At 54.9% G+C, this 54871-nt stretch carries 62 protein-coding genes (1 of these 62 only partly in view); 38 read left to right on the plus strand and 24 right to left on the minus strand.

Annotation, left to right across the window (positions count from 1 at the left end; genetic code table 11):
* Positions 1–21: 21 nt before the first annotated feature.
* Positions 22–936 (plus strand): UDP-3-O-acyl-N-acetylglucosamine deacetylase, encoded by a 915-nt coding sequence (gene lpxC, locus B1757_RS00870; protein ID WP_101536525.1) that lies wholly within the window; start codon positions 22–24, stop codon positions 934–936.
* Here the strand turns inward: lpxC and B1757_RS00875 are convergent.
* Positions 876–1391: a DciA family protein gene (locus tag B1757_RS00875; RefSeq protein ID WP_101536526.1), complete on the minus strand. Its 516-nt coding sequence runs from the start codon at positions 1389–1391 to the stop codon at positions 876–878. The genes lpxC and B1757_RS00875 overlap by 61 nt on opposite strands.
* A 50-nt stretch (positions 1392–1441) precedes the next feature.
* On the opposite strand from B1757_RS00875, the gene secA reads away from it, so the two are divergent.
* The 13 genes from secA (at position 1442) to waaA (ending at position 15491) form a co-directional block, all read left to right on the plus strand.
* Complete coding sequence (gene secA / locus B1757_RS00880) at positions 1442–4186, plus strand: preprotein translocase subunit SecA (protein WP_101536527.1); 2745 nt, start codon at positions 1442–1444, stop codon at positions 4184–4186.
* A gap of 9 nt (positions 4187–4195) precedes the next feature.
* Positions 4196–5422, plus strand: coding sequence for a bifunctional glutamate N-acetyltransferase/amino-acid acetyltransferase ArgJ (gene argJ / locus B1757_RS00885; RefSeq protein WP_101536528.1), 1227 nt, complete (start codon positions 4196–4198; stop codon positions 5420–5422).
* Positions 5422–6411 carry a Nudix family hydrolase gene (locus B1757_RS00890; protein ID WP_101536529.1) on the plus strand — a complete coding sequence of 330 codons (990 nt, stop codon included), beginning with the start codon at positions 5422–5424 and terminating at the stop codon, positions 6409–6411. Before argJ ends, B1757_RS00890 begins: the two co-directional genes overlap by 1 nt.
* On the plus strand, positions 6412–7380 hold the full coding sequence (locus tag B1757_RS00895; protein ID WP_101536530.1) for a glycosyltransferase family 2 protein: 969 nt from the start codon (positions 6412–6414) through the stop codon (positions 7378–7380). It begins immediately after the preceding gene.
* The gene (locus B1757_RS00900) at positions 7380–8096 is read left to right on the plus strand and encodes a polysaccharide deacetylase family protein (RefSeq protein ID WP_101536531.1); all 717 of its coding nucleotides are present in this window, start codon (positions 7380–7382) and stop codon (positions 8094–8096) included. Before B1757_RS00895 ends, B1757_RS00900 begins: the two co-directional genes overlap by 1 nt.
* Positions 8093–9169, plus strand: a complete 1077-nt coding sequence (locus tag B1757_RS00905) for a glycosyltransferase family 4 protein (RefSeq protein WP_101536532.1) — start codon at positions 8093–8095, stop codon at positions 9167–9169. The genes B1757_RS00900 and B1757_RS00905 overlap by 4 nt, the downstream gene beginning before the upstream one ends.
* A gap of 61 nt (positions 9170–9230) precedes the next feature.
* Positions 9231–9410 carry a PDDEXK family nuclease gene (locus B1757_RS00910; protein ID WP_101536533.1) on the plus strand — a complete coding sequence of 60 codons (180 nt, stop codon included), beginning with the start codon at positions 9231–9233 and terminating at the stop codon, positions 9408–9410.
* Positions 9411–9422: 12 nt separating this feature from the next.
* Positions 9423–10535, plus strand: coding sequence for a glycosyltransferase family 9 protein (locus tag B1757_RS00915; protein ID WP_101536534.1), 1113 nt, complete (start codon positions 9423–9425; stop codon positions 10533–10535).
* Positions 10523–11737 carry an O-antigen ligase family protein gene (locus B1757_RS00920; protein WP_143484186.1) on the plus strand — a complete coding sequence of 405 codons (1215 nt, stop codon included), beginning with the start codon at positions 10523–10525 and terminating at the stop codon, positions 11735–11737. Before B1757_RS00915 ends, B1757_RS00920 begins: the two co-directional genes overlap by 13 nt.
* On the plus strand, positions 11730–12503 hold the full coding sequence (locus tag B1757_RS00925; RefSeq protein WP_101536535.1) for a glycosyltransferase family 2 protein: 774 nt from the start codon (positions 11730–11732) through the stop codon (positions 12501–12503). The genes B1757_RS00920 and B1757_RS00925 overlap by 8 nt, the downstream gene beginning before the upstream one ends.
* Positions 12500–13561 carry a lipopolysaccharide heptosyltransferase I gene (gene waaC, locus B1757_RS00930; RefSeq protein ID WP_101536536.1) on the plus strand — a complete coding sequence of 354 codons (1062 nt, stop codon included), beginning with the start codon at positions 12500–12502 and terminating at the stop codon, positions 13559–13561. The genes B1757_RS00925 and waaC overlap by 4 nt, the downstream gene beginning before the upstream one ends.
* Complete coding sequence (locus B1757_RS00935; RefSeq protein ID WP_101536537.1) at positions 13558–14238, plus strand: tyrosine-protein phosphatase; 681 nt, start codon at positions 13558–13560, stop codon at positions 14236–14238. Before waaC ends, B1757_RS00935 begins: the two co-directional genes overlap by 4 nt.
* Positions 14239–14273: 35 nt before the next feature.
* Entirely contained in the window at positions 14274–15491 is a 1218-nt protein-coding gene (waaA, locus tag B1757_RS00940) for a lipid IV(A) 3-deoxy-D-manno-octulosonic acid transferase (RefSeq protein ID WP_253253643.1), read from the plus strand.
* A gap of 188 nt (positions 15492–15679) precedes the next feature.
* Here the strand turns inward: waaA and B1757_RS00945 are convergent, their stop codons facing one another.
* From B1757_RS00945 to B1757_RS00965, 5 genes are all read right to left on the minus strand, one after another.
* Positions 15680–16840, minus strand: coding sequence for a MalY/PatB family protein (locus B1757_RS00945; protein WP_101536539.1), 1161 nt, complete (start codon positions 16838–16840; stop codon positions 15680–15682).
* The gene (ovoA, locus tag B1757_RS00950; RefSeq protein WP_101536540.1) at positions 16837–18945 is read right to left on the minus strand and encodes a 5-histidylcysteine sulfoxide synthase; all 2109 of its coding nucleotides are present in this window, start codon (positions 18943–18945) and stop codon (positions 16837–16839) included. The genes B1757_RS00945 and ovoA overlap by 4 nt, the downstream gene beginning before the upstream one ends.
* 81 nt (positions 18946–19026) lie before the next feature.
* Positions 19027–20130, minus strand: a complete 1104-nt coding sequence (locus B1757_RS00955; protein WP_101536541.1) for an AbrB family transcriptional regulator — start codon at positions 20128–20130, stop codon at positions 19027–19029.
* On the minus strand, positions 20127–20603 hold the full coding sequence (locus B1757_RS00960; RefSeq protein ID WP_101536542.1) for a tRNA (cytidine(34)-2'-O)-methyltransferase: 477 nt from the start codon (positions 20601–20603) through the stop codon (positions 20127–20129). Before B1757_RS00960 ends, B1757_RS00955 begins: the two co-directional genes overlap by 4 nt.
* Positions 20596–21321 carry a ComF family protein gene (locus tag B1757_RS00965; RefSeq protein WP_253253644.1) on the minus strand — a complete coding sequence of 242 codons (726 nt, stop codon included), beginning with the start codon at positions 21319–21321 and terminating at the stop codon, positions 20596–20598. The genes B1757_RS00960 and B1757_RS00965 overlap by 8 nt, the downstream gene beginning before the upstream one ends.
* Positions 21322–21420: 99 nt before the next feature.
* On the opposite strand from B1757_RS00965, the gene bioF reads away from it, so the two are divergent.
* From bioF to B1757_RS01020, 11 genes are all read left to right on the plus strand, one after another.
* Positions 21421–22590, plus strand: coding sequence for an 8-amino-7-oxononanoate synthase (bioF, locus tag B1757_RS00970; RefSeq protein WP_101536544.1), 1170 nt, complete (start codon positions 21421–21423; stop codon positions 22588–22590).
* A 13-nt stretch (positions 22591–22603) separates the two neighbouring features.
* The gene (locus B1757_RS00975) at positions 22604–23377 is read left to right on the plus strand and encodes an alpha/beta fold hydrolase (protein ID WP_101536545.1); all 774 of its coding nucleotides are present in this window, start codon (positions 22604–22606) and stop codon (positions 23375–23377) included.
* A complete protein-coding gene (gene bioC, locus B1757_RS00980; RefSeq protein ID WP_101536546.1) occupies positions 23374–24255 on the plus strand; it encodes a malonyl-ACP O-methyltransferase BioC in 882 nt (293 codons plus the stop codon). The genes B1757_RS00975 and bioC overlap by 4 nt, the downstream gene beginning before the upstream one ends.
* The gene (gene bioD / locus B1757_RS00985) at positions 24252–24956 is read left to right on the plus strand and encodes a dethiobiotin synthase (protein ID WP_101536547.1); all 705 of its coding nucleotides are present in this window, start codon (positions 24252–24254) and stop codon (positions 24954–24956) included. Before bioC ends, bioD begins: the two co-directional genes overlap by 4 nt.
* A 117-nt stretch (positions 24957–25073) precedes the next feature.
* Positions 25074–25970 carry a protease HtpX gene (gene htpX, locus B1757_RS00990; protein ID WP_101536548.1) on the plus strand — a complete coding sequence of 299 codons (897 nt, stop codon included), beginning with the start codon at positions 25074–25076 and terminating at the stop codon, positions 25968–25970.
* A 56-nt stretch (positions 25971–26026) separates the two neighbouring features.
* Positions 26027–26746 (plus strand): leucyl/phenylalanyl-tRNA--protein transferase, encoded by a 720-nt coding sequence (gene aat, locus B1757_RS00995; RefSeq protein ID WP_101536549.1) that lies wholly within the window; start codon positions 26027–26029, stop codon positions 26744–26746.
* A 14-nt stretch (positions 26747–26760) separates the two neighbouring features.
* On the plus strand, positions 26761–27444 hold the full coding sequence (locus B1757_RS01000; RefSeq protein WP_253253645.1) for an arginyltransferase: 684 nt from the start codon (positions 26761–26763) through the stop codon (positions 27442–27444).
* A 21-nt stretch (positions 27445–27465) separates the two neighbouring features.
* Complete coding sequence (locus tag B1757_RS01005) at positions 27466–28245, plus strand: ABC transporter permease (RefSeq protein WP_101536551.1); 780 nt, start codon at positions 27466–27468, stop codon at positions 28243–28245.
* A gap of 5 nt (positions 28246–28250) precedes the next feature.
* A complete protein-coding gene (rnt, locus tag B1757_RS01010) occupies positions 28251–28856 on the plus strand; it encodes a ribonuclease T (RefSeq protein WP_101536552.1) in 606 nt (201 codons plus the stop codon).
* 76 nt (positions 28857–28932) lie between these two features.
* On the plus strand, positions 28933–29949 hold the full coding sequence (locus B1757_RS01015) for a CDP-6-deoxy-delta-3,4-glucoseen reductase (RefSeq protein WP_101536553.1): 1017 nt from the start codon (positions 28933–28935) through the stop codon (positions 29947–29949).
* Positions 29950–30012: 63 nt separating this feature from the next.
* Complete coding sequence (locus B1757_RS01020; RefSeq protein WP_101536554.1) at positions 30013–30381, plus strand: hypothetical protein; 369 nt, start codon at positions 30013–30015, stop codon at positions 30379–30381.
* 67 nt (positions 30382–30448) lie between these two features.
* Here the strand turns inward: B1757_RS01020 and B1757_RS01025 are convergent, their stop codons facing one another.
* Both B1757_RS01025 and B1757_RS01030 read right to left on the minus strand, forming a co-directional pair.
* Positions 30449–30742 carry a zinc ribbon domain-containing protein gene (locus tag B1757_RS01025; RefSeq protein WP_101536555.1) on the minus strand — a complete coding sequence of 98 codons (294 nt, stop codon included), beginning with the start codon at positions 30740–30742 and terminating at the stop codon, positions 30449–30451.
* A gap of 7 nt (positions 30743–30749) precedes the next feature.
* Positions 30750–31688 (minus strand): hypothetical protein, encoded by a 939-nt coding sequence (locus tag B1757_RS01030; protein ID WP_101536556.1) that lies wholly within the window; start codon positions 31686–31688, stop codon positions 30750–30752.
* 175 nt (positions 31689–31863) lie between these two features.
* On the opposite strand from B1757_RS01030, the gene B1757_RS01035 reads away from it, so the two are divergent.
* The 3 genes from B1757_RS01035 (at position 31864) to B1757_RS01045 (ending at position 34114) form a co-directional block, all read left to right on the plus strand.
* Entirely contained in the window at positions 31864–32490 is a 627-nt protein-coding gene (locus tag B1757_RS01035) for a TetR/AcrR family transcriptional regulator (RefSeq protein WP_101536557.1), read from the plus strand.
* Between the two features lie 29 nt (positions 32491–32519).
* A complete protein-coding gene (gene argB / locus B1757_RS01040) occupies positions 32520–33383 on the plus strand; it encodes an acetylglutamate kinase (protein ID WP_101536558.1) in 864 nt (287 codons plus the stop codon).
* Positions 33384–33472: 89 nt separating this feature from the next.
* The gene (locus tag B1757_RS01045; protein ID WP_253253646.1) at positions 33473–34114 is read left to right on the plus strand and encodes a pyrimidine 5'-nucleotidase; all 642 of its coding nucleotides are present in this window, start codon (positions 33473–33475) and stop codon (positions 34112–34114) included.
* A 158-nt stretch (positions 34115–34272) separates the two neighbouring features.
* Here B1757_RS01045 and B1757_RS01050 read toward each other — a convergent pair whose 3' ends face one another.
* Positions 34273–35286, minus strand: a complete 1014-nt coding sequence (locus tag B1757_RS01050; protein WP_101536560.1) for an HlyD family secretion protein — start codon at positions 35284–35286, stop codon at positions 34273–34275.
* A gap of 238 nt (positions 35287–35524) precedes the next feature.
* Between B1757_RS01050 and B1757_RS01055 the strand changes: the two genes are divergently transcribed.
* Positions 35525–36082 (plus strand): acyloxyacyl hydrolase, encoded by a 558-nt coding sequence (locus B1757_RS01055; RefSeq protein ID WP_101536561.1) that lies wholly within the window; start codon positions 35525–35527, stop codon positions 36080–36082.
* A 41-nt stretch (positions 36083–36123) separates the two neighbouring features.
* Here the strand turns inward: B1757_RS01055 and bioB are convergent, their stop codons facing one another.
* The 4 genes from bioB to B1757_RS01075 are packed head-to-tail and all read right to left on the minus strand — an operon-like array spanning position 36124 to position 38879.
* Positions 36124–37068 carry a biotin synthase BioB gene (gene bioB / locus B1757_RS01060; protein ID WP_101536562.1) on the minus strand — a complete coding sequence of 315 codons (945 nt, stop codon included), beginning with the start codon at positions 37066–37068 and terminating at the stop codon, positions 36124–36126.
* Between the two features lie 37 nt (positions 37069–37105).
* A complete protein-coding gene (locus B1757_RS01065) occupies positions 37106–37387 on the minus strand; it encodes a YggT family protein (RefSeq protein ID WP_101536563.1) in 282 nt (93 codons plus the stop codon).
* Positions 37384–38211 (minus strand): pyrroline-5-carboxylate reductase, encoded by an 828-nt coding sequence (proC, locus tag B1757_RS01070; RefSeq protein WP_101536564.1) that lies wholly within the window; start codon positions 38209–38211, stop codon positions 37384–37386. Before proC ends, B1757_RS01065 begins: the two co-directional genes overlap by 4 nt.
* Entirely contained in the window at positions 38208–38879 is a 672-nt protein-coding gene (locus tag B1757_RS01075; RefSeq protein WP_101536565.1) for a YggS family pyridoxal phosphate-dependent enzyme, read from the minus strand. Before B1757_RS01075 ends, proC begins: the two co-directional genes overlap by 4 nt.
* Before the next feature lie 126 nt (positions 38880–39005).
* Here B1757_RS01075 and B1757_RS01080 point away from each other — a divergent pair, with 126 nt between their 5' ends.
* Genes B1757_RS01080 through B1757_RS01090 form a run of 3 tightly spaced genes read left to right on the plus strand, consistent with a single transcriptional unit; the run spans position 39006 to position 42395 of the window.
* Positions 39006–40055: a type IV pilus twitching motility protein PilT gene (locus B1757_RS01080; RefSeq protein ID WP_101536566.1), complete on the plus strand. Its 1050-nt coding sequence runs from the start codon at positions 39006–39008 to the stop codon at positions 40053–40055.
* Positions 40056–40065: 10 nt separating this feature from the next.
* Entirely contained in the window at positions 40066–41190 is a 1125-nt protein-coding gene (locus tag B1757_RS01085) for a PilT/PilU family type 4a pilus ATPase (RefSeq protein ID WP_101536567.1), read from the plus strand.
* A gap of 20 nt (positions 41191–41210) precedes the next feature.
* On the plus strand, positions 41211–42395 hold the full coding sequence (locus B1757_RS01090) for a glycosyltransferase (protein WP_438263615.1): 1185 nt from the start codon (positions 41211–41213) through the stop codon (positions 42393–42395).
* Between the two features lie 17 nt (positions 42396–42412).
* Here the strand turns inward: B1757_RS01090 and B1757_RS01095 are convergent, their stop codons facing one another.
* Both B1757_RS01095 and trmB read right to left on the minus strand, forming a co-directional pair.
* Positions 42413–43540 carry an NAD(P)/FAD-dependent oxidoreductase gene (locus tag B1757_RS01095; RefSeq protein ID WP_101536568.1) on the minus strand — a complete coding sequence of 376 codons (1128 nt, stop codon included), beginning with the start codon at positions 43538–43540 and terminating at the stop codon, positions 42413–42415.
* 31 nt (positions 43541–43571) lie between these two features.
* Entirely contained in the window at positions 43572–44267 is a 696-nt protein-coding gene (gene trmB / locus B1757_RS01100) for a tRNA (guanosine(46)-N7)-methyltransferase TrmB (protein WP_101536569.1), read from the minus strand.
* 41 nt (positions 44268–44308) lie between these two features.
* On the opposite strand from trmB, the gene purE reads away from it, so the two are divergent.
* Both purE and B1757_RS01110 read left to right on the plus strand, forming a co-directional pair.
* Positions 44309–44806: a 5-(carboxyamino)imidazole ribonucleotide mutase gene (purE, locus tag B1757_RS01105; RefSeq protein ID WP_101536570.1), complete on the plus strand. Its 498-nt coding sequence runs from the start codon at positions 44309–44311 to the stop codon at positions 44804–44806.
* Positions 44803–45936: a 5-(carboxyamino)imidazole ribonucleotide synthase gene (locus B1757_RS01110; protein ID WP_101536571.1), complete on the plus strand. Its 1134-nt coding sequence runs from the start codon at positions 44803–44805 to the stop codon at positions 45934–45936. Before purE ends, B1757_RS01110 begins: the two co-directional genes overlap by 4 nt.
* Positions 45937–45940: 4 nt before the next feature.
* Here the strand turns inward: B1757_RS01110 and B1757_RS01115 are convergent, their stop codons facing one another.
* From B1757_RS01115 to smpB, 3 genes are read right to left on the minus strand one after another with little or no spacing between them, the layout of a single operon-like run.
* On the minus strand, positions 45941–46474 hold the full coding sequence (locus tag B1757_RS01115; protein WP_253253648.1) for a disulfide bond formation protein B: 534 nt from the start codon (positions 46472–46474) through the stop codon (positions 45941–45943).
* A complete protein-coding gene (locus B1757_RS01120; protein WP_101536572.1) occupies positions 46447–47064 on the minus strand; it encodes a thioredoxin fold domain-containing protein in 618 nt (205 codons plus the stop codon). Before B1757_RS01120 ends, B1757_RS01115 begins: the two co-directional genes overlap by 28 nt.
* A gap of 17 nt (positions 47065–47081) precedes the next feature.
* Complete coding sequence (smpB, locus tag B1757_RS01125; RefSeq protein WP_101536573.1) at positions 47082–47543, minus strand: SsrA-binding protein SmpB; 462 nt, start codon at positions 47541–47543, stop codon at positions 47082–47084.
* 132 nt (positions 47544–47675) lie between these two features.
* On the opposite strand from smpB, the gene B1757_RS01130 reads away from it, so the two are divergent.
* Together B1757_RS01130 and B1757_RS01135 are read left to right on the plus strand one after the other, a co-directional pair.
* A complete protein-coding gene (locus B1757_RS01130; RefSeq protein ID WP_101536574.1) occupies positions 47676–48854 on the plus strand; it encodes a phospholipase D-like domain-containing protein in 1179 nt (392 codons plus the stop codon).
* 8 nt (positions 48855–48862) lie between these two features.
* Positions 48863–49339, plus strand: a complete 477-nt coding sequence (locus B1757_RS01135; RefSeq protein WP_101536575.1) for a type II toxin-antitoxin system RatA family toxin — start codon at positions 48863–48865, stop codon at positions 49337–49339.
* Positions 49340–49352: 13 nt separating this feature from the next.
* Here B1757_RS01135 and B1757_RS01140 read toward each other — a convergent pair whose 3' ends face one another.
* A complete protein-coding gene (locus B1757_RS01140; protein ID WP_101536576.1) occupies positions 49353–49700 on the minus strand; it encodes an outer membrane protein assembly factor BamE in 348 nt (115 codons plus the stop codon).
* Between the two features lie 66 nt (positions 49701–49766).
* On the opposite strand from B1757_RS01140, the gene fur reads away from it, so the two are divergent.
* Positions 49767–50228, plus strand: a complete 462-nt coding sequence (gene fur, locus B1757_RS01145) for a ferric iron uptake transcriptional regulator (RefSeq protein ID WP_101536577.1) — start codon at positions 49767–49769, stop codon at positions 50226–50228.
* A gap of 26 nt (positions 50229–50254) precedes the next feature.
* On the opposite strand, the gene proB is transcribed toward fur, so the two are convergent.
* The 5 genes from proB to B1757_RS01170 all read right to left on the minus strand — a co-directional run bounded on the left by proB (position 50255) and on the right by B1757_RS01170 (position 53690).
* Entirely contained in the window at positions 50255–51376 is a 1122-nt protein-coding gene (proB, locus tag B1757_RS01150) for a glutamate 5-kinase (RefSeq protein WP_101536578.1), read from the minus strand.
* The gene (gene cgtA, locus B1757_RS01155; protein ID WP_101536579.1) at positions 51373–52488 is read right to left on the minus strand and encodes an Obg family GTPase CgtA; all 1116 of its coding nucleotides are present in this window, start codon (positions 52486–52488) and stop codon (positions 51373–51375) included. Before cgtA ends, proB begins: the two co-directional genes overlap by 4 nt.
* Positions 52489–52543: 55 nt before the next feature.
* Entirely contained in the window at positions 52544–52804 is a 261-nt protein-coding gene (gene rpmA / locus B1757_RS01160; RefSeq protein ID WP_101536580.1) for a 50S ribosomal protein L27, read from the minus strand.
* An 11-nt stretch (positions 52805–52815) separates the two neighbouring features.
* Entirely contained in the window at positions 52816–53127 is a 312-nt protein-coding gene (gene rplU, locus B1757_RS01165) for a 50S ribosomal protein L21 (protein WP_101536581.1), read from the minus strand.
* 92 nt (positions 53128–53219) lie between these two features.
* On the minus strand, positions 53220–53690 hold the full coding sequence (locus B1757_RS01170; protein ID WP_101536742.1) for a YaiI/YqxD family protein: 471 nt from the start codon (positions 53688–53690) through the stop codon (positions 53220–53222).
* 167 nt (positions 53691–53857) lie between these two features.
* Between B1757_RS01170 and B1757_RS01175 the strand changes: the two genes are divergently transcribed.
* On the plus strand, positions 53858–54871 hold the 5' portion of the coding sequence (locus tag B1757_RS01175) for a type I restriction endonuclease subunit R (protein WP_101536582.1). The gene runs 2070 nt beyond the window's last position; only the first 1014 of its 3084 coding nucleotides appear in the window; its start codon is at positions 53858–53860; the stop codon falls past the right edge of the window.

Below are 54871 nucleotides of genomic sequence, written 5' to 3' on the forward strand. Positions count from 1 at the left end.
GGATCGCACAGGAATAATGCCATGATCCGTCAGCGCACGCTTAAAAATATGATATGGGGTACCGGAATTGGTTTGCACAGTGGCCGCAAGGTTTACCTGGGTCTGCGGCCAGCGCCAGTCAACACGGGCATCGTGTTTCATCGCAGCGATATCGAAGGCGGTGCCTGGATTAAAGCCGATCCCTTGCATGTGGTGGATACCCGTCTGTCCACTAATATAGGCGACGGACAAATTCGTGTGGGTACCATTGAGCATTTGATGTCGGCGCTGGCGGGCCTGGGTATTGATAATGCCTATATCGATCTGGATGGTCCCGAGGTCCCGATTATGGACGGCAGTGCGGCCCCTTTTGTATTTTTGATTCAGTGCGCCGGTATTGAAGAACAGAATGCGCCCAAGCGCTTTATTCGTATTACCCAGCCGCTGCTGGCCGAAGATGGTGATCGTTGGGTGAGTCTGGAGCCCTTTGATGGATTCAAGGTCAGTTTCACCATAGATTTTGACCACCCTGTGGTAAAAAACGGGGGCCAGGATGTGACGGTGGATTTTTCACGGACGTCTTACTTGAAAGAAGTAGCGCGTGCGCGGACTTTTGGATTCATGCGCGAGGTGGAAACTCTCCGGAAAATGGGCCTGGCTCTGGGTGGCAATCTCGATAATGCCATTGTCGTGGATGATTACCGTATTCTCAATGAAGAAGGCTTGCGTTATACCAATGAATTCGTTCGCCACAAGGTGCTTGATTCCATTGGTGATTTGTATCTTCTTGGGCATCCCCTGGTCGGACATTTTTCCGGACACAAGGCGGGTCATGCCCTGAATAACAGCCTGTTACGCGCCTTGCTCAAGCGCCAGGATGCCTGGGAATTTGTCGATTACTCTGAAGCTTCGGCACCCTTTTCCTTCGCCGAAACTCTGGTTACCTCTCCCGCCTGAATCTGTTCCAGAGTCGCCGCCAGGCGCAGCATGGCGGCAGCAATGTCTGCGGTCATGGCTCTTCCACTTTCCCGGAGTACGGGCGCGGCTTGTGCCGCATAATGAAGCTTTTGCTTGGGTGCCGGGGATTGGGCCGGCAATTGCGCCTGCCAGGGCCTGACGCTGGATTGAATTTGGTGTACCGGCGCGTCGGGAAAGGCTTTGTTCCAGCTGTTGATCAATTTTTTTTCATGGCGGCGTAACCAGCTGTGCCAAACCGGGCTCTGGCAAAGTACCTGCAGCGTGTTATTTGACCAGCCCGCCAGCCAGGTGCAATCCTGGGCCTCCAGGCCTAGCAAGGCATTCCAGGCAGCTTGACGTTCCCGCAGCTGCTGGGCTTTTTGCAAAATAGTTCCGATATGGCCCGGCTGGTGACGAGCAAAGGGGCGCTGTGCGCGCTGTCGTTTATCATTCATGGGCTTTCATGCTAACCTGCACAATATTTTTTACCTAGGTTTGTTTATTCATGTTTGGAACCATCATCCGTCATGTGGTTGGTAGTCGCAATGAGCGTCTGATCAAGAAGGCCAGCGTGGTAGTCGCCCGGATCAATGCCCTGGAAGAACAATACCAGGCCATGGACGATGCCACCCTTGCGGCGCAGACGGCGATTTTCAAGGAGCGCATTGCCCAGGGTGAGTCTCTGGACGCCATCCTTCCCGAGGCTTTCGCCGTGGTGCGCGAAGTGACTCGTCGGGTCATGGGCATGCGTCATTATGACGTGCAGTTGATTGGCGGATACATGCTGCATGAAGGTAAAATTGCCGAAATGCGCACAGGCGAAGGTAAGACCCTGGTGGCCACCCTGCCGGCGTATCTCAATGCCTTGCTCGGCAAGGGGGTGCATGTCATCACGGTCAATGATTATCTGGCCAGCCGCGATGCCCAATGGGTCGCGAAAATTCATAATTTTCTTGGTGTCAGCGTGGGGACCATTATTTCCGATTTATCTACGGAAGATCGCCGTGCAGCCTACGCGGCAGATATTACCTACGGCACCAATAACGAATTTGGTTTCGATTATCTGCGCGATAACATGGCTTTTTCTCCGGCCGATCGCGTACAACGAGGCTTGCATTACGCCATTATTGACGAGGTGGACTCTATCCTCATCGATGAAGCCCGGACCCCGCTGATTATCAGTGGTCCTACCGAAGAAAATACCGATTTGTATTTTCGCGTGGACAAACTGGTAGGGGAGTTTGTCGTCGATGAAGATTATACGATTGACGAAAAAGCCAAGCAGGTGATGCTTACCGAAGAGGGTATCGAAAAAGCCGAGCGGTTGATGGCCGAACATGGCCTGTTGACCGAGGACAATCTCTACGACCTGGCCAATGTCACCTTGGTCCATCATCTCAATCAGGCACTGCGGGCCCATGTCATCTATCATCGCGAAACCGACTACATTGTGCGCGAGGGTGAAGTCTGCATTGTCGATGAATTCACCGGGCGCATGATGACCGGCCGGCGCTGGTCCGACGGACTGCATCAGGCGGTGGAGGCCAAGGAGGGGGTTGAAGTCCAGAATGAGAATCAGACCCTGGCATCCATCACCTTCCAGAATTACTTCCGGATGTATGAAAAACTGTCGGGCATGACCGGTACGGCGGACACCGAAGCCTTTGAGCTGAACCAGATCTACAACCTGGAAGTGGTCGTCATTCCGACCCATAAGCCGGTGCGGCGTCTGGATATGGCCGATCTCATCTATCGCACCGCCCAGGAAAAATGGACCGCCATTGTCGAGGATATTCGCGATTGCCACCAGCGCGGTCAGCCGGTACTGGTGGGTACGACCTCCATTGAACACAACGAGTTTTTATCTCATCTGCTCAAGCAGGCTAAAATTCCGCACGAAGTCCTGAATGCCAAGCAGCATCAACGAGAGGCGGAAATCATTGCCCAGGCAGGCACTCCCGGTGCGGTGACCATTGCCACCAATATGGCCGGTCGTGGAACCGATATTGTCCTGGGCGGCAATGTCGGGCATCAGGTAGATATGGTGCTGGCGAATCCGGATCTGGACGAAGAGAGCAAAAGTGTGCGTGCCGAAGGCCTGAAAAATGGTTGGCAAGATCTCCATGACCGGGCCATTGAAGCGGGTGGTTTGCATATTATCGGTACCGAAAGACATGAGTCCCGGCGCGTCGATAATCAGCTGCGCGGTCGTTCCGGCCGTCAGGGAGATCCGGGCACCACCCGTTTTTATCTCTGTCTGGAAGATCCCCTGATGCGGATTTTCGGTAGCGATCGCCTGGGTGGCTTGATGCAGAAACTGGGTATGAAAGAAGGAGAGGCCATAGAGCATCCCTGGGTGACCAAATCCATTGAAAACGCCCAACGCAAGGTGGAAAGTCGCAACTTCGACATTCGTAAACAGTTGTTGGAATATGATGATGTCGCGAATGAGCAGCGCAAAATCATCTACCAGCAACGCAATGCCTTTATGGATGCGGATGATGTCAGTGCAGAAATCCAGATGTTGCGGGAAGACGTGCTGGACGCCGTGCTGGCTGACTACACTCCCGCCGGGGTCATGGAAGAACAATGGGATGTGCCGGGCCTGGAATCTGCCTTGCAGCGGGTGTTCGGGCTGGAGGCGCCTGTTGCGCAATGGCTGGAAGCCGACAAACAGCTGAATTACGACGGCTTGCGGACCCGAATCATGGAGATGGTACAGGCAGCTTATGCGGAAAAAGAGGCCTTGATGGGCAGCGAAATGGCGCGCCATTTTGAAAAGTCCGTTATGTTGCAAGTGCTGGACAGCCAATGGAAAGATCATCTGGCGAGTATGGACCATCTGCGCGAAGGTATTCATTTGCGGGGTTATGCCCAGAAAAATCCCAAGCAGGAGTATAAAAAAGAGTCTCTGGCCATGTTCAACAGCATGCTGGCGCGGATGCGCGAAGAGGTCATCAGCACCTTGTCGCGTCTGCATGTCAGCCCCGCCGCTGAGACCATGGATTGGGACACCTTGGCCCGGGCTGCGGCACCTCAGCATCTGCAGTTTTCCCATCCGGATTTTGCGGCGGAAACGGCTGCGGATAATATCGGTTTATCGACAGTTGCCGGTACGGTTCTGGGGGAAAGCATGGCCGAAGTTGCTGGTCAATCTCCCTTGCAGGTGGATGATAAAATTGGCAGAAATCAGCCCTGTCCCTGTGGTTCAGGGAAAAAATACAAGCATTGTCACGGACGTTTGCAATAAGGAAGCGCTATGGCTGTTGGTCTTCTTCCCCCTCATGATTTACTACCCATAGCAGGATTGCGCCTGGCCGTTGCTGAGGGGGGCGTGCGTTATGCTGGAAGGCGTGATCTCACCCTGATGACGCTGGCGGAAGGCAGCGAGGTTGTCGGAGTCTTTACCCGTAATCGCTTTTCAGCGGCCCCCGTGGTAGTGGCCCAGCGGCATCTGTCTGCAGGGACCCCTGTTCGGGCACTGATCATCAATACCGGTAATGCCAATGCTGGTACCGGTGCAGCAGGATTACAGGCAGCCGAGGATTCCTGCCGGACAGTTGCTGCAGCCCTGGGCTGTGCGCCCGAGTCGATCTTGCCTTTTTCCACCGGCGTCATCGGAGAACCCGTGGACCTGGCCAGAAAAATATCGGCGACGTTGCCAACCCTGACAGCGCGTCTGGATGAAAACCACTGGGAAATAGCAGCCGCTGCGATCATGACCACGGATACGATTCCCAAGGCCTGTTCCCGGCAAATAGATTTAGATGGTCAGCGGGTGACCATCACCGGCATGGCCAAGGGGTCGGGGATGATTCGTCCGGATATGGCCACCATGCTGGCCTACATTGGTACCGATGCGGCCTTGCAGGGGGCTGCCTTGCAGCAGTGTCTGCGGGATGCCATGGCCCAATCCTTCAACCGGATTACCGTGGATGGCGATACCTCCACCAATGACGCCTGTATTCTCATGGCAACCGGACAGGTTTTGGCTCAGGCGGTGACGCAGGTGGATGACCCGCGTTATGTCCCCCTCTGTGCGGCCATCACCGAAGTGGCGCAGTTTCTGGCCCAGGCTATTGTCCGCGATGGTGAAGGGGCCAGTAAATTTATGCCGATTCATATTGCTGGCGGTCGCAGTCAGGAAGAATGTCTGCAGGTGGCTTATCGCATGGCCCATAGTCCCCTGATCAAAACAGCCTTTTTTGCCTCTGATCCGAACTGGGGTCGCTTGTTGGCGGCCATCGGTTCAGCGGGGGTGGATGACCTGGAAGTCAACCAGGTCCAGGTCTGGTTGGGAGATGTCCGTATTGTTCGGGATGGCGCCAGGGATCCCGATTATACAGAAGCCGCCGGACAGGCGGTGATGGCTGAGGAGGAGATTCCAGTGCGGGTGGATCTGGGACGGGGGACCGCCACGGCGACTATCTGGACCTGTGATCTCTCTTATGACTACGTGCGTATTAACGCCGATTATCGCAGCTGATGAAAGTCGTTCCGGTAGCTACAGGGATTTTGCAGGACGCTGAGGGGCGCCTGCTCGTTTCCCTGCGCCCTGAAGGCAAACCCTGGCCAGGTTTCTGGGAATTTCCCGGTGGTAAGGTGGATCCGGGGGAGACACCTGAGCAAGCTTTGCAGCGCGAGTTGTGGGAAGAAATTGGGATTCGTGTTCTGGATGCCGAGCCTTTCCGGATCCTGGATTATACTTATCCCGAGCGGACCGTCCGCCTGCATTTTTACCGGGTCCGGCGCTGGGAAGGCGAAACCTATGGGAAAGAAGGACAACAGGTCCGCTGGTTGTATCCCTGGGAAATCCCCGCCCTGGAATGCCTGCCCGCCAATCTGCGCATGACTGCAGCAGTGCTCGAAGAATCCCTGCCGCGCCCGCCCCTTTGTCTGATTGCCGACCCTTCCCGACTGGAGCCCGCAGTATTTGCCAATGCCTGGCGTCAGGCTTTGCAGGCGGGACTGCGGTGGGTGATTCTGCGCTGTAAAAATCCTCTGGACGCCAGGCAGGTGTCTCAGCTGCAAAAACTCTGTGCAGAAACCCTGGCTCAAGGAGCCCAGCTGTGGCTGAATCATCCTGACCCGCTGCCGGACTGGCCAAGAACGGGGAGGCATCTGACCCAGGCCCAACTGGATGCCGGGTTAAGGCCGGAAGAAGCTTTTGGGGTGTCCTGTCATGACCGCGAGGGTGTGCACCAGGCAGCCCGGGCAGGGGCGCGATATGCTTTGCTGTCTCCCCTGTTCCCTACGGCTTCTCATCCGGATACGCCGGCACTGGGTGCCGATGCTTTTGCAGAGCTGGTGAGCAGTTCGGCCATTCCTCTGATTGCCCTGGGTGGGTTATCTGCCGATCGTGTTCCTGCAGCCATGGCTGCAGGTGCCAGTGGGATTGCTGTACTTTCCGGGATTCTCGAAGCCCCTGATCCTGGCGTAGCCACCGCCGATTTACTGCATTATTGGAGGCTTTGAGTGCCCCGGATTTCTGTCGTCATCCCGCTTTACAACGAAATCGACAATGTGACGCCCCTCTGTGATGCCTTGGCTGCGGCGCTGGCTGGGGAGGATGTGGAAATCATCATTGTCGATGATGGCAGCCGCGATGGTAGCGCTGCGGCCCTGGACCGGGAGGCCGAAGCGCGGGGCGATCACTTCAAGATGATTCATCTGCAAAGAAATTTCGGGCAGACTGCCGCCATGCAGGCGGGCATTGATGCGGCTCAGGGCGAAGTCATTGTGACCCTGGATGCGGATTTGCAAAATGATCCCTTGGATATTCTGCCCCTGGCTGAACGGCTGCTGGCAGAAAATCTGGATGTGGTGGCGGGCTGGCGTAAAAATCGCCAGGATGGGCTGCTACTGCGCAAGATTCCCTCGCGTATAGCCAACCGCCTGATTCGCCGCCTGACCGGGGTATTTTTGCATGATTATGGTTGTACGCTCAAAGCCTATCGGTCCTCGGTACTCAAGGGGGTACGTCTGTATGGTGAGATGCATCGTTTCATCCCGGCCTGGCTTTCGACCCTGACATATACGGATCGTATCGTCGAGGTGCCGGTGCGCCATCATCCGCGCCGGGCGGGTAAGAGTAAGTACGGCATCTCTCGGACTTTCCGGGTGTTGGTGGACCTGCTTTTCGTCAAATTTTTTCTGGGCTATAGCCAGCGGCCCATGCACTTTTTCGGGGTGATCGGCCTTTTTTCTCTGTTTATCGGCTCCGGGATGCTGATTTATCTGTTTATCGATAAATTTGCCGAGGGCGCAGCCATTTCTGGTCGCCCCATGCTGATTGCCGGAGTGCTCTTTTTTCTGGCGGGTCTGCAGTTTCTGAATACCGGGATTGTCGGCGAGATGCTGTCGCGGATTTATTTTGAAGGGCAGGGCAAGACGACCTATGTGGTGCGCCGTGCGGTGCATCTGGATGTGCCACCGGAACCGTAATGCCGATTCCTATTCTGATGTATCACAATATTGCCAAAGCCCCTAAGGGAGTGAAGTTGCGGGGCTTGTATGTTTCTTCCCAACGCTTCCGGCGCCAGATGGGCTTATTGCGGCGCTTCGGCTATCAAGGCCTGTCCATGACCGCCGCATTGCCATACTTACGCGGAGAAGCCCAAGGGAAAGTGGTAGCGATCACCTTTGATGATGGCTACCGAGATAATCTGGAAAACGCCTTGCCTATTTTGCAGGATGTCGGCTTTACGGCGACCTGTTACATGGTCAGTGCGGCGATTGGTGGCGATAACCACTGGGATGCGGAACAATTGGGGGTACATAAACCCCTGATGTCTGTGGCAGAGCTGCGGCAATGGCAGGAAGCCGGTATGGAAGTCGGAGCCCATAGTCGTCATCACCCCCGCCTGCCAGAACTGCTGGAATCTGCACTGCGGGACGAAATAGGAGGCTCCCGAGAAGATCTGGAGTCGCTGCTGGGCGCCCCAGTTACACAGTTTTGTTACCCATACGGAGCCGCAGGACAGCGCGAGCAGGAAGCCGCAAAGCAGGCGGGTTTTCTTGCGGCGGTCTCCGTGCGCCGGGCGCGCGCATCACCCGGGAAAGAAAACCTTTATGATCTTCCCCGGGTGATGGTGGGAGGGCATCATGGTCCTCATGTGTTTCCCCTGCAAATCTGGACGCAGCACGAGGATCGTCATTGAAAAATGAGCCGTGCATCCTTTGGGTGGGTACCAACCCGGGTGGCGGTGGCACGGAAACCCACATGATCACCCTGTGCTCCGCTTTGGCGGAAGCCGGCGCAGAAGTACACGCTTTTGTGCATCCCCAAGGGAAAATTGCCGAGTCTCTCGCGACCAGTCAGGTCGTTCTGCATTACGGGAAATTCCGCAATAGTGCGGATGTGCGCGGGATATTCGCCCTTGGACGGCTGATCCAAAAAATACGTCCAGACTGGATGGTGGGCAGCTTTAGTAAGGAATACTGGCCGCTGGCTCTGCTCAGTCGCTTGCATGGCTGTCCACTGGTGTTGTTCAGGCATATGGATTTACGCCTCAGGCCCAGTACGCGCTGGCTGCTCTCCCGCTGGCCATTGCGTCTTTTCGCCATTTCCGAATATTTACGTGGCCGCTTGATTGATCAGGGTATTCCTCCGGTGCGGGTGGAAGTGCTCATGAACCCCATTCATTTGGAGGATTTCTATCGCGATGCGCAGGCACGGCAGCACTTTCGTCAGGGACTCGGCGTCAATGATGCAGATTTTCTGGTGGGCTTTGTGGGTGCCTGGCATCGCGGCAAGGGGGTTTTCCTGCTGGCCGATGCCATTGATGCCGCCCATGCGCAAAATCCCCATGTTCACGGTCTGTGGATTGGTGGCGGAGCTCATGAAGATGAACTGCGCACAAGGCTCGCCAATAAACCCTGGCACCATCTGCTGGGTTGGAAAAATCCGGTCATGCCCTGGTATAGTGTCATGGATGTTCTGGCCCTTCCGTCCATTGAGCCGGATACTTTTGGTCGGGTTTGCCTGGAAGCCCAGGCTTGCGGTACGCCGGTAATGGGCGCGGATATGGGTGGGATTTCCGAGAGCTTTGCGGCGGAGCGAAGTGGTTTGCTGTTGCCGGCCAATGACACCCAGGAATGGCGTGAAGCTATTTTGCGCTTGGCTGCAGACATTGCTTTGCGCCAGGATTTGGCAGCAGCCGGACCGGGTTATGCCCAGCGCTTTGCTGCGGATGTGATCGCCCGTAATTTTTTGGCTATCCTGCTGCGATGACACAATGGTTCCCACGTCTTATGATAGAGCCTATTGACGCGTTGAGGCTGGGAGAAAGGTTATGCAGGTAGCCATGTTGCAGCCTTTATCGGTGAAAAAACATCTGGAAGCTGAAGAGCAGGCCGATATGGGTCACGAGTACGTGGCCGGGCAGGTCCATGCCATGGCTGGAGCAAAACTGCGTCATAACCAGATTGCCGATAATGTGTGTGGGCTGCTCTGGCCAAAGATCCCTAGTTGAGCGTGGTCCCTGATGAGACGTCATTTACCCATAGAACCGCGTCGTATCGTCTTGATCAAGTCACACAGCGCGGGTATCGGCGATATTCTGCGGAGTTCTGCGGCCTGGGCGGTGCTGAAAAATCGTTGGCCGAAAGTGGAGTTGCATCTGGTGTTTTTGACTCGTTGGCCAGGGTATCCAAGTGAGGCGCTGATTCAGGAACATCATTTATTATCCAGCGCACATTTTTTGCCCATGGAAGAGAGCCACTTTTGGAAAGCGCGGGGTGTTGGCCCCCAAACCTGGGGCCGTTTACTGCCCGCATTAAAGGAAATTGCGAAACAGATACAGCCAGATTTGATCATAGATCATGAGCCTTTTGGTTTGGAAACGAGTTTGTCGGCACTTTGGCTGCGGAGTCTCTCTAAGGCACCCATAGTGGGTGTCAATCAAGTATTGGGGCGAGGTTTGTTGTATGATGTTGCAGGCCCGAGTTTGCGTAACTATGCAAAACAACAGGACCTATCATGGCCAATGGACTATACAGAAAGAGACTTTGCAGCGCTTGCCGCATTAGGGCTTTATCGAGAAGGGCAAAAGATAGTGCTTGCCGAGACAGAGTCTGGAAGACTGTTTCGTAATGAATTAATAGAAAGATTGCCCCAAAAAAGGTCGCCAGTGATTGGATTAAATATAGGTTGCGGGACACTGGATGCTGAAAAAAAACGTCCCGATTTGAATGTGTTAGTCAGCGTATTTGGTAAGGTGCAGCAGTCAATCCCTCATACTCTATTGCTCACAGGTGCGCCTAATGAGCAAGAAATAAATCGCTCTTTTATCAAAAAATATCAAGAGCAATGGGGTGATGAGGAGCGCTTGATTGATCTTGCCGGATTTACATCACTTTCTAGTCTTACTGGGGTCATAAACCTTTGCGATGGTTTTATTTCCAGCGACTCTGGCCCTTATCATATGGCGGTTGCACAGGGGGTTCCTACCCTGGCGTTGTTCAATTTTGCTAGTCCAGAGCATTATCATCATGAGGCTTCTATTGTGATGATGAACGATTTTGATCAATACTCCCTGGTTAGTTTTTTCGAAAACGTTAATAATCCTCTGTTGAGAGGAACACCATGGAATGGTTGAAAGTTAAAGAAAAAGCATTATTTTATTCCTATATTCTTCCGCTTTTTTTCTTTCCTATAAGCACGGCGGGAGCTGGAATATCCTCTGGATTATTGATTTTGACATATGGAATTAGTGGATATTGGCGTAATTGGCGATCTGTTTTTAATAGACTCTGGGCAGTTCCACTATTATTGTTGATTGTCTGGACAGCTTTTGGGCTTTTTTGGACAACAAATTTTTTCTATGGTGCGAAAGTTATCGAAGCAGCTGGATACGGTTTTTTTGGACTTTTTGGTGCCACAATGCCCTGGAAAGAAAAGTGGATAAAAACCTTGATTCGTTTTTTTATTTTGGGTTTACTAATTAATGCTATATTAGCTTTTTTGATGACTTGGCATGTGTTGCCGTGGCGTAATGTGAATAACTTGCCTTACACGGGATTTGGTGGACATATATATCTCTCTCTTGCCATTGTTCATGTCTTTTTGTGGATGGTCTGGGATTTAAAGTTTCAATGGAACTTCAAGAGGTGGTTGAATATAGCTATTGCTATTATTCTGTTTGCCCAATTGGTGTTGGCGCAGGGTCGCTCGGGGCAATTGCTCTTCATTATTTTGCTGCCTGCTGCAATTTTGATGCTTTACAAAGGAAAGTGGCGGTATTGGCTTTCTTTGGTAATTTTGCTCTGTGTATCGGGAATGATGTTTGTGCCCTCTGTTTATGGAATGTTTGCTCTTGGAGTTCATCAATTAATTCATTTTAATATTCATGCTACTGACATTAATTCTAGCTGGGGCCTGCGAATTATTGCAATGATTGGAGGGGTCATGATGTTTTTATCCCATCCTTTGTTTGGCGTTGGTACAGGCAGTTTCTTATCAAGCATTACTGCTATTCAGGATGCCCACATGCTCCCAAAGACACCTTTGTTTATTATGAATACAGCAGCAAATAGCTTTATTAGTGAAGCTGCAGTTTTGGGTGTTCTTGGATTAGGGTTATTTATTTGGTTTTTGTGGGGAGTTTTGAAAGAGGCATGGAGTGATAGGATGATGCCTCAAAATTGGTTTGCGTTATCGTATATTTCTATTTTTATTGTTGGAGGGTTGTATAACAGCTTAAATTGGGGTTATGCGGATTCTATTACAATTGCATTAATGGCGGGGTTGCCTCTGAATCGTTTTTTTATTCCTGTTTGTGACGCTCGCAAGAATGTCTAAACAGCTTGTATCGGTGGTTTACATAACCTTGAATGCCGAAAAGTATTTAGAAAAATCTCTAGATAGCGTTAAAAGCATTGCTCAGGAAGTTTTGATTGTCGATTGTGGCTCTACTGATCAAACTTTATCTATTGCTCATAAATTTGAGGCTAAGGTTATCTACAGGGCTTGGGAGGGGTTTGCTGCACAAAGACAGTTTGCTGTGGATTCGGCTTGTTGCGATTGGGTGTTGATGCTGGATGCGGATGAAATTTTAACTGAACCAGGTGTGCAGATGATTGATGAAGCTCTCTCCGATCCTGCTGATGTTGCGGCCTATTTTTTGCGTCGTCTTAGTGTTTTTCACGATAAAAAAATCCTTCATGGCGATTGGGGTCGTGATCGCGTTCTGCGCTTGTTTGATCGTCGTCAGGGGAAGTACACGGATAATTTGGTGCATGAAGCATGGGAAACCTGCGCTCCTATAAAAGCCTTACCCGGCATTTCAATGTTACATTACTCATACAAAAACTACGCTGAGCTTCTGGATAAAATGCGGCGATATGCCATTCTCAACGCTCAACAGCTTCATCTGAAGGGTAGAATTGTGCGCGCTCATATGCCAATGACCCATGCCATTGCAGCGCTTTTGCGTAGCTATTTTCTGCGGCTAGGAATGCTCGATGGTGTCGAAGGCGCAGCCATTGCCTGGACCATCGCCCTGGGCGCTTTCATGAAGTACGCTATCGCCCTAGAAATGCAGGCGCAAGATAAGGATGCTTCATGAATTTACTGTTACTGCGCCTCAGTTCTCTGGGGGATGTACTTCATACCTTGCCCGCCATTTCCGATCTCGCGATCCATCGTCCCGATCTGCAGGTAGACTGGCTGGTAGAATCTGCTTTTGCGCCCATTGTGGCTTGGCATCCTGCTGTGCATAAAGCTATTCCTTTTTCTCTGCGCGGCCTCAAAAAAAAACCGCTGGCTGCTCCGCATTCCCTCCATCACTTGCGCAAGGAGCTACGGGCCAGCCGCTATGACATGGTTCTGGATGCCCAGGGATTGTATAAAAGTGCCCTATTGGCGCGTCTGGCGGGTGCGCCGGTCATGGGATTGGATACGCAAAGCGCTCGGGAGCCGGGGGCTTCGCGCTTGTATCAGCGGCAATTTTCAGTATCTTGGTCCAGCTCTGCTATTGCGCGCAATCGTCAATTTTTTGCCCTGGCCCTGCAATATGCGCTGCCCAGTACATCTCCCGACTTTGCCTTGGCCTGTCGCCGCTCACAATGGCAGGAGCAAGCATTGGATGATGCATTACAGCCCTTTGTTTGCAAACCCTTTGTGATCGGTTTTCACGCGACCTCTGCTGCATGGAAAACCAAGGAATGGCCTGAGGCCCATTGGAAAGTCATCGCCTCCCGGTTGGCGGAGCAAGGCTGGAATCTGTTGTTGCCTGCTGCCGATGAAAGAGAACGCCAACGGGTGGGTCGTATTCAAAGCGGTGCCGATAATGTGCTGGCTCTGCCGCAGCTCAGTCTGGAATTTTTGGCTAAAGTGATGAGTCGGGCGCAGGCTTTTGTAGGGATGGATACTGGGCTTTCCTATCTGGCGACTGCACTAGGGCTAAATGGGGTGACGCTTTATGGACCCACTTCCGCCGATCGATTTTTCATAAAAAGTTCTCAACAAATCAGTTTGCAAAGCCCGCAGTCCTGTGCGCCTTGCGGCAAAAGCCGTTGCCCGTTGCCCGAGGCGCAAAATGGTCGGATACTCTGCCAGGAGGCGCTGGAACCTGAGCGTGTCTGGCTTGCTTTATCTTCCTTACTGGAGTCATCTGCCGCATGAATTCGCCTCTCAGACTCTTGCCGGAAGAACGACGCAGGTATCGGCGTCATCAGTTCTGGACCGATCACGGCATTTTTCGCGAGTGCTTTTATGCCAATTTTCATGAAATGGTTCCAGGCGTATTTCGTTCCGCCCAGCCTTCACCCCGGCAGTTAAAGCGATGGCAACAACATCATGGTTTGAAAGCCGTGTTGAATTTGCGGGCACCTGCTCCCCATGAGCCCCATTATCGCCTGGAACAGGAAGTGTGTGACGCTACGGGAATGCAGCATATTGTTCTGCACGGTTTTGGTTCCCGTGATCTGCCCGAAAAAGAACGTTTGTTGCAAGCTATGGAACTTTTGACCGAATTGCCGAGACCTTTTTTGCTGCACTGCAAATCGGGGGCGGATCGCGCCGGTTTCATGAGTGTGCTGTATATGCATCTGGTCATGGAGCAGCCCATGGAGATCGCCCAGCGCCAGTTGCGACTCTGGCCTTTCGGCCACATTCGTCATGCCAATACCGGAATACTGGACTGGTTTTTCAGCAGTTATCGTCAAGCTCTGGGGAATGAACCGGATCTCACCCTGCGCCAGTGGATTGAGCGCGATTACGATCGCCTTGCGCTGCTGAAAAGTTTCCGTCCCTGGTATCGTCTGGATTGGCTGACTGATCGGCTGCTCCATCGCGAATGATGACACGCCGGATGTATGCAGGAATCCTTTTCCTGTTGACGCCGCTGCTCTGGATTTTTACCCGGTGGCGGGGCTGGCGACGTCCTCCCTACCGGGATAGATGGTGGGAACGCTTCGGATGGGGCGACATCCACCATGACCGCCCTATCTGGATACACGCGGTCAGCGTAGGTGAAGCCATTGCCGCAGTCCCACTCGTTCATGCGCTGCAAAAACGCTACCCGAACATTCCGATTCTGGTGACCAGTACGACGCCTACGGGCGCAGAAATTGTCGCCCAGCGCCTCGGCACGAGCGTGCGCCGCCATTACCTTCCCTATGATACTTCTGCGGCGATGCGGCGTTTTTTGCAACGCCAGCAGCCGCGTGCCTGTCTCATCATGGAAACGGAAATCTGGCCGAATTTATGCTACTGGGCTGCACGGTTTCAGTTGCCGGTATTGTTGATCAATGCCCGTTTATCCCCGCGCTCGCTGAAAGGATATGGACGCTTTTCGCGGCTGTTCCGTCCCGCGCTTGCCAGCATGACCGCTGTGGCGGCTCAAAGCCCCGAAGATGCGGAGGCCTTTCGACAACTCGGAGCGGCAAAGGTGCTTGTCATCGAAAATATCAAATATGACCTTCCGGAACCGCTGGAAGCGCTGGAGAAGGGGCGCTTCTGGCGGCAGCATCTGGCCACCCGTCAGGTTTGGGTGTTTGCCTCCACCCACGCGGGTGAAGAAAAAATGGCGATAGATGTTTTCAAGCAGTTACAGATAGCTTGGCCTCACCTTTTGCTGGTGCTGATCCCCCGCCATCCCCATCGTCGGGATACTGTAGAAGTGGCGCTGCAAATGGCCGGGGTTTTTTATGCGCTACGTTCTCAAGAGATTGAAGTGGAGAGTAAAAACGTCTTGCTGGTAGACACCCTCGGAGAGGTGATGGATTTTTATGCAGCCGCTGATCTGGTGACGATAGGCGGCAGTTTTGTCCCTGTTGGCGGTCATAATCCTCTGGAGGCCGCCGTACTCTCCTGCCCCATTATTTTTGGTCCGTACATGGAAAATTTTCGGCGCATTGCCCGGGATATGCTGGACGGAAATGCAGCCGTTCAGGTGGATGATGCCAACGCTTTGGCGCAACAGTTACAGCAGTGGTTGCAGCACCCGCAAAGCGCTCAGGAACAGGGAAACAGGGCGCTGGCCTTTGTCCAGCAGCAGCGTGGCTCCCTGGAAAAAATTATGCAGATTCTGGACGATCTGGATTTGTCCTAGCTCGGGCACCAGTCCTGGCAGATTTTTGCTCCAACGTCCCTTGCCTGTTGTTCTAGAGCTCATCCTGCTGTCAGGAGAGAACTCGCCCTACGGGCTCAAACAGCTCTCCTGACGGGCGCTGGATTTCGCCAAGAACAACAACGGCGCGGGCCAAAGTCGCTGCAAATCTGCCAGGACTGGTGCCCGAGCTAGGACAGCAAAGCCTTCCGCAGACGCGACAGACCTTCCTCCAGAGTGGCTCTGGGCGTGGCAAAATTCAGGCGTACAAATCCTTCGCCTCCGGGCCCGAAACTGGGGCCAAGATTGAGTCCGAGCCCAGCTTCAAGAAGATTCTCCTGAATGGATGTGTCGTCGCCATAGCTGCTGACATCCAGCCAGGCCAGATAGCCGAACTCGGGAATGCGATAGCCTAGATCGGGTAATTCCTGACGCAGAAATTCCTGCATGAACTGGGCATTGGTCAGTAGATACTGGCGCAGTGCCGTCTGCCATTCTGTCCCGTGTTGCCAGGCGCTGGTCATGGCTTTCAGAGCACAAGTGTTGGTCTGATGGATCTGGCTGCGATACAGCTCATCCCGAAACATCTGGCGCAGTTCCGGATCGGGAATGATGGCTATGCCCCCCCCAATGCCCGCAATGTTGAAGCTTTTGCCAGCCGAGCTCAGCAGGACGGAGCGGGAAGAGAAAACCGGAAAGGGAATATGTTGGGCGTAACTGAGATCCGCATGAATTTCATCGCTGACTACCACGCACCCGGCAGCGCTGCACATATCCGCCAAACGCTGCAATTCTTCAGTAGACCAGACCCGTCCTACGGGATTATGGGGCGAACACAGCAATAACAGTCGTGAATGCTTCAGCGCCTTTTCCAGTGCTGACCAATCTATGGAGTAACTATTATCTGCACCGCGCTGGAGTGGCGCGAGGCGCAGTTCCCGAGCATTTTTCTGCACGGCCGTCATGAACGGCGGATAAATAGGCGGCATGATGATGACGCTATCCCCTGGCTGGGTAAAAGCCCGGACTGCGGCAAACAAGGCGGGAACCACGCCGCTGATACTGCCGGTGGCACCAGGTACTGGACGCCAGTCGTGGCGGGCTTCCATCCAGTCTTCGGCGGCCCTTACCATAAGCGGCCCATCGCTGGGATAGCCAAAAATCGGGTGTTCGAGTCGTTGCTGTAATGTCGAGAGGATACATTCCGGAATGGCAAAATCCATGTCGGCAACCCACATGGGTAAGACTTCCCCGCCAAAGCGACGGGCGGCGTCATCCCATTTCAGGGAGCCAGTGCCCATGCGTTGAATGGGCGTGTCGAAGTCGAAAATACTTTCTTCCGGATATTTCATAAGCGTTCCCAGAGTGTCACCTGTGCCAAGCTGTGCTGATATTTACGGGCAGTCTCCCGTATCACAAAGGGTAAATCCAGCGGGCTTTCTTCGCGCAAGCGGAAATAAGGCAATAAAATCTCTTTGAGAGCATCCAATGTCGTGTGATTTTCGCCATCTTTTTTGAAGCCTCCCAGCCACTCGCTGCGGGGCGTATATTCCTCCAGCCAGGTGTAGGGAGAGGTGATGACCAGCAGGCCACCAGGCAGGATACGCTCGCGAATATCATCCAGAAACTTGCGGGGATGATGCAGGCGATCAATCAGATTGGCGGCAATCACCAGATCATAATCCCGATACAAGGGTTTGAGATTGCAGGCATCGGCCTGGAAAAAATGCACATGGTCAGCCGTTTCCCGCAGTCCCAGCGCCGCCAGATCGATGGTCTGGTAGCTGTTAAGATCGCCTTCTTCCGCCAAGGTATAGGAAAAATGTCCTCTTTCCCGCAACTGTACCCCCACACTGATGAAGCGCGCCGAAAAATCGAGGCCGGTGACGTCCGGGCAGTGTCGTGCCAGCTCAAAGCTGCTGCGGCCTACTGCGCAGCCAATATCCAGGGCTTTGCGCAGAGGTTTTCCGGCCCTTGCTTGTAGCGCCAGTTCCGCTACTGCCAAGGCAAAATTGGGGACCCCATAATAGTTTCGGCCGTAATGAAATTCGGCATACTGAGACACCAGCGCATCGCTTTCATAAATAGGGACATCGGGCAGAGCATTGGCAGAGTCCACATAACGAAATCCCGCGTGCTGAAAGAAATGACGACGGAAGGCATAACGGGCTTCACGTTGCATTTCATTTCCGAGGCTGATGAAGGAGCCTCCCTTGAGTAGATTATGTTGCTGATCAAAGGTCGGGACGGTGAAATCATCGTAAACCGGATGGACTTCAAAGCCAGGGAAAGGATAAATCGGGGTACAGGTCCATTCCCAGACGTTGCCCATCAAGTCATAGAAATCCCCCTGGGGAAACTGGTCCACTGGACAGGGTGAGCAACCGGCCATCAGGCCAATGTTGGCCGGAACATGGTCTTCCCAGCTATCACTGTCATCCAATCCGCTGAGATCACGCAGATGGCGCCATTCTTCTTCACTGGGCAAGCGGAGTTCCGCACCGCTCCGGGCGGATTTCCAGCGACAAAAGGCGGCTGCTTCCAGGGCGTTGACTTCAACAGGCCAGTTCCAGGGCATGGGCCGCTCTTCAGCCAGCAATCGCAACTGCCAGCCTGTGGCGTGAGGTACCCAGAAGCTGGGATGTTCCGCCCGACTGAAGCGCCGCCAGGCATCGCCCTCCGCGCTCCACCAATCCGGATTCCGATAAGCACCGTCTTCTACAAAAGCGAGATATTCTTCGTTACTTACCAGAAATTGACTGGCTTTGAACGGTTGCAGGGCGATTTCGTGGTTGCCATATTCGTTATCCCATCCATATTGGCGGTCATCCCGGGCCTTGCCGAGATGGACTTCCCCCCCCGCTACCGGCAAGAGCCGGTTAACCGGGGCCGTACCCGCCTGATTCCAGGGCGTGAAAGCGGCGACGGGAGCTACCTGTGACAAGGGCAATTGCCGTATCAGTACCGAACTGGTTTCCAGATGAATGTTTTCGTGTTCAATCCCCATGAGAATGACCCACCAGGGGGAGTCCCAGGTAATGGGGAGTGTCAGGGGTAATTCGGTAATCAACTGATCCACCATCTGCCGTACTCGGTGACGATACTGACGGACACTTTCTACCGTCGGCCAGTCATAATGCGTTTCGTCCAGATCGTCCCAGGACATTTCGTCCACGCCGACAGCAAAAACGGATTCCAGATGTGGATCGAGGCGGGCGCTGATCAGTCCGGCAAATTGCAGCTTGTTGACATAAAAAGTGGCCGTATGACCGAAGTAAAAAATCAGGGGATGGCGCAAAGGAATGGCTTTTTCCATCCAGGCCGCAGCGTCTTGCAGGTGCTCAAACAGGGATTCATACAGGGAGAAGGTTTCGTGGAACACCCTGCGAATTTCGTCCCGTTTTTGTTCAGCATTCTCACCATCCAGACGAAGTGGAGTAATGCGTGTACGCGCCATGTTTGCCCCTTTTTGCGATGACTGTTGAGGATATGTCCGACACCCACAAGATACCGTCCGGTCGGATGTTTGGGAAGAGGGTCAGGGTTTGCCAGTGGTTTTCAGCATCCTCTGCGCCAGAGGCGGCATGATCAACAACATCATCAGCAAACGTATGAGATGCACGCCCAGTACAAAAAGCACATTGCCATGGGCAGCCATACTGACGGCGACAGCGGCATAGAGCGCTCCGGGTGCCGTCGCCAGATATCCGTCCAGGTCACTGACGCCAACCATGTGAGCCAGAAAAATCCCGAGCAGGGCACAAAGTAGGTTCAGACCGACAATGATCAGCAATGCCCGGGGAATCAGGCGGAAGTGTTGGCGAAGTCGATGTATGGACATTTGCAGCCCGGCCTGCCAGCCAATGAGCAGATAAGCACCCTCCAGAACCGGACCGGGAATGGCTTGGGTGGGGCTGATTTTCAGCAAGCTGAGTAGCAGCGTAACGAGCAAAGGGCCGAGTAAGTAGGGGGCGGTGATGTGGATTTTACGGGCCAGCCAGACGCCCATGGGTCCGCCCAACAGTATCAACAAGAGGCTGCCGCCCCAGGATACAGCTATGGATTTGCCTGACAGATCTGCTGGACTGCCGTGATGATCCTGAAAAAAAAACAGAACTACCAAAGGAAGACTGACCATGACCAGAATAACCCGCAGGTATTGCATGATGGCCACTAATCCCACGTCGGCGGCATATTCCTGGGCAATGGCCGTGATGCCCGCCGCTCCCCCGGCAGTCATGGAAAGCAGACCGGTACTGGCCTTGATCTGCGCCCAGCGGCTGAAAAGCACTCCCGAAATCAGGCTCAATATCAAGGTTGCGGCTGTGACCAGCAAGATGGGCAGCCAATGGCCGGAAATGGCGCTCAAGGCAGCGCTGGTAAACATCAGGCCAATAGCTATACCCAGGATGCTTTGTCCTGCCCGGGAAAAGTGACGGGGATAAGTCAATCCGCCCAGGCTATTGATGGCGATGGCTGTTATGACCCCGGCAAAAAGGGGTGCGGCGGGAATCTGTTCAAGCGTGAAGCTATAGCTCAGCAGTAAGCTCCCCAGCACCAGCAGGATCCAACGTCCCATTGGACTGGCAGTGATCCCCAGAACATGCTGAATAAGTGGTCTGCGCCGGGGATTCTGGTTCAAGTGCCGCCTTTGAACCCCAGCTGTCGCCACGCCTCAAAAACGCCCACCGCACAGGCGTTGGAAAGATTCAGGCTGCGTTGTCCCGGGCGCATGGGTAAGCGTAATACCTGCCCGCCCGGCAGGCTATCCAGTATATGCGAAGGGAGCCCCCGCGTTTCCGGCCCAAAGAGCAAGGCATCGCCTTCCTGGAAAAGCGTCTGGTGATGCAGGTTTTTCCCCCTGGTGCTGAAGGCAAAAATCCTTGCTCCTGCCAGTGCATCACGACAATGTGCCCAGTCCGGATGGCGCAAGACCTCGGCAAATTCATGATAATCCAGCCCGGCGCGACGCAGGCGACGATCATCCCAGGCAAAGCCCAAGGGTTCGACCAGATGCAGCCGGGCGCCCGTGTTGGCACAGAGACGGATGACATTGCCCGTATTGGGCGGGATTTCCGGCTCAAAAAGAATGACATGCAAAAGGGTATCAGGCATGGGTCGGGACCATTTCTCGGAGGGCGCGTGCCAGCACCCAGATATCGATGCGCTGCACCCCGCCTTGGCGGAGCAATTCAGCGAGTTGCGCAGCCGTGGTTCCGGTGGTCATGACATCATCGACGATGGCAACGTGGGCGGGCAGTTTGCCGCGCAGGTTAAAGGCAGCATCCAGGTTTTCCCGACGCGCAGCAGCACTCAAGCCCGTTTGGTGTCGGGTATTCCGACGGCGGCGCAGTACTGCGGGGCGGACTGGAATGTGCCAGCGCTTTCCCCAATAGCGGGCCAGAAGCAACGACTGGTTATAGCCGCGTTCGCGTAACCGGCGGGCGTGCAGGGGTACTGGTAATAAGCATTCCGGGCGGGAAGGAGCCTGATCTCCCCAGCTTTCCGCCCAGGTTTGTGCCAAGGCTCGGGTCCAGTCAAGGTGCTGATGGAATTTCCAGGTGAGAATGGCCGTACTCAGGGGCTCGGCATACACAAAATGGGTGTAGACATGATCATAGGGCGGTGCCTCAACAGAGCAGACTGAACAGTCGCCATTGGTCTGCAGAGGCAGAGCGCAGTAACTGCAAACCTCGTCCGGCAGGCGGGGCCAATCGCTGGCACAGGCGGAACACAGGGCTGCGCCCACTACCCCGCAGCTGCGGCAATGCTCGGGAAACAGCCATTGACTGATGCGTTGGCTGTTTCTGTGGAGATGTTGCAAGACGGACAAAGGGATGGTTGTACCTTTTGCAGGCTGGGAAATGACATTTGGGATTCTCTCCTTTCATGCTTGCATTGACAAGGCAGAAACCCCTCCTTATAAGAGGCTATGCCTGATAGAGCAGAAAATGACTGGAGTACGCAGCTGGCGGATATCCGTCGCCAGGGGTTGTGGCGGGAATTGTTGCCCCTGCAACCCGATCCCGCTGCCGACCACCCCCAATTTATAGACGGCGATGGACGTGCATTAATCTCTTTTGCCAGTAATGACTATCTTGGTTTGAGCAGGCATCCTGCCTTACAGCGAGCGGCTATTGCTGAAATAGAAAGTAGTGGTCTGGGCGCGGGAGCAGCCCCGCTGCTGGGTGGCGAACGTCCGGTGCATCAGGCGCTGGCTGCAGATCTGGCCGACTGGCTGGGCGTGGAAGCAGTTCTGCTGTTTGGCAGTGGTTATCTGGCAAATCTGGGCATTATTTCAGCCCTGGTCGGCCGCCATGACCGGATTTATGCCGACCGCCTCAATCATGCTTCCCTAGTGGATGGTGCCCGTTTGTGCGGGGCGCGTCTGCAGCGCTACCGCCATGGAGATATGGCGCACTTGCAGCAGCTATTGGCACGAGGTGGTTCAGGGCGGGCCTGGATCATCAGCGACGGAGTTTTCAGTATGGACGGTGACCTGGCGCCGCTGCCTGAGTTGGCGTCCCTTGCGCGCGAGTATCATGCCCGGATCATTCTGGATGAAGCCCATGCTTTGGGGGTACTCGGTGATCAGGGCAGAGGAACCCTCGCTCACTACCATCTGGGTAATGAAGACGTAGCGGTGATCATGGGCACCCTGAGCAAGGCTTTTGGAGTGTATGGCGCCTTTGTGGCGGGTAGTCAGGATCTGATTGATCTGCTGCGTAACCGGGCACGCAGTTTTATTTATCATACAGCCTTGCCGGCGGCCCTGGCGGCAACGGCACGGGTTTCCTTGCAGATGTTGCGAGCGGGCAAAGACCGCCGCGCCCGCTTGCATACCCATCGTCTTATGTTGCGCGCCGAGCTTCCTGATGCCCCCTGGCTTCCCAGTGAAACGCCCATTCAGGGGCTGGTTTTAGGCGATGCCACAAGGGCTATGCAGGTGTCCGGGCAACTGCGTGAGGTTGGCCTATACTGCCCCGCTGTGCGCCCTCCGACGGTTCCCCAAGGCAGCGCCCGCTTGCGGATTACCCTCAGTGCCGCGCATCGGCGCGATGATCTACAGGCCCTGGTGACGGCCCTCCGGGAGATATTATGAGTCTGGAGAAACCATGAGTTGGTTTCGGGAGCAGACCGGGCAAGGACCCACTTTGTTGCTCTTGCATGGCTGGGGTATGGAGAGCCGGGTTTTTGCCGGCTGGCGTACTCTTTTGGAGCCTTATTTTACTTGCATCAGCTATGATTTGCCGGGCCATGGGCGCAGCCCCTGTACGGCCACTGGCATGCATTGGCCGGAGTTGCTGCAGCAGCTGCAGGACCTGCTCTCCCGGGAAGCGACTCCCCCCATTATATTGGGTTGGTCTTTGGGTGGTCTGCTGGCGCTGGGTTCAGCTCTGAGTCAGCCCCAGGGCCAGTCCGGGCTTTTGAAGGGATTGGTACTGATGGCCAGTTCGCCGAGTTTTCGCCAGCGCCCTGATTGGTTGGCGGGCATTCCTGCTTCGACCCTCGAAGAGTTCGGTCGGCGTCTGCAAACGGATCCCCAAGGTACCCGCAAACGCTTTCTGGCATTGCAGGTTTTGGGAGATCCACAAGGACGGCGGGCGCTCGACGGCATGGCCGCGTGGCCCAGCCCGGATACAGCCTGTCTGGCTGATGGATTGAAGCTACTCCAGGAGGTGGATTTGCGCGATGATATGGAGACTTTGACTTTGCCGACGCAGGTGATTCACGGCGCCCAGGACCGTATTGTGCCTCCCGAGGCGGGGTTTTATTTGCACCAGCATATTGTCGGCAGTCAACTGACCATGCTTGAACATGCCGGGCACGCGCCTTTTTTATCCCGGCCAGAACAATGTCGGGATGCGCTTTTGGAGTGCTGGATATGAACTCCTCTTCCACGACAGAAGATTTTCTGGAAAAGCGCGCCATTCGCCGTGCCTTTGACAAGGCTGCAGGCAGCTATGAGGCCAGCGCGGTACTCCAGGATCAGGTCGGTCAGCAATTACTGGAACGTCTGGATCTGGTCAAGCTTGAACCCCAATGGATTCTGGATCTGGGCAGTGGCACCGGCCTGCAAAGCCGCCGACTTAATGCCCGATATCCTAAAGCGCGGATATTGGCCCTGGATCTGGCCGCCGGCATGCTCCGGGTGGCGCGCCAACGTAAAAGCTGGCGGCAGCGGCAGCATTACTGTCAGGGTGATGCGGAGCATTTGCCCCTGGCCACAGCGTCCATGGATTTGCTCTACGCCAATATGTCCATCCAGTGGTGTAATGATCTGGACCGGGTACTGCGTGAGTTTGCCCGGGTTTTGCGCCCTGGTGGACTGTTGATGTTCAGCACCCTGGGCCCGGACACGCTGACTGAACTGCGGCAATCCTTTGCCAGCCTCGATAGTCATCCTCACGTCAGCCAGTTCCTGGATATGCACGATATTGGTGATGCGCTGGTGCGTCAGGGCTACGAAATGCCGGTAATGGATGTAGAGCATTACCAGCTGACCTATGCAAGCGTGGACGATCTTTGGCAGGATCTGCGCAAGGTGGGGGCTACTAATGCCAGAACAGAGCGATCTCGGGGTTTGTTGACCCCAGCGCGATTGCAAAAACTGCGAGATACCTATGAAACCTTCCGTAGTCAGGGAAGATTGCCGGCTACTTATGAAGTGGTTTACGGCCATGCCTGGAGTAGCGGGCCACGACAGCTATCCCGCGAAGATGGCGCAGTGGTCCTGCCCTTGACCCGCATCCCGAGACGCTCATGAACACGTTGCCTCACCGCAAAAGTGCTTCTGGCCTGCGGCCACGCGGACTGTTCATTACTGGCACCGATACCGGCGTTGGTAAAACGGCCGTCACGGCCGCTCTGGCGCAACGCTGCCGGAAAGAAATGCCCCGAGTTGCGGCATTAAAGCCCATTGTTTCCGGTATGGAAGCTTCCGGGCAGTGGACAGATGTGGAAATACTGCGCGCCGCCTCGACACCGCCCCGCTCTTTTGCGGAAACCTGTCTCTATGCCCTGGACCCGCCCATCGCTCCGCACTGGGCGGCGGCTCAAGCCGGACTGGTATTGAATCGCAGTCAGATTCATCAGTTTATCCAGTCGCAATCCGCCAGCATGGACGCCGTTCTGGTAGAAGGGGCCGGGGGCTTTCTTGTACCCCTGGGAGAGGACTGGGGGTTTGCCGATCTGGCCCGCGATCTGCAGTTTCCAGTACTGCTGGTGGTGGGTTTGCGACTAGGGGCCATCAATCATGCCCTGCTCAGCGTCGAGGCCATTATCGCCCGAGGTTTGCCCATGGCGGGTTGGGTGGCCAATCACCTCCAGACTGATCTTGCCCCGGGGACGCTGGAAACATTGCAACGTCTCATGCCCATCCCCTGCCTTGGAGAAATCCCTTTTCAGGCAGCGGCATCCAGCGCCTGGAGAAGTCAGTTTTTGTCTCTTCCGACTGAATGGTATTGATGTTACGATTCAGGTATCTGCCATAAAAAAATCGAAGGCAGTATTGCACGGCGCGGCGAATGTGAACGAGAGTGCCGGGGCAGTGATCGGTCGATATTCTGATGGAGCGTGAATGTCATGAAATCATTCAAGAGCATAGCCTTGTTGGTGCTTACCAATCTACTTATTTTTGTTGCCCTTTCCATTACTTTTACCCTCCTGGTCAATCTGGTTTTACCCGCTTTCGGCGTCGACCTGCGCGGCATGGTCGGTATGGCCGATTTGCTCTGGGCTCTGGTCATCGGCTTTGGTGGTGCCTTTGTTTCCTTGTTGCTGTCCAAGCATCTCGCCAGGGCCGGGATGCAGATGCAACGGATAGAGCAACCCCAGTCCGCCAAGGAGCGCCTGGTATATGACACGGTGGCCCAACTCTCCACCCGTCTGGGTATTAAAATGCCGGAAGTCTGGGTGTACTGGAATGATGATCCCAATGCCTTCGCCACCGGACCCGGACGTAACCATAGCATGGTGGCGGTGAGCAGCGGGCTCGTGAGTCTGCTGAATGATCAAGAGGTCCAGGCGGTACTAGCCCATGAAATGGGTCATGTGTATAACGGTGACATGGTCAGCACGACCTTGCTCCAGGGATTGATGAATACCTTTGTATTCTGGTTATCGATGCTGGCGGCACGTCAGTTTGATGATCGTCCCATGATCGCCTTTGCGGTTTCCATGATCCTGCAGGTAGCCTTGTCTTTTTTGGCATTGATTCCCATCACCTGGTTTTCGCGGCGTCGGGAATTCGCTGCCGATCGTTTTGCGGCCGAACAAATCGGGGCAGCGGCGATGATTTCTGCCCTGCAAAAGTTGCATCAACGCGCCACAGCCTTGCATGTAGAACATGATGCTGTGCGCGATCCTATGGCCACTGCCTACATTTCCGGGAGTTGGCAGGGCCTTTTTGCCACCCATCCCAGTCTGGAAGCGCGGGTGGCGGCTTTGCAGGCGCTGCAAAAAGGGTATAGTTATTCCTAGTAGGGGTCTTGTTGAAGAGGGGTTGCGATTGAAGCGGCATTCAGGATTACATCCTATTGCGTCCTGAGCAGGTGCGGCCCGTACTCCTCAGTAGTGCGGATCCCAACGACCCCTTTCCCGACCCGCTGAATGCTGAAAGCGCTTTGATCGCGGTGGGTGGGGACTTGTCGCCCGCCCGTATTCTCCAGGCTTATGCACAGGGTATTTTCCCCTGGTTCGGGGAAGAGGATCCTATCTTGTGGTGGTCTCCTGATCCGCGCGGTGTGTTGAAACCTGATGCTGTGCATGTCAGTCGTAGTTTGCGTAAACATGCGGGCGCTTCCGCCTGGCAGGTGCGTCTGGATGAAGATTTTGCAGGCGTTCTTGATGACTGTGCGGCGCCGCGTGCCGGTCAGGGAGGAACCTGGATTACTGCGGGAATGCGGAGCGCCTACCTCGACTTGTTCGCTGCTGGTCATGGGCATTGTATTGAAGTGCTTCTGGATGGACAACGGGTAGGTGGATTATACGGTGTTGCCCAAGGCGCATTGTTTTTCGGAGAGTCTATGTTCAGCCGTGTCCCGGATGCCTCAAAAATCGCTCTGGTCTGGTTAGCGAGGCACCTCAGTCACTGGAATTTTGGGTTGATTGATACTCAGTTTTTGACGCCTCATTTGCAGAGCATGGGTGCAGAAGAAATAAGCCGCGATGCATTCTTGCAGCACCTGGTGTTGCTGAAAAATCAGCCAACACCCCTTGCCTGGCAAGCTTTTTTGCCTTGGGAAGATGTATTTTGACCATGAACTTTTTCATGTCGTCCCTGCAGCCTTGTCCCTATCTATCCGGCCAGGAAGAATTGCTGGTACTCAGTGATCCGCACGTTAAATTGGGTAAGCGTGCCTATGACCAGTTGCTTCAGAATGGATTTCGGCGTAACGGACCAGTAGCGTATCGTCCTATGTGCCCCCAATGCGCTGCCTGCATTTCGGTGCGTATTCCGGTAGAGCGTTTTCAAGCGGACAGGGGGCAAAAACGGACCTGGGCGCGTAATCAGGACCTGCAACTGCGGGTGGCAAGACCTTATCGGGATGAGCAACATGCCCGGTTATTTGCCGACTACCAGCGGCAGCGACATCCCGATGGTGGCATGGATCTTGAGGCTGAACGATTATACGCAGAAATGATGACGGAAACGGGAGACGTCGAGACACGTCTTTTGATTTTTGAAAAGGCGGGAGAAGCCCTGGCAGTAGCCGTGATTGATCAGGTAGATAATGGACTGTCAGCTGTTTACACCTTTTTTCAGCCAGATTTATCCCGCCGTGGTCTTGGTATTTTTGCCATCATGAGCCAGATTGAATGGGCACGTCGCCAGGGACTTTCTTACCTCTATCTGGGTTATTGGGTCGCAGGCAGTCCCAAAATGGATTATAAAAGACGTTTTTCGCCTCTGGAGGGGTTCGTGGCCGGACAATGGCGTCCTCTTGCCTGCTAATCCATAAAGATAGACGCATTCATGCACAATGCCGCACCGGATATATTCCGAACATTTTCGCCCTGGGCTTTGACCGGTGTTCTGGGACTGCTGGGCAGCGCCTGGGCGCTCTCGGCCTGGCAGAAGCTCGGGGTGAGCAAGGACCTGCTCTGGTCGGCCGTGCGTGCCACCGTGCAGCTGGGCATCATGGGCTTTGTGCTGGGCTGGCTTTTCCGCCAACATCAGCCACTCTTGCTCCTGGTTTTCCTGGTCCTGATGATCCTGATGGCCGGACGCTTCAATCGTAAGCGGGGCGCCGGTATTCCCCATGCCTATTGGATCGGGGTGATCAGCATCGGTGTTGCTGCCACCGTTACCTTGGCCTGGATGCTGTTGTCCGGTCTGGTATTCTGGCGCGGGGAATCCCTGGTGCCCATTGGCGGGATGATTATCGGTAATGCCATGAATGCTGTGTCTTTGGCCCTCAACCGCCTGCGCAGTGAAGTGGATCAACGTGAGGATATGCTACTGGCCATGCTGGCGCTGGGAGCGGGGCATCGTCAGGCTATGCGCAGTCTCTATGCGATTGTAGTACGCAGTTCGTTGATACCGACCATTGATAGCCTGAAGAGTGTGGGCATGATTCACATACCCGGGATTACGGCAGGCATGATTCTGGCCGGTATGGCCCCCCTTGCCGCGGTTTCCATGCAACTGGTGGTCATGCTGATGCTGACGGCTTCCGTCACCTTGAGTGTGTCATGCGCAGTTTTGTTGGCGGCACCTTATGCCCTGACATTTTCACAACGGATAGAGGGATAATACACATGGCCGCACTGGCGGGACGTTTTCGGGGGTTTTTGCCGGTGGTGGTCGATGTCGAAACGGCGGGCTTTGATTCGGAACGCAATGCTTTACTGGAGGTGGCTGCGGTCATCATTGGCGGCGAGGTAGGGCAACTCAAACCGGTTGCCAGTCATCATTTTCACGTCATGCCCTTTACCGGCGCCGTGCTGGACCCTGCGGCCCTGGCTTTCACCGGAATCGATCCTTTTCAGCCGTTGCGGGGGGCGGTTTTAGAAGAAGATGCCCTGCGCGGCATTTTTCGTGCAGTGCGCACAGCGGTTAAGGCTGCACAATGCCGCCGGGCTATTCTAGTCGGCCACAATGCGGCTTTTGACCTGTCTTTTATCAAAGCGGCGGAAAAGCGTTCCGGTGTAAAAAACAATCCGTTTCATTTGTTCAGTACCTTTGACACGGTGAGTTTGGCCGGTCTCGCTTACGGGGAAACCGTCCTCGCCAAAGCCGCCTTGGCGGCCGGTTTGTCCTGGGATCATGCCCAGGCCCACTCCGCCTTATATGACGCGCAACAGACCGCCGAATTGTTTTGCAAAATAGTCAATAGTTTTGATCTTAATCGCATATATCCCTGAAACGGTTTGGCCAGCAGTCAACTTCATCGGCTTCTGTTAGAATATCCGCAACTACCTTACATAAGAGGGGCAAGCGATGCCTTATCGTCTAACCATAGAACCCAGCGGTCACGAACTGGATTGTGACAGTGATGAAACCATTCTCGAAGCGGCATTGCGACATGGCTTCAATATTCCCTACAGTTGTCGCAACGGTACCTGTGCCACCTGTAAAGGACGTATTTTAAGTGGCACGGTAGATTATGGGGATGTTGAAGAAAAAGTGCTGAGTGATGCCGAAAAGGCAGAGGGGCTGGCGCTTTTTTGTCAGGCCATGCCTCTTTCCGATCTGAAAATTGAAGTGCGGGAGATCGGCGCCGCCAAAGATATTCAGATTAAAACGCTGCCCGCCCGGGTGGCAAAAATTGAAGATGTCGCTCCTGACGTTCGGGCGCTGTTTCTCAAAATACCCAGCACGGAACGCCTGCAGTTTCTGCCGGGGCAGTATATTGATATTCTTTTGAAGGACGGTAGCCGACGCGGGTTTTCACTGGCGAACACGCCTAATGACGATGCCTTACTGGAATTACATATTAAAAAAGTAGTGGGTGGCGCATTTACCGGACATGTTTTTTCCGGCATGAAAGAAAAAGATATCCTGCGCTTTGAAGGGCCTTTGGGAACTTTCTTTATTCGTCAGGAATCCACCCGACCTTTGCTGATGGTGGCTACAGGAACCGGCTTTGCGCCCATCAAAGGGATGCTGGAATCCCTGTTTGCCCAGGGATCCATTCGTCCGATTCATTTTTATTGGGGAGTACGGCATGCCGAAGATTTCTATTATGAATCACTGCTACAGCAATGGCAGTCGCAATATAGTCATTTTAACCTGACAAAAATAGTCTCCCAGCCAGATAGTCAATGGTCTGGTCCTACTGGCTATGTCACGGAGCAGGTCATTAAGGATTTTCCAGATGCCAGTGCCTTTGATGCCTATATTTGTGGTCATCCGGATATGGTTTTTTCTATGTCTGCTGTCTTAGAGCAGGCCGGACTGAATTCGGAACATATATTCGCTGATGCATTTGTATTTGCCAAAGCAAAAACAAGCTGACATAATCTTTTTTATTGGCGTCTCAAGCCAAAATGTCAATTAATTTTTCAGGAGTGAGCGAGTATGGAAGCCCAAACAAAAAAACGTCATCGTCGTAGTGCCGAAGAGCGCCTTGCCGATCTGGAAGAAAAGCAACGTCAAACGGAAATGCGCCTGCGGGAGCAGTTGGCGAAAATTGAGCAGCAGAAAAAATCATTGCAGGAAAACCCGCGCGCCAAACGTGAGCGAGAAGCACAGCGCCGTTCGCTGATGGACCGTATTTCTCGTCTGGTGCCTGATTGGGAACCGACCCAGATTCTGGCAGCTATTGCTGAAGTCCGGGACCGTGTAGGTGACAATCAGTCCGCCTTGCAGGAACTGGAATCTCACGGCAATGCATTAATGCAGGAATTGAAGCCACGTCGGGGACGTCGTCCGCGCACTGCCCTTTAATCTGACGACTTATCCATTAAAAGCCCCCGGTTTCCAGGAAACGGGGGCTTTTTGTGATCTCTGGTTTTTAGCGTTTACAACTCCGCCAACGCTTTAATGTGGGGATCCGGTGCGCCATGTAGGCACGAATGTACCAGGGTGCATTGCGCTTGCGCATCAATTGCCTCACCCGCTGCTGCATGGTGTCGAGCGTTAATTCGGGATCTTTGAAAGCACCCTCAGCATAGCAGTAACTGCAGTAGATTGGACTGTGGCTGCCATCACTTTCGGTTCCACCCCCTTGCGGATCAAATTGTAAGGGCATACCGCAACTCTGGCAGCGATTTTTTTCAAGTTCCAGTTGTCGTAACCATTTTTTCATAAGCTAATTAGACATCCTCAGGTGCGACCAGTTCAAGCGCTTCAATATAAATGTGCGCCATTCCCAGCAGGAAAACGATATTTGGGATAATGAAAACCAGGGCGGTGGCGACGCCCATCCCCATACTCAGGCCCACATTATACAGAGCTATATTGCCTGTGGGCGCAATAGGAGCTGCACTATGGGTGATCAAAGGATATCCCGAAAGGGCGTCCATCATCTGCCAGAACATGTCGGCGCTCCGACTCAGTTCGCTGGCCAGCGCCGGTGCGGCGGCGGACAAGGCCATACTGTATCCGGTATAGAGGATGATCGCGATGATAATAGCCAAGCCAGCGGACAGAGCGCCGAGTAATAACATCATCAGCAAAATGGAGCCGGGTTTGTTGCGAGCAATACTGAGGGTGTGGCGCAACGAGTTGCTCACCGATTCACCATGCCAGAGCGCGGGGCCGGACAAGTTGAAAACAATGATGGCCAGTACAAAAACCACGGCATTCATCAACATGGTCAGCGGGAACAGGGGGACAAACAGAATAGCTCCTATACCCGGTATTTTGCAGGCCAGAAAGCCCAACAGTTCCACCACAAAAATACCCAAAAGCAGAAGACTCTCAATAACCAGCAGGCCAATCAGGCGGGGAAGTGTTTTCAAACCAAAGCGCAGGCTGTGCAAGATACCGGGGAGGGCATCGCCCCGGGCTTCATGAAGTAATACACCACCCGCACCCAGATAGCCCACGCCAAAACTGATGAACAGGATGAGCAGGCCAATGCTGGCACCTATTATCCCTCCCGGCCACTGTATAAAAAATTCCAAGCCTGCCATGCCAATAAAAACGGCGAGAATATACACCAGAATCGGTTGCCAGAGAGTGATGCCGCGTAAAGCGCGCAGCAATAGTGAAAATGACAGGTCCCCCTGGCTGGGGGAATGACTAAACATGCAGATTTCCTTTTTCAGCGATCACAGGCCCGAACGATGACAAGAATAGCGGTTGGGATTTTACTGTAAAGCGACATTCACCTTCGGTGATGTTACACTGACCTGATATTGACCGATTGGTCAGGTGCTTATCAAGTAGCTGATAGTAGATGAAAAGGAATCGCTGAGGAATTTCATGGATAATATCCAGGCAACAGCAGATGGAGACGGGCGTCAGCGTATTTTAGCTGCCGCAGAAAAGCTATTTTCCGATAAGGCTTTTGACGCGGTTTCCATGAGTGCCATTGCCTGTGCGGCGGGAATCAGCAAGGCTAACATTTATCACTATTTTCCCAATAAGGACACCCTGTATCTTGCGGTGTTGCGTATGGCCAGTCATAACCTCAGGGCCGTATTGAACGAAGCCGTGAGTGCTCACGGTTCAGTCATGGATGTACTTCGCCATTTTGCCCATAATCATCTTCAGGCGCTTCTCAAAAAGCCGGAGCTGGTACGTTTGGTCTGGCGGGAAATTCTAGAAAAAGGTGCACCGAGGGCGCAAGAGTTTGCCGAGCAGGGTTTTGCCGACATGTTTTCCGCCCTGGTGGATGTGCTCAAGTTGGGGCAAACCCGGGGAGAGTTCCGACAGGACTTTGATCCGGCACTGGTGGCTACCCTCCTGCTGGGCGCCAATGTGTTTTTTTTCCAGTCGCGCGATATATTCCGTCACTATCCTCCCATCACGTTCGCGGATGATCCTGCCGGATATGACGCCGGTATTGTGGAAATCCTTTTGCGTGGACTGGTACCTGCCACGTCCTGATTTTTGAGCGAGACAGCACGAGACCCTCCATGGAAAGAAACCCCCTACTGCAACAAGCCCATGTTCTGGTAGAAGCCCTGCCCTATATGCAGCGTTTCCACGGTCGGACCATCGTCATCAAATATGGTGGAAATGCCATGACGGAGGCCCATCTGCAGGAACAATTCGCCTATGATGTGACCTTGATGAAGCAGGTGGGTATGAATCCAGTAGTCGTCCACGGTGGCGGGCCGCAAATTGGTGCCATGTTGCAGCGCCTGGGGGTGGAGACGCACTTTGTGGACGGCATGCGGGTGACTGACGCGGCGACCATGGAAGTGGTGGAAATGGTCCTCGGGGGCCGCGTCAATAAAGAGATTGTGCAAGGTATCAACCGCGCCGGCGGACGCGCCGTAGGGTTGACCGGTAAGGACGGATCGTTGATTCGCGCTCGACCCTTGCGCAATGATGCAGTGGATCTGGGGTTGGTAGGAGAAGTTGCCGCCGTCAATCCCGAAGTGATTCATTGGCTGGATCAGGGCGATTTCATACCGGTCGTGGCGCCCATCGGTGTCGGCTCCCGTGGGGAGTCCTATAACATTAATGCGGATCTGGTGGCGGGGGCTCTGGCGGCCACCCTGAAGGCGGAAAAACTCATTTTGATGACCAACGTGGCAGGTGTGCTGGATCAGGATGGTACCTTGCGCACGCAACTGAAAGCTGAGCAGGTTGCCCAGATGATTGCTGAAGGTCATATATACGGAGGCATGTTGCCCAAAATTCAGTGCTGCCTGGATGCGGTGGCGGCGGGGGTGCAGGCCGCTCATATTATTGATGGTCGAGTTCCTCATGCATTATTGCTGGAAATATTTACCGACGCCGGAGTCGGAACGTTGATTGCCAATACGCTGTGAAAAAGTTTTCCGGCACTTCTGGGCGTGGTAGAAGCCGCGTTTCTGTTGGCGCTCGCAGGTGGCGTCTGCTCGCCTGGCGACGCAAGCCCTTGCCGGTTTTCCTTTTTGATCTGGACAACACCCTCTATGACGCAGATCGGTATTGCTTTCCCTGGATGCACATCCACATCAATAGTTTCTTGATGCGGGAGCTGGATCTGGAACCGGAAGCGGCAGACCGGCTCAGACGCCATTACTGGCGTCGTTACGGAACAACTCTGGCCGGGTTGATGCGCCATCATCCGGTTGATCCCAGGGCTTTTCTTGAGGCGATTCATCCCCCGGTTCTGTCGGCCGATGTTCCCGAAAACCCTCGACTGCGTCTTTGGTTATCCCGGTTACCCGGTCCGGTTTATGTGTTTACCAACAGCTCGGCCAGCCATGCCTGGCGGGTACTTGAGCGTTTGCAGGTGGCCGATCTGGTGGAAGAGGTCTTTGACATGGAAAGCGCCGACTTTCAGGGAAAGCCTCATCACCATGCTTATCGTCAGGTGCTGGGAAGGCTGCGCATTCCGGCCTGGCGCTGCGTGTTTTTTGATGACACCCTGGCCAACCTGCGGACAGCCCGCTGGCTGGGTATGCAGACTGTGCATATCGAAAAAAAACGCAGGCGGGCGCGCAGTGCGCATCAGCAGGTGCATGCACTTCTGGGCTGGGAGCACGGCGCAGCTTCCCCGAAAACCTGCAGATAAGGGACATTAGTTAAAACTTTCGCGTATGGTGCTTGTGCTCCCGCAGCAGCCGTACTGGAAGATTTTTGCCGCGGGCGGCTGATTGTGACTCTGGCTTAACCGCGTGAGCAGTACCGTTCGTCAAAAATAATTCCGGTCTGCCACGCCATTTGGGTTTTCTAAAGAATGGGTTTCAGCAATTTGACCCAGCCTGGAGCACCACCAGTATTGATGGTCACCGAGGCGCTGGTACCAATCCGCAGGGGCAGCTTGGGATCAGGATCGGTGATCATCACCCGCACGGGGACGCGTTGGGTGACCTTTACCCAGTTACCTGTGGCATTTTCCGGGGGTAGCAGGGAGAAGGCATTTCCGGCACCACCACTCAAACTCACCACCCGGCCTTTGAAAGAGTGGTTGGGGTACATGTCTACCTGAATGCTAGCCTTTTGCCCTGGATGCACCCGGTCCAGATCCGTTTCTTTATAGTTCGCTTCTACCCAGTACTCGGCGTTACCAATGAGCGGAAATAGATTTTGATTAACGTTTACTACATCACCCACATGAATTTTGTCGACCTTGCTGACTACCCCGGTGATGGGCGCATAGAGAGTCGTTTCCGAAAGGTACATTTTGGCAGTACCCAAGGTTGCCTTGGCAGCAGCAATCCGGGCGGCGTTGAGGCTTTGCTGAGCGCGGGTGGCAGACAGATTGGCTTTTTCGGCCTGTAATTGTGCCATGGCGCCTTTGGCTGCGGTCATCCGGTTATCCGCTTCCTGCGCGGACAAGTATTTTTGCGCCGCCAAGGCTGCCGCCCGCTGGGCGTTGCGCTGGGCGTTCTGATAGTTGATCTGGTCGGCACTGACCCGTGCTTCGGCAGCCGCAATGTTGGCCTGAATGGCGCTGGTCTGACGTTCAGCCTGGGCCAGTTCCGCTTTGGCTTTTTGCACGTCGTAACGGTAAGCCTCTGGATCAATTTTGACCAGGGGCTGACCGGCCTTGACTACTTGATTGTCTTTGACATAAATATCGACAATATGCCCGGTTACCCGGGGGGCAATGTTGACCACATGAGCGTGAATATAAGCATCATCCGTACTGGGGTAATAGTCGGCAATCTGAAAATAGGCATAGGCACCGAAAGCGACAATAATGAGGATGATCAGGACTACAAAGCGTTTGAGCCAGCGCATAACTATCCTTATGTTGCAATGACAGCAGCCGATTCCAGAACCGGGCCATAAAACAATCGAAAAATTCCGTATATACTCTGTTTCAGCGGTTTTCATCAGGGCGAATTGCCACACTCAGCCTGTTGTATATTTTTGACAGGACGAGCTGTAAATCGCATACTGACCGTTCGGTTGACACCTTAACCTAAACACTGGATGTCGGCAAGATGACGCAACAAATACATTCTAAGGAGTAATCATGAAAAACAAGCAGTGGGTCTGGGCTTTCGGCGGTGCAGTTCTCGGACTGATGGTCTCGGCCCCGGCCATGGCGGATGGAGAAGGTCTGCATATTATTCAAGGCGGGCCCTCGTATTTTAATATTGGTTTGGGGGCTTTCAATGCGGCGGGCGTGACCCCTGGCCCCGGCTATAGTAATGATACCTTGCCAATGATTGACCTGGAGTATCAAACCGGAGCCAAGTTGTTCGGTATTGGCGCTGTCTATGGATTGATGGCGAACACCAATGGCGGTTTCATGGGCTATACCGGATTTTATACGGATGTGGCCTGGGATCACTGGGTACTGACCCCGGTACTCGCCATGGGCGGATATCATCAAGGTCGTGGCAAGTATCTGGATGGTACTTTCCAGTTTCGTCTGGAGCTGAGCCTGGATTATCAGTTTGCCAACCAATCCCGTTTTGGTCTGAAAATCGCGCATATTTCTAACGCCTACATCAAAGATAGCGATCCCGGCGAAGATGAAATCATGCTCAATTACTCCATGCCCCTGTCTTTCGGGGAGCATTCCTGACAGAACTACGGATAATCCCCCTGCTGTTTAGGGAATTCGGATTATCCGGCGTGCAGTCCCAGTTTTTCAAAGAGCATCTGGTCATGACTGCTGCTGGCATTATCGGTTGTCAGCAAACGGTCTCCCAGAAAAATACTATTGGCACCGGCCAGAAAAGCCAGAGCTTGCAACTCGTCACTCATGCTTTCCCGTCCTGCGGAGAGTCGCACATAGGCTTCGGGAAACATCACCCGGGCTACCGCAATGGTGCGCACAAATTCCAACCCGTCGATAGGTGGGGCTGATTCCAGTGGAGTGCCGGGAATGGGGACCAGGGCATTGATAGGAATGCTTTCCGGAGCCTGGGGGAGTTGTGACAGCACTTGCAACATCCGCGCCCGGTCCCGGCGCGATTCACCCATGCCCAGAATCCCGCCGCTACAGATTTTGATGCCCGCATCACGAACTGCTTCCAGGGTGTCCAGACGATCCTGAAAACTGCGAGTATGAATCACTTCGCCATAAAACTCCGGCGAGGTGTCCAGGTTGTGATTGTAATAATCCAGCCCAGCCGCCTGCAGACGCTCGGCCTGACTGTTTTTTAGCATGCCCAGGGTGACACAGCTTTCCAGCCCGTATTCCTTGACGATCTGAATCATGGCAGCGACTTTTTCGATATCCTTATCATGGGGAGCGCGCCAGGCCGCACCCATGCAAAGCCGTTGCGCACCATTGGCCTTGGCAGCCGCTGCAGCGCTCCGTACGGCTTCGAGATCCATCAAGGCCTCGGATTTCAGGTCGCTGGAATGATGCACACTTTGTGAGCAATAACCGCAGTCTTCCGGGCATCCTCCGGTTTTGATGGACAGCAAGGTGGAGCACTGAATGGTATTGGCATCAAAATGCTGACGATGCACTTGTTGTGCGGCAAAAATCAGATCGTTGAAAGGCCGGGCGTAGATTTCGAGAATATGGTCCAGGCTATACGCATGGGAAGCTGTCGTCATGGTGGATTCCGATTGGTTTTAAAAGGTGACGGGCGTATTAAACGCCGCCCAGGTTGAGAATGGCATTGACCAGCAGACCTTTCAATAACTCAATGAGCAAGAGGGCTACCAGGGGACTGAGATCCATTCCGCCCAGGGGCGGAATAATGCGTTGCAGAGGATAAAGAATTGGCCCGGTCACCCGGTCGAGAAAATGCACAATCGGGTTGCGGGGATCGGGTTGTACCCAGGATAAGATGGCGCGAATGAGGATAGCCCAGAACAGCAGGGTGAGGACCAGGTCGGTCAGCCGCGCCATTTCGATACTGATGCTATTCATGCAGTTGTCTTCAGCAACTGACTCAATATGCGTCCACGTTCAGCAGCAGCTGCCAAGGCGCGCTGCGCGAGGGGACGCAACTGTTCTTCCCAGACGGCCAATCCCGCCGCCGTGGTTCCTCCCGGGCTGGTCACTTGATGGCGCAGTTCACTGGGGCTGGCCGAATTGGCGGCAGCCATCTGGGCCGTTCCCAGAACGGTTTGTAACGCCAGTGCCCGGGCTGTGACCCGATCCAGACCCTGGAGTACGGCTGCGTCTTCCAGAGCTTCCAGAAACAATAGCACATAGGCCGGGCCGCTTCCGGCCAGTGCCGTGGCCGTATCCATCAAGGCTTCATCGTGGAGCCAGAAGACCTTGCCGACTCCGGCAAAAATTTGTTGCACCGTATCACACTGATTGGCGCTGACTGTTGCTGTGGCAAACAAAGAAGTGGCTCCTGCACCGATCTGCGCGGGTGTATTGGGCATGGCACGAACCACCGGCGTTTCTTCGCCCAACAATGTCGTGATTTGTGCACTGGAAATACCCGCCGCCACGGATACAAAAAGAGCCGACGCACTACGCAAGCTGTCTCGCCATTCCTTGAGGACAGCAGGCATTTGTTTGGGTTTGGCGGCGTAGATGACCACGCTATTCTCCGGTAGCTTTTCCGCTTGAGCAGGACAACTGCGTACCCCGAATTCCTCTGCAAGTGCTCCCCGATGCAGATTACTGGGCGCGTGTACCTGTATGTTCGGGCCGGCAATACCCTGTTGACGCATTCCCGAAATAAGCGCGCGGGCCATATTGCCTGCGCCGATAAAAACAATTTGTGGTTCAGTCATGATCGCTCCTGGTGACGGCTGCCAAACAAAATGGTGCCCAGTCGGACTTCGGTGGCACCATGGGCCAAAGCCTGGATATAGTCCTCTGAGGTGCCCATGGACAAGGTGTCCAGATCGGGGTATTTACCAGTGTTCTGCAGCATATGAAATAATGATTGCATCTGGGCAAAGTTGCTTCGGGCCTGATGTTGATCAGGATGTACCAGCGCCATCAGTCCGCGCAAGCGCAGATGCTCCAGCGCCTGGATGTTGTCTGCCAGTTCTCCCAGTGCCTCCGGAGGACATCCGCCTTTGCTGTCTTCCGCGCTGATGGCTACTTCAATCAACACGTTGAGTTTGGTGGTGGCGCCTTGCCGTGCCGCGTTCAGACGCTGGGCGATGAGCGTGCGGTCCACACTTTCTACCCAGTCAAATTGTCGCGCAATCTCGCCCGTTTTATTGCGCTGAATCTGGCCTATGAAATGCCAGCAAATAGACTCCAGGTCCTGCAGTGCTGCCTGTTTTTCCAGGGCTTCCTGCAAATAGTTTTCGCCGAAATGGCGCAGCCCCAGAGCATGGGCTTCCCGCAGCACACTGGCGGGAACCCGCTTGCTGACCGCCAAAAGTGTAATTGCGGCCCTTGCAGGCATGGCGCGTTGCACCTGGGCTAAATTTTCAGCGAGTGACATGCAGCTCCCGAACGTGGGCGAAATGGCCAAGGTCGACTATATTAACGCCCAAAGGACCTGATGCCCAAATAACGGCCAAATGATGGCCAGATGATGAGATCCCCGTACCCAGTGGAGAGTAGAACAATGGATATCGCCGAATTGCTCACCTTTGCCGTGAAAAACAACGCCTCGGATACACATATTTCAGCGGGGCTGGCCCCCATGCTGCGCATCAACGGCGACATGCGCCCCCTGAATGTGGAGGCGTTGGATAGCAAGGCCGTCCACGCGATGATCTATGACATCATGTCGGATTCCCAGCGTAAATGGTATGAAGAAAACCTCGAAATAGATTTTGCCTATGAACTACCGGGCATCGCCCGGTTTCGGGTCAATGCCTTTAATCAGGATCGGGGGCCAGCGGCGGCATTTCGGACCATTCCTGCCAAGGTGCTGAGTCTGGAAGAGTTGAACGCTCCTAAATCGTTCACTGAGATTATCAATATCCCCCGAGGGCTCGTGTTGGTGACGGGGCCGACCGGATCCGGAAAGTCCACGACTCTGGCGGCCATGGTTGACCACATCAACGCCAATCGTCCGGATCACATCATTACTATCGAAGATCCCATCGAATTTATCCATACGGCTAAAAAGTCGCTGGTGAATCAGCGTGAGGTGGGGCCCAATACCCATTCCTTCGAAAACGCCCTGCGTTCGGCCTTGCGTGAAGATCCGGACATCATTCTGGTGGGTGAATTGCGGGACCTGGAAACCATGCGTCTGGCCTTGACTGCCGCCGAAACCGGACACATTGTATTTGCTACCCTGCACACCAGTTCTGCTCCAAAAACCATTGATCGTATTGTCGATTCCTTTCCGGGTGGGGAAAAAGACATGGTTCGCGCCATGCTCTCTGAGTCTTTGCGAGCGGTCATCTCCCAGACGCTGCTCAAGACCGCCGACGGTAAGGGTCGGGTACCGGCCCATGAAATCATGATCGCCACACCCGCCATTCGTAATCTGATTCGCGAAAACAAGGTGGCGCAGATGTATTCAGTGATTCAGACCGGGCAAAATCAAGGGATGCAAACTCTGGATCAGTGTCTTGGAGATCTGGTGCGGGCGCACAAAATCACCCGCGAAGAAGCCATGCGTCGGGTGCAGAATAAAGATAGTTTCATGAACGTGGCCTGAGGACGATGGCATGTCGGTACTGGATGATTTGTTGACGTTGATGGTCGAAAAAAATGGTTCGGATCTTTATCTGACGGTGGGTTCCCCGCCGGTCATGAAAATCGACGAACGCGCGGTGAGCCTGGGCACGGATACTTTAAAGCCCGGCCAGGTGCTGGGTCTGGCCAAGGAAATTCTGGGGATGGAACGTCTGCAAGAGTTTCAGCATGAAAAAGAAGTGAATATGGCGATTTCGGCCACAGGGATCGGCCGTTTTCGGGTCAACGGTTTTTACCAGCGCGGGGAATTGAGTTTTGTTCTGCGCGCCATCAAAACCCAGATTCCGACATTGGAACAGCTCAAGTTACCGCCAATTCTCAAGGACCTCGCCATGACCTCCCGGGGCTTGGTCCTGTTTGTGGGGGCGACGGGTTCGGGCAAAAGTACCTCTCTAGCCTCCATGATTCAGTTTCGTAACCAGAATGCTGCCGGGCATATTCTCACGATTGAGGATCCTATTGAGTATATTCATAAAAACAGCAAATCCATCGTCAATCAGCGCGAGGTAGGGATTGATACGCTCACCTATGAAAGAGCGCTGGAAAATGCTCTGCGCGAAGCCCCCGATGTGATTCTGATCGGCGAAGTACGCAATCGGGATACCATGGATCATGCCATGGCCTATGCGGAAACCGGTCATTTGTGCATGTCTACCCTGCATGCCAATAACGCCAACCAGGCCATCGAGCGTATCATCAACTTTTTTCCTGAAGATCGTAAAAAACAATTGTTGATGGATTTGTCACTGAACTTGAAGGCTGTCGTTTCTCAGCGCCTGCTGCCCATCAAGGGCCAGGCGGGACGTATTGCAGCGATGGAAGTGCTGATCAATACGCCGGCGATTGCCGATCTGATTTATAAAGGGGAGGTGGGTTTGCTTAAAGAGGCGATGGGGCGAACCAATGATGTAGGGATGCAAACTTTCGATCAAAGCCTGCTTACACTCTACGCCGATGGTCTGGTCGAATACGAAGACGCTCTTCGCGCGGCTGATTCCCAAAATGATCTGCGCTTGGCCATCAAACAGGATTGCCTGCGTCGGGGACTGGACGATCCAGGGGCAAACCGTTCTGCCGAAGCTAAGTGGCAGGTTTGACGGTAGTTCCTTTGGAGTGGGTGTTGGATACCCTGATGATTGGGGTTTTGCTCGCCTGGCTGGTCCTGTTTTTTGGCCGGGGTTATTTCTGGCGTGCTGATCAGCGCCTATCCGCTCTATCGGTAACAAGTCTCGAAAAAAAACAAGCTTCGGCGGAGTCCCTGCCTGCGGTCATCGCCATTGTTCCCGCACGCAATGAAGCCGAAGGGATTGGCCCCTGTGTCAGCGCCCTGCTCAGTCAGCATTATCCAGGTGCCTTGCGGGTGATGGTGGTAGACGATCAGAGCACCGACGGCACGGCAGATATTGCCAGGGCTGCGGCGGAAAGCATCGGCGCCGCAGAGCGTCTGCAGATTCTTGCCGGCAAGGCCCTTCCCGAAGGGTGGGCCGGTAAGGTCTGGGCCATGCATCAGGGTGTTGCGGCAGCCGGGGATGCACCGCTCCTCTGGTTTACCGATGCGGATATCGTCCACGGCCCGGATGTCCTGCAGAGACTGGTACTTCATCAGCAGCAAGAGCATCGCGCCCTGGTGTCCTTGATGGTGATGTTGTCCTGCCGCAGTTTCTGGGAACGCTTGCTGATTCCTCCCTTTATTTTCTTTTTTCAGATGCTCTACCCCTTTCCCTGGGTCAATGACCTGCGCCGTAACCTGGCCGGGGCCGCAGGAGGTTGTATGTTGTTGCGGCGGGATGCGCTGCTGCAGGCTGGGGGTTTTGCCGCCATGCGGGGAGCGTTGATTGATGATTGCACCCTGGCGGCTTTATTGAAAAAACAAGGCCCCATTTGGCTGGGATTAGGGACCGAAAGCCATAGTTTGCGCGATTACCGCCATCTCGACGAAATCTGGCGGATGGTAACTCGTTCGGCTTATGTGCAGCTGCAGTTCAGTCCCTGGCGCCTGTTGGAAGCCACTTTCGGAATGCTCTTTCTTTATGCCGCTCCGGTCATCATGCTGGTTGTCGGATTATGCTTGCAGCAATGGCTCTGGACGACACTGTCAGGGCTCGCTCTGGGGCTGATGGCCTGGGCTTATGCTCCCAGTGTCAGGTTGTATGCTTTGAAAGGCCTCTGGGTATTGACTCTGCCCGTGGCCGCCATGTTCTATACCCTAATGACCCTGGATTCCGCCCGTCGTCACTATCTGGGTCGGGGTGGCGCTTGGAAAGGGCGCCACTACGATCAATCGGGAGAAAAACAGCCTTGATCAGGCGGCTTATCTGCTTAGCGATAATGGAGCAGATAACGCCATTCAAAAGCCATTTTGGCGGCGTGCCAGAGGGGGTTGGGCACAACGCTGGCGTGGTCCTTGTTGCGGAACACCATGATGCCACTGTCGAGGGTGTCGACAATGCACACCAGTTCTGCCCGAAACGCTTTATCAGAAGGCCTGTTCTGGAGATGCAATAGGGCGTTGTGGACCGCCGCTTGCGCCTGCAGATCGGCGGTATGTCCTTGTTTAGGAAGCCAGTCGGGACTGTTCGCATAAGAGCCTGCATCTCCCACCACAAAAACCCCCGGGTGCTCAGAGACCTGACAGTATTCATCCGCCTGAATAAAGCCGCCAGCAGATAGCGGCAGTCCCGATGCTGCTGCCCAATCGGGGCCGGTCATCCCGGGTATGAACAGAATCAGATCTGCGGCAATATCGCCGCCTTCGGTCATGACTTTGTCCGCAGCAAATCCGCTGATTTTGTGGCCCAAGTGAGTCTGAATATGACGTTTCTCCATTTCATTCAGCAATCCCGCCACGGCTGTGGCACCAAGTCGATTCCCCGGCTCTTTCATGGGGTTGAAAAACACCAGTTGGATCTGTTCACGCTTGCCGATTTTGCGCAGATAGCTATCAATCCCAAAGAGCAGTTCAAAAACCGGGCCGCCGCGCACTGCTGTCGGTTCCTGGGGATTACCCGCAAAGCCAAAAGCAATGGTGCCTTTATCCAGAGCCGCCAGGCGATCACGAATTTGCTCCGCCACTGCAATGCCGTCACAAATGGCCAGACTGTGTTCGATGCCCGGCAATTTGCGCAGCCCCCGCCCACCACTGGCAATAATCAGCACATCGTTGTCGATTTCGCCCTGATCGGTGATGACAGTCCGGCCGGCATTACGCAGTCCGGTGACCCTTCCGGCATGAAACTGGACCTTTTTGCGCTGAAAAAAGCGCTCCAGGGGGATGCGCAGCTGCTCGCCCTGGCGCATTCCAGTAGGAATCCAGATCAGGCTGGGGTAATAAATGAATTCTGCCCGGGGTGCGATGAGGGTGATTTCGGCATCCGGTAACTGCCGACGGATTTGCCGCACTGCCGTCAAACCCCCGAATCCTGCCCCGATGATGCTGACTTTATGCATGTTGCCTCCTCACTGATGGTTTTGTGTGAAATTATCTATTCACGCGACAAAAGACCAGATCATAAACGCTGTGCCCGAGTTTTTCGCCGCGCCTTTCAAAGCGTGTCGGGATGCGGTTGACGGGGCGCCCGGCAAAACCTTTATCCGACTGCGTATTGTGCAGCCCCCGGGTCTGATTGAGGACGGTCAGCATTTGCTCGGCATAATCCGCCCAGTCAGTCGCCAGTTGTAATTCTCCTCCGGTCTTGAGGAGACGGCACAGCATATCCGCAAATTCCGGCTGAATCAGGCGGCGTTTCTGTTGCCGGGTTTTCGGCCAAGGGTCGGGAAACTGAATGATGATGCGCTGGAACAGGGCATCGGGCAGGGTTTTCATCCACGTGACCACATCATCATGGACAATGCGGATATTGTCGATACCGGCATGATCTATCTGCAGCAACAAAGATCCGACCCCCGGGGTATGGACTTCAGCGCCAATAAATCCCTGCTCAGGATGGGCGGCTGCCAAGGCGGCAAGATGTTCGCCGTTACCAAAGCCGATTTCCAGAGTGAGGGCACGTTGCCCGTTCCAGGGGTCCTGCCAGGGTTTTTCTGCCGGGATTTTCAGAGCCGGGAGCCGGTGATCGATAATGCGGCTTTGTGCCGCCGTAATTCTGCCCTGACGCAGCACAAAGCTGCGAATCGGGCGATGTCCGGTATTGAGCGCGTCTTCCATGACAGGCATTATAACTCGTTTAATGTAAAGGCCCAGAGAGGAGAACAGGCATGGAACAACCCCTGGTCGGGGTGGTAATGGGCAGCAACAGTGACTGGGAGGTCATGGCCGCTGCGACAGAACAGCTGCAGGCGCTGCATATTCCCCATGAAAAACGGATCGTGTCAGCACATCGCACCCCGGATCTGTTGTTTAAATACGCGGGCACGGCTGCCTCCCGGGGTTTGCGCTGCATTATCGCCGGAGCGGGTGGGGCGGCGCATCTGCCCGGGATGCTGGCTGCTAAAACGATCCTTCCGGTGTTGGGCGTACCGGTTCCCTCCCGGCACCTCAATGGTATGGATTCTCTCCTGTCCATTGTGCAAATGCCCAAGGGTGTGCCGGTGGCGACTTTTGCCATAGGTACGGCGGGAGCCGCCAATGCCGGCCTTTTTGCGGCAGCCTTGCTGGCCGTTAATGACCCTGCCCTGGCCCAACGCTTGCAGCAATTCCGCCAGCGCCAGGAGGCTATGGTCCTGGATATGACCTTGTCGGAGTCGCCATCATGATTCTCCCCGGCGCCACCCTCGGTATTCTGGGGGGAGGGCAACTGGGGCAGATGTTTGTATTAGCAGCCCGGCGCATGGGTTATCCGGTATGGGTCCTGGATCCCGACCCGGATTGTCCGGCGGCGGAGGTGGCGAACCAGCATCTTTGTGCGGCCTATGATGATATCAACGCCTTGCAGTCGCTGGCTGATCACTGCGCTGCAGTCACTGTAGAATTTGAGAACATATCGGCAGCAGCCATGCACTATCTGGAAACACGCATCCCGGTACGTCCAGGTTCTGCGGCTTTGGCCATTGCCCAGGATCGGGCCCGGGAAAAAAGTTTTTTCCGGGATCTCGGTCTGGATACCGCTCCCTTTGTCTTGTTGCGACCCGGGGATGACCTGGAAGAGGCTGCTCAAGATCTGATTTTTCCAGCCATTATGAAAACCACCCGGTTTGGCTATGACGGCAAGGGCCAACAGCCTGTGCCCGCGATCAGTGAACTGGTCACCGTCTGGAATCGTCTTCACACCCAGGAAGCGATTCTGGAGTCACGCATTCAACTTCTCCAGGAGTTTTCCATCATTCTGGCACGCTCGGTGGATGGGATGATGGTATTTTATCCGGCTGCTGAAAATATCCATCATCACGGCGTGCTGGATCTCAGCATTGTCCCGGCTCGGGTATCAGTGGTGCTCCAGACGCAGGCCCGGCACTATGCTGCACGCATTGCCGAAGCGCTGGAGTATGTGGGGGTGTTGGCCGTCGAATTTTTCGTGTCAGCGGAAGGGCGGTTGCTGGTGAATGAAATGGCCCCCCGTCCCCATAACAGCGGTCACTACAGTATTGATGCCTGCGTCGGCAGTCAGTTTGATCAGCAAGTGCGCGCCCTCTGCGGCTTACCACTGGCAGATACCCGCTTGATCAGTCCGGTGGTGATGATGAATCTGCTGGGGGATTTATGGGAAGCTGGAGAGCCGGACTGGCAGAAGCTGCTGCAGCATCCCCAGATCAAGCTGCATCTGTATGGTAAAAAAATGGCACGTCCTGGCCGCAAAATGGGTCACGTCAATGCCCTGAGTACTGAAGCGGAGCGGGCTTTGTCTGTCCTCGAAGCTCTGCGGCAGGACTGGCACTGGCCGCGTTGATAGCTCAGGATCGGGCGCGACCCAGCAAATGCTGGGCAATCAGTAAGATCACCGCACAGCCCAGAAAAAACGCGATACTCCAGTGGGTGACCGGCCATCCTAGCAGGGTTCGGGTTCCTGCCAACGCGCAGGAGCCATGTCCTGATAGGGTCGCCGCAAAAGCTTTGCCCCAGCCCCCCAGCGCCGGACTACCCTGAAATACCTGTACCGAAGCACAGGTATCTACCCGGGCCGTGGCCATTTGGGTCAAATGCCACTGCCAGCCGGCCAGTGCCGCACCGGCAAGCGCATAGAGGGCCGCCAGTATCCATAAGCCCCGACGTATGCCGCCTTGCCAGAAAAACCCCATCGTCACAATGACCATGACCGCAATGTCCGCGAGGCGCTGATATACGCACATACTGCAGGGTTGTTCAGAACGGGCGAATTGCAGCCAGAGCACCAGCGCAAAAGCCAGAATGCCAGCGAAAATAACCAGCCTCGCCAGCCAGGCAGCGCTGCTCGCGCCGGTTATTGAGCGTGAATGATTTCTGCCCACTGTTTGTGATCCGGAAGTCCGGCAACATAATGGGTTTTACCGCCTGTGCGAAACACCAGAAAAGGCACACTGGCTCCCTGAATGCCCAGCACTTCGGCCTCCTTGTTGATCAAGAGAGAGGCATTAAAATCCAATGCCGAACGCATTTTATTCTGTACAGCGTCTGACGCAGGTGAGATGCCGCCGTTCGGACCATCCTCGGTGCCGAAATTGTTTTCATTGAGCTTCAAGGCCGCCAGTGGATCGCTTGCCGCCAGAATGGCAGCGGCCTTGCCGGGACTGCTGGGACTGAGAAAGCCCACCGTAATGAAACGTACCCGAATTTGCTGGCTGTCAATGGGGTTTTGCAGCCAGGTATAGATTTCATGACAATAGGGGCAATTAGGATCATAAAAGTCATAGACAATAGGCCCCTTGCTGCCCTCTTGGATGTAGCGGGTATGGGCTAGGGCTTGCCAGTAGTCGAGATCCTCATCGCTGGGCGCCGGGCTGGCCATGGCAACAGATACGGCGCTCTGCAAAAGCAGAATCCCAAGCAGGCTGACGATAATCCGAACAGAATACCGCCACGCTTTCTCTTTGTAGAACATTTCCCGTTTTCTCCGTATCAATAGTTTCTGGAACCGCCCTTCATGATTCTTGCCTTGTCGCGTTGCCATTCCCGATCTTTGATCGTCGCGCGCTTGTCATGTTCCTGTTTGCCCTTCACCAAGGCAATTTCGGTTTTGGCACGACCCTGTTTCCAGTACATGGCCAGGGGGACGATGGTGAAGCCCTTGCGTTCGACACTGCCGATCATACGATTGATTTGTTCCCGGTGCATCAGCAGCTTGCGGGTCCGGGTAGGATCAGGATGAATGTGGGTACTGGCCGTCAGCAGCGGGCTGACATGGGCGCCCAGTAACCAGAGCTCACCTTCCTTCACAATGACATAACTATCCTTGAGGTTCAGACGCCCGGCACGCAGGGATTTGACCTCCCAGCCTTCAAGGACAATGCCGGCTTCAAAGCGCTCTTCAATGAAATAATCGTGTTTCGCCTCGCGATTCAGGGCGATGGTGCTGCTCATTGCACAACTCCTGTGCCAGTTAGCCGCTTATTGTACGTGAAAGAAGGCCCTGACAGAAAGTGGCGCAGCAAGTGGCATTGACTTTACCTGTCCTCCTGTGAAATTTTTGCCCGGGGATGAGGGAGGAAAACGGTGGAATCCAATTTGTTGACGGGGCACCTGCTGCACCGCCGTACCCGGCAACAGGAAGCGATTCCTGACTGGGTGCTGCTCAATGACATGCAGCCCATTGCCCACTGGCTGGAAGCGCGACTCAGTGCCGCCTCCCGGGAAATCCTGTTGGAAAATTATATATTTTCGGCGGGCATCTGGCCCGAACAGATGCTGCGCTTGCTCTGCGACAAGGCTCTCGCCGGGGTTGTCGTTTATGTGACTCTCGACGCTCTGGGCAGCAGAGGATTTCCCGAAAGTTGGGTCAACGCGCTCCAGGAAGCCGGAGCACATCTGCATTTCTATCACCGTCTGCAGTTGAAGGGTCTGGAAAAGCGTTTGCGCCGGACCCATCGACGCATTGTCGCTATAGACGGCCAATGGCTGGCGGTGGGCGGATTTGCTTTTGATGATGAGTGGCTGGAGGCCAAACCGGGCAATCCCGCTTATCGGGATCTGCTGTTTGCCTGTCAGGGGGCCTTAGTTGCCAGAGGGCGGGAAATATTTTTTCGTCATCGTCCTGAACAGCTGCCGCTCTTGCCCGCAGATCCTGATGCAGAGCCTATGTTACCGGCGCTTTCCTGGGGCGAAGGGCGCTTTCTGGAGGGCACCCCGCCCCATAGCTATGCAGTGCGCAGACGCCTGCTGGCAGCCATTCGCGGGGCGCGGCACAGCATCTGGATAGCTACTCCCTATTTCAATCCGGACCCGATTGTGCTGCGCAGTATTTACCGGGCGGTACAGCGAGGGGTGGACGTACGCCTGCTTCTCGCAGGGCGGATTACCGATCATCCACTTTTGCGATTCGGGATTCAGGCGTATTATCAAAAACTGATGCGTAGAGGTGTGCACATATATGAGTATCAGGATGCCTTCCTCCATGCCAAATATATGTTGGTGGACCGCAGTTGGGCAACTCTTGGTTCGGCCAACTTTGACTTTCTGAGTTTGTGGTTTAATCACGAACTGAATCTGGAACTGCGTTTGCCCCGGGTATCCCTGCTTTTGCAGGGACTGTTTATGCGGGAATTTGCCAGATCCCGAAAAATTGACCCGGAACCCTGGCAGCGTCGTCCTTACTGGCGACGCCTACCGGAGTGGTGTCTGGCCCAGCTGGATCGCTGGGTACAGGCCCGCGCCCTGGGTCAACGCCGTTATTGAGAGGTTGCATGCACCATATTTGTAAAACGGCTGTATTGCCTTATAGCGCAAGTCAGGTCATGGCCCTGATTGAGGACATCCGTTCTTATCCCCAGTTTCTGCCTTGGTGTGGCAGAACCCGGGTTATTCAGGACCGGGACGAAGAAGTGGTCGCTGAAATCACGATTGCGCACGGCGCCTTCGGCAAGTCTTTCACCACCAAAAACCGCTATCAGCGTCCCAAGCTGGCCGAAGTGCGCCTGGTGAACGGTCCTTTTCGTTTTCTGGAAGGGTTGTGGCAACTGGAGCCGGATCCCAAAGGGACCAGGGTGACCCTGGACATGCGCTTTGAATTTGCTTCCCGATTGGTGGGGGCCTTTCTGGAGCCGATTTTCAAGCAGGCGGCGGAAACCATGGTCCAGCGCTTCGCGCAGCGGGCAAGAACCGTGTACGGTCCACCCGTTGCGCTCAAGCCATCTGCAGATGATGAAACCTCTGCCGTTTAGGCGGCTTTAGGATTTAGTCGCTCTTTTTTTCAAGGCTTTTTGCGGTTGCTTTGACGTCCCCCTGCACGCCGATGAGATTGTCATCCTTGTCAAACAGGACCACTACTTTGCGTACTTCGGTACCGCTATAGGCCGGCTTGTAGCTGTAGGCATAAACCCACTGATGGGGGTACCAGGGGTCCTTGAGCAGGGGTGAACCCAGAATGGTGCGTACTTGCATCTCATCCATGCCCGGATGCAACTCTGCCAGTTGCTGGCTGGTGATAACGTTACCCTGCTGAACGGCAACCCGATAAATACTACAGGCTCCGAGGGAGAGGGCACAAAAGGTAATCAGGGAAATCAGGCGGAGGCTTCTCATAGTCCTTGTCTTCGGTGTCAGGTGCAACTATCCTAAACCAATACGCATGGGAATTGCTACGAGCATATGAACCACGAAAAACTGAACAGTGACGAACTGAAGCGGGCCGGCCTCAAAGCCACCTTGCCCCGGTTGAAGATTCTCCGGATTTTTGAAGAGACAGATACCCGGCATTTAACGGCAGAAGAAGTGTATCGGCAGTTGCTGGATGCCGGTGAAGAGGTGGGCTTGGCCACGGTTTATCGGGTGCTGACCCAGTTTGAAATGGCCGGTCTGGTGCGCCGTCATCATTTTGAAGGTGACAAGGCCGTTTTTGAAATGAACGAAACTGGCCACCATGATCATATGGTTTGCACCGCCTGCGGCAAGGTTCTCGAATTTTTTGATGAAGCCTTGGAAGCTCGGCAAAAGGAAATCGCCAGTGACCAGGGCTTTTTCATCAGTGACCACAGCTTATACTTATATGGTACCTGTATGGGGATGCAGGAGTCTGGGGTCTGCTCGCTGCAAGTGCCGACCGGCGACTAACGGACCGTTCTGGTCGCGCCCGCTATCTAGTTGCTCAGCACCAGATTATCCCGATGAATAATCTCCGCTTCATCGATATCGCCAAATAATTCCAGCAGGATTTTGCTGCTTTTGCCCATTCGCAGCAGTACCTCATTTTGGGAAAAGTTGACCAGACCGCGGGCCACTTCCCGACCTTCCAGATCCAGGCAGCGCAGTAAGTCGCCGCGCTGAAAGTCGCCCTCGACACCAGTAATGCCCACCGGCAGCAAGCTGCCGCCCTTTTCCCGCAGCACCTTGGCCGCTCCGGCATCCAGATGCAAAACTCCGTTAGGCCGCAGCTGTCCGGCCAGCCAGCGCTTGCGCGCCGCCAGCTTGGCCACCGTGGGACGAAAGTAGGTGCCCAGGGCTTCCCCAGCCCAGATGCGCAACAGCACATCCTCCACCCCGCCGGGGGCGACAATGGTCGCAGCTCCCGACTGTGCCGCCCGGCTGGCCGCCCGCACCTTGGTGATCATGCCGCCGCTGCCAATGGCCGTGCCGGTACCACCGGCCATGGTCAGCAGGGCGGGATCTCCGGCTTCCACTTCCGGCAGTAGGCGGGCATCGGGCACCCGCCGGGGGTCCTGATCGTAAAGCCCGGCCTGATCGGTCAAAATCACCAGCAAGTCGGCTTCGAGCAGATTGGCGACCATGGCGGCCAGGGTGTCATTATCGCCAAAACGGATTTCCGTACTGGCAATGGCGTCGTTTTCATTGATGATGGGAATGACCCCGAGTTCCAGAACCGTGCGCAGGGTCGCGCGGGCATTCAGGTAACGTTCACGTTCCTGGAGATCTTCGTGGGTGAGCAGAACCTGGCTGCCATGCACCCTGCCCCGGCGCAAAAAGTCATTGTAGACCTGAATCAGGGCGGCCTGTCCGACACTGGCTGCGGCCTGGAGTTGGTGCAGGGCAGTAGGGCGGGTCGACCAGCCCAGACGTTCCATGCCAGCGGCCACCGCGCCGGAGGAAACCAGCACAATTTCCAGGCCATGACGACGCAGCACCAGTAATTGTTTGACCCAGGCCTCAATGGCGGGAAGGTCCAGGCCCTGACCGTTGTTGGTCAGCAGGCTGCTACCGATTTTGACCACCCAGCGCTGGGCATTTTTGAGGTCACGACTCATGCGTCGTCATCCCAGTCTGCATCGAGATCATCATCCTCCCACTCTTCGAGGTATTCTTCCTCTTCGTCGCCCCAGTCTTCAGACTGGACCGGGTCGGGGGCGGGGGGCAGATCGGGGAGGGCCTGCCAGATGGCGTGGGTGAGGGCATTGCAGCCTGCGCCGCTGGCCGCCGAAATCAAAAACGCCGGACCTGTCCAATTCAGGGCCGAACGAATGGCGGCAAAGCGCGCCTCGCCCTCTTCGGCGCTGAACAAATCGGCCTTGTTGACGACCAGCCAGCGCGGACGTTGGGCCAGAGCGGGGCTGTAAGCCAGCAGTTCTTCTTCCAGGGCGCGGATGTTTTCGGCAGGATCACTGTCATCCACTGGCGCCATATCGACCATGTGCAGGAGCAGGCGGGTGCGGCTGAGATGCTTGAGGAAGCGAGTCCCCAGACCGGCGCCTTCGGAGGCCCCGGGAATGAGTCCGGGAATGTCGGCCAGCACAAAAGATTCGTGGGTGGCTACCCGCACCACCCCCAGGTTGGGGTAAAGTGTCGTGAACGGATAATCCGCCACTTTCGGGCGGGCGGCGCTGACCGCGCGGATAAGAGTGCTTTTGCCGGCATTGGGCAAACCCAACAGGCCGACATCGGCCAGCACCCGCAGTTCCAGACGAAGGTTGCGCTCCTCGCCGGGAGTGCCTTTTTCGTATTGACGGGGCGCCCGGTTGACGCTGGACTTGAAATACAAATTGCCATGACCCCCGCGTCCGCCCTGGGCCACCAGCAGGCGTTCGCCGTCTTCGCGGAGATCGCCCAGCAGCTCGCGGGTATCGTCGTCAAAAACCAGGGTGCCTACCGGAACATGGATTTCCTTGTCCAGACCGGCGCGGCCGGTCATTTGTCGCCCAGCTCCGCCATGTCCGGTTTCCGCCCGGTAGCGGCGCTGATAGCGGAAATCGATCAGGGTGTTGAGACTGGCCTGGGCGACCAGATAAACGCTGCCGCCGCGTCCGCCGTCGCCGCCATCGGGACCGCCAAAGGGGATGAATTTTTCCCGCCGGAAACTCAGGGAACCATGACCGCCGGTTCCCGAAGCAACATGAATGCGTACTTCGTCAATAAACTTCATAAAAAAACCCCGCTCCCGCAAAAACGGGGCGGGGTCCCTCTACACAGAGGCCGGTTCAGGCCACGGCTACGACACTGACGGTACGGACCTGACGTGGTCCCTTGCGCTCGAATTTGACGACGCCTTCTGCAGTGGCAAAGAGGGTATGATCCTTGCCGATGCCGACGTTGCTGCCCGGATAAAACTGGGTGCCACGCTGACGAATGATGATGTTGCCGGGAATGACCACCTGTCCGGCGTAACGCTTCACGCCCAGGCGCTTGGATTCGGAGTCGCGTCCGTTGCGCGAAGAACCACCCGCTTTCTTATGTGCCATGACTGTGCTCCTTAGGCTTCAATGCCGGTAATGCGGACTTCAGTAAAATACTGACGATGTCCCTGCTGTTTACGGTAATGCTTGCGCCGACGCATCTTGAAAATATGCACCTTGGCAGCGCGTCCCTGACTGAGCACGGTGGCCTTGACGGCGGCACCTGCTACCAGCGGTTGACCGACCACGACGTCACTGCCAACGCCGACCATGAGTACCCGGTCCAGCGCGAGTTCCGCACCCGGCTCTGCTTCCATCTTTTCGAGCCGGAGCTTGTCGCCCACTGCCACCCGATACTGCTTGCCACCATTTTCAATGACCGCGTACATCACCAACCTCCAGCAAGGATTTTACCCGGTACTGCCCGGAAAAGTTCGCAAGGATAGCGTTATCAGTCTATTAACGCAAGAGGATGAGGCGATTATTTTCGGGGTGAGATCATTGGTCGCTCTGTGCGGGGCAATAAGCGGTCCAGAGCATTGGCAAAGGCCCGGCGGTCGGCTTGGTTCAGGGTGGCGGGACCGCCGGTATGTGTGCCGGAATCCCGAAGCTGTTCCATCATGTCCCGTATTCGCAGGCGCTCGCGGATGGTTTCGGGAGAGTATCGCTCGCCGCGTGGGCTGAGCGCATGACCATTTTTCTCCAGCACGGCAGCGGCCAGAGGAATGTCAGCGGTGATGACCAGATCGCCTGCTTCAATTCTGCGCACAATTTCATCATCGGCCACATCAAAGCCGCCTGGCACCACTATATTGCGGATATGCGCCGACGGGGGCACGCGCAGAGGCTGATTGGCGACCAGGATCAAGGGCAGTTTCAGACGTGTACTGGCGCGAAACAAAATTTCCTTGATGACATTGGGGCAGGCGTCGGCATCGACCCAGATCTGCATGGAGGCACTCGGATATTTTAGAGGCATGGACCTTGGCATAGATGAAACTTCCTGGCAATGCCAATATCCCGGTTACGGGGTGACCAACAGCGCACCGGAATGGGTTGAAATTTTGTCCTTTAAACCCGGCAGCGTAGAATGCTCAAAAAAATGTCGCTGGAGAACGCATGAAAACAGTAGGCCGCACGCGGAAACAAGTCAATGCCCAAAGCACCTACAGTCAGCCCGCTGCTCGTCCGCATTCTGCCGTGCGCGAGGATACTATCGAATACGGCTTCATCGGCGCGCTGCAAAACCTCAAGTACGACTTCCGCGACGACATCCGCGACCGTGCCGCGCTGGAGGCCAACTTCCGCGAGAAATTCGAGGCGCTCAACCGCGTGCGTCTCACCGACGCCGAATTTGCCCGCTTGCTCGATGAAATCATCAGCCCCGATGTGTTCACCGCCGCGCGCACCCTGCGCAGCATCAATGCCTTCACCCGCGAAGACGGCACGCCGCTGAACTACAGCCTGGTCAATCTCAAGGACTGGTGCAAGAACACCTTCGAGGTCATCCACCAGTTGCGCATCAACACCGACTACAGCCATCACCGCTACGACGTGATTCTGCTGGTCAACGGCATCCCCTGCGTGCAGATCGAGCTGAAGACCCTGGGCGTGAATCCGCGCCGCGCGATGGAGCAGATCGTCGAATACAAGCACGACCCCGGCAACGGCTACACCAAAACGCTGCTGTGCTTCATGCAGTTGTTCATCGTCAGCAACCGCGACCGCACCTATTACTTCGCCAACAACAACGCCCGTCACTTCGCCTTCAACGCCGACGAGCGCTTCCTGCCCATCTACGAGTTTGCCGACGAGGCCAACCGCAAGATCACCCGGCTCGACGCCTTTGCCGAAAAATTCCTCGCCAAATGCACCCTGGGCCAGACCCTCAGCCGCTACATGGTGCTGCTCGCCGGCGAGCAAAAGCTGATGATGATGCGGCCCTATCAGGTCTATGCTGTGCAGCACCTGGTCCAGTGCATCGACGAGGACAACGGCAACGGCTACATCTGGCACACCACCGGCAGCGGCAAGACGCTCACCTCCTTCAAGGCCGCCACCCTGCTCAAGGAAAACCCGCACATTCACAAATGCGTGTTCGTGGTGGATCGCAAGGACCTCGACCGCCAGACC

It is taken from the genome of Acidithiobacillus marinus, from assembly GCF_002847505.1.
Taxonomy (GTDB): Bacteria; Pseudomonadota; Gammaproteobacteria; order Acidithiobacillales; family Acidithiobacillaceae; genus Acidithiobacillus; species Acidithiobacillus marinus.

What these genes read in the sequence shown, in the direction of transcription:
- bioF (WP_101536544.1), top strand. Translation starts at nt 21,421, where the DNA reads ATGCCTGATAGAGCAGAAAATGACTGGAGTACGCAGCTGGCGGATATC.
- B1757_RS00945 (WP_101536539.1), bottom strand. Translation starts at nt 16,840, where the DNA reads ATGAAATATCCGGAAGAAAGTATTTTCGACTTCGACACGCCCATTCAA.
- B1757_RS01075 (WP_101536565.1), bottom strand. Translation starts at nt 38,879, where the DNA reads ATGTCACTCGCTGAAAATTTAGCCCAGGTGCAACGCGCCATGCCTGCA.
- rnt (WP_101536552.1), top strand. Translation starts at nt 28,251, where the DNA reads ATGGCCGCACTGGCGGGACGTTTTCGGGGGTTTTTGCCGGTGGTGGTC.
- B1757_RS00960 (WP_101536542.1), bottom strand. Translation starts at nt 20,603, where the DNA reads ATGCCTGATACCCTTTTGCATGTCATTCTTTTTGAGCCGGAAATCCCG.
- B1757_RS00935 (WP_101536537.1), top strand. Translation starts at nt 13,558, where the DNA reads ATGAATTCGCCTCTCAGACTCTTGCCGGAAGAACGACGCAGGTATCGG.
- B1757_RS01095 (WP_101536568.1), bottom strand. Translation starts at nt 43,540, where the DNA reads ATGCATAAAGTCAGCATCATCGGGGCAGGATTCGGGGGTTTGACGGCA.
- B1757_RS01035 (WP_101536557.1), top strand. Translation starts at nt 31,864, where the DNA reads ATGGATAATATCCAGGCAACAGCAGATGGAGACGGGCGTCAGCGTATT.
- waaC (WP_101536536.1), top strand. Translation starts at nt 12,500, where the DNA reads ATGAATTTACTGTTACTGCGCCTCAGTTCTCTGGGGGATGTACTTCAT.
- bioD (WP_101536547.1), top strand. Translation starts at nt 24,252, where the DNA reads ATGAACACGTTGCCTCACCGCAAAAGTGCTTCTGGCCTGCGGCCACGC.
- B1757_RS01000 (WP_253253645.1), top strand. Translation starts at nt 26,761, where the DNA reads ATGTCGTCCCTGCAGCCTTGTCCCTATCTATCCGGCCAGGAAGAATTG.
- htpX (WP_101536548.1), top strand. Translation starts at nt 25,074, where the DNA reads ATGAAATCATTCAAGAGCATAGCCTTGTTGGTGCTTACCAATCTACTT.
- B1757_RS00875 (WP_101536526.1), bottom strand. Translation starts at nt 1,391, where the DNA reads ATGAATGATAAACGACAGCGCGCACAGCGCCCCTTTGCTCGTCACCAG.
- B1757_RS01080 (WP_101536566.1), top strand. Translation starts at nt 39,006, where the DNA reads ATGGATATCGCCGAATTGCTCACCTTTGCCGTGAAAAACAACGCCTCG.
- ovoA (WP_101536540.1), bottom strand. Translation starts at nt 18,945, where the DNA reads ATGGCGCGTACACGCATTACTCCACTTCGTCTGGATGGTGAGAATGCT.
- B1757_RS01065 (WP_101536563.1), bottom strand. Translation starts at nt 37,387, where the DNA reads ATGAATAGCATCAGTATCGAAATGGCGCGGCTGACCGACCTGGTCCTC.
- proC (WP_101536564.1), bottom strand. Translation starts at nt 38,211, where the DNA reads ATGACTGAACCACAAATTGTTTTTATCGGCGCAGGCAATATGGCCCGC.
- B1757_RS01020 (WP_101536554.1), top strand. Translation starts at nt 30,013, where the DNA reads ATGGAAGCCCAAACAAAAAAACGTCATCGTCGTAGTGCCGAAGAGCGC.
- B1757_RS01170 (WP_101536742.1), bottom strand. Translation starts at nt 53,690, where the DNA reads ATGCAGATCTGGGTCGATGCCGACGCCTGCCCCAATGTCATCAAGGAA.
- trmB (WP_101536569.1), bottom strand. Translation starts at nt 44,267, where the DNA reads ATGCCTGTCATGGAAGACGCGCTCAATACCGGACATCGCCCGATTCGC.
- B1757_RS01030 (WP_101536556.1), bottom strand. Translation starts at nt 31,688, where the DNA reads ATGTTTAGTCATTCCCCCAGCCAGGGGGACCTGTCATTTTCACTATTG.
- B1757_RS00975 (WP_101536545.1), top strand. Translation starts at nt 22,604, where the DNA reads ATGAGTTGGTTTCGGGAGCAGACCGGGCAAGGACCCACTTTGTTGCTC.
- fur (WP_101536577.1), top strand. Translation starts at nt 49,767, where the DNA reads ATGAACCACGAAAAACTGAACAGTGACGAACTGAAGCGGGCCGGCCTC.
- smpB (WP_101536573.1), bottom strand. Translation starts at nt 47,543, where the DNA reads ATGAGCAGCACCATCGCCCTGAATCGCGAGGCGAAACACGATTATTTC.
- proB (WP_101536578.1), bottom strand. Translation starts at nt 51,376, where the DNA reads ATGAGTCGTGACCTCAAAAATGCCCAGCGCTGGGTGGTCAAAATCGGT.
- B1757_RS01015 (WP_101536553.1), top strand. Translation starts at nt 28,933, where the DNA reads ATGCCTTATCGTCTAACCATAGAACCCAGCGGTCACGAACTGGATTGT.
- purE (WP_101536570.1), top strand. Translation starts at nt 44,309, where the DNA reads ATGGAACAACCCCTGGTCGGGGTGGTAATGGGCAGCAACAGTGACTGG.
- B1757_RS00900 (WP_101536531.1), top strand. Translation starts at nt 7,380, where the DNA reads ATGCCGATTCCTATTCTGATGTATCACAATATTGCCAAAGCCCCTAAG.
- B1757_RS01055 (WP_101536561.1), top strand. Translation starts at nt 35,525, where the DNA reads ATGAAAAACAAGCAGTGGGTCTGGGCTTTCGGCGGTGCAGTTCTCGGA.
- B1757_RS01050 (WP_101536560.1), bottom strand. Translation starts at nt 35,286, where the DNA reads ATGCGCTGGCTCAAACGCTTTGTAGTCCTGATCATCCTCATTATTGTC.
- bioC (WP_101536546.1), top strand. Translation starts at nt 23,374, where the DNA reads ATGAACTCCTCTTCCACGACAGAAGATTTTCTGGAAAAGCGCGCCATT.
- B1757_RS01085 (WP_101536567.1), top strand. Translation starts at nt 40,066, where the DNA reads ATGTCGGTACTGGATGATTTGTTGACGTTGATGGTCGAAAAAAATGGT.
- B1757_RS01110 (WP_101536571.1), top strand. Translation starts at nt 44,803, where the DNA reads ATGATTCTCCCCGGCGCCACCCTCGGTATTCTGGGGGGAGGGCAACTG.
- argJ (WP_101536528.1), top strand. Translation starts at nt 4,196, where the DNA reads ATGGCTGTTGGTCTTCTTCCCCCTCATGATTTACTACCCATAGCAGGA.
- B1757_RS00915 (WP_101536534.1), top strand. Translation starts at nt 9,423, where the DNA reads ATGAGACGTCATTTACCCATAGAACCGCGTCGTATCGTCTTGATCAAG.
- secA (WP_101536527.1), top strand. Translation starts at nt 1,442, where the DNA reads ATGTTTGGAACCATCATCCGTCATGTGGTTGGTAGTCGCAATGAGCGT.
- B1757_RS01120 (WP_101536572.1), bottom strand. Translation starts at nt 47,064, where the DNA reads ATGTTCTACAAAGAGAAAGCGTGGCGGTATTCTGTTCGGATTATCGTC.
- B1757_RS00925 (WP_101536535.1), top strand. Translation starts at nt 11,730, where the DNA reads ATGTCTAAACAGCTTGTATCGGTGGTTTACATAACCTTGAATGCCGAA.
- cgtA (WP_101536579.1), bottom strand. Translation starts at nt 52,488, where the DNA reads ATGAAGTTTATTGACGAAGTACGCATTCATGTTGCTTCGGGAACCGGC.
- B1757_RS00910 (WP_101536533.1), top strand. Translation starts at nt 9,231, where the DNA reads ATGCAGGTAGCCATGTTGCAGCCTTTATCGGTGAAAAAACATCTGGAA.
- argB (WP_101536558.1), top strand. Translation starts at nt 32,520, where the DNA reads ATGGAAAGAAACCCCCTACTGCAACAAGCCCATGTTCTGGTAGAAGCC.
- B1757_RS00920 (WP_143484186.1), top strand. Translation starts at nt 10,523, where the DNA reads ATGGAATGGTTGAAAGTTAAAGAAAAAGCATTATTTTATTCCTATATT.
- B1757_RS01005 (WP_101536551.1), top strand. Translation starts at nt 27,466, where the DNA reads ATGCACAATGCCGCACCGGATATATTCCGAACATTTTCGCCCTGGGCT.
- bioB (WP_101536562.1), bottom strand. Translation starts at nt 37,068, where the DNA reads ATGACGACAGCTTCCCATGCGTATAGCCTGGACCATATTCTCGAAATC.
- B1757_RS01140 (WP_101536576.1), bottom strand. Translation starts at nt 49,700, where the DNA reads ATGAGAAGCCTCCGCCTGATTTCCCTGATTACCTTTTGTGCCCTCTCC.
- B1757_RS01135 (WP_101536575.1), top strand. Translation starts at nt 48,863, where the DNA reads ATGCACCATATTTGTAAAACGGCTGTATTGCCTTATAGCGCAAGTCAG.
- B1757_RS00890 (WP_101536529.1), top strand. Translation starts at nt 5,422, where the DNA reads ATGAAAGTCGTTCCGGTAGCTACAGGGATTTTGCAGGACGCTGAGGGG.
- lpxC (WP_101536525.1), top strand. Translation starts at nt 22, where the DNA reads ATGATCCGTCAGCGCACGCTTAAAAATATGATATGGGGTACCGGAATT.
- rpmA (WP_101536580.1), bottom strand. Translation starts at nt 52,804, where the DNA reads ATGGCACATAAGAAAGCGGGTGGTTCTTCGCGCAACGGACGCGACTCC.
- rplU (WP_101536581.1), bottom strand. Translation starts at nt 53,127, where the DNA reads ATGTACGCGGTCATTGAAAATGGTGGCAAGCAGTATCGGGTGGCAGTG.
- B1757_RS01025 (WP_101536555.1), bottom strand. Translation starts at nt 30,742, where the DNA reads ATGAAAAAATGGTTACGACAACTGGAACTTGAAAAAAATCGCTGCCAG.